55 protein-coding genes and 1 pseudogene (2 of these 56 running past the window's edge) are annotated in these 57,671 nt (G+C 42.9%); 20 read left to right on the top strand and 36 right to left on the bottom strand.

Going from position 1 to position 57,671, the window contains the following annotated elements; genetic code table 11:
* Nucleotides 1-231, bottom strand: partial view of a response regulator transcription factor gene (locus P0G38_RS04750; RefSeq protein ID WP_171805173.1) — the start only. Its footprint begins 489 nt before the window's first position; the window shows 231 of its 720 coding nt (coding positions 1-231); the start codon lies at nt 229-231; the stop codon falls past the left edge of the window.
* Nucleotides 232-331: 100 nt separating this feature from the next.
* Nucleotides 332-1,345 carry an alcohol dehydrogenase AdhP gene (gene adhP / locus P0G38_RS04745; RefSeq protein ID WP_275854130.1) on the bottom strand — a complete coding sequence of 338 codons (1,014 nt, stop codon included), beginning with the start codon at nt 1,343-1,345 and terminating at the stop codon, nt 332-334.
* A gap of 1,311 nt (nt 1,346-2,656) precedes the next feature.
* Between adhP and P0G38_RS04740 the strand changes: the two genes are divergently transcribed.
* A complete protein-coding gene (locus P0G38_RS04740) occupies nt 2,657-3,709 on the top strand; it encodes a zinc-binding dehydrogenase (protein ID WP_074536033.1) in 1,053 nt (350 codons plus the stop codon).
* A 229-nt stretch (nt 3,710-3,938) separates the two neighbouring features.
* Here the strand turns inward: P0G38_RS04740 and rplS are convergent, their stop codons facing one another.
* The 8 genes from rplS to rpsP form a co-directional block, all read right to left on the bottom strand.
* Nucleotides 3,939-4,286: a 50S ribosomal protein L19 gene (gene rplS / locus P0G38_RS04735; protein ID WP_002357176.1), complete on the bottom strand. Its 348-nt coding sequence runs from the start codon at nt 4,284-4,286 to the stop codon at nt 3,939-3,941.
* Between the two features lie 166 nt (nt 4,287-4,452).
* Nucleotides 4,453-5,199 carry a tRNA (guanosine(37)-N1)-methyltransferase TrmD gene (gene trmD, locus P0G38_RS04730; RefSeq protein ID WP_275854129.1) on the bottom strand — a complete coding sequence of 249 codons (747 nt, stop codon included), beginning with the start codon at nt 5,197-5,199 and terminating at the stop codon, nt 4,453-4,455.
* Nucleotides 5,189-5,713: a ribosome maturation factor RimM gene (rimM, locus tag P0G38_RS04725; RefSeq protein ID WP_275854128.1), complete on the bottom strand. Its 525-nt coding sequence runs from the start codon at nt 5,711-5,713 to the stop codon at nt 5,189-5,191. The genes trmD and rimM overlap by 11 nt, the downstream gene beginning before the upstream one ends.
* A gap of 155 nt (nt 5,714-5,868) precedes the next feature.
* Nucleotides 5,869-6,693 (bottom strand): hypothetical protein, encoded by an 825-nt coding sequence (locus P0G38_RS04720; RefSeq protein ID WP_275854127.1) that lies wholly within the window; start codon nt 6,691-6,693, stop codon nt 5,869-5,871.
* An 86-nt stretch (nt 6,694-6,779) separates the two neighbouring features.
* Nucleotides 6,780-7,037: a hypothetical protein gene (locus tag P0G38_RS04715; RefSeq protein ID WP_005228919.1), complete on the bottom strand. Its 258-nt coding sequence runs from the start codon at nt 7,035-7,037 to the stop codon at nt 6,780-6,782.
* Nucleotides 7,038-7,155: 118 nt separating this feature from the next.
* Nucleotides 7,156-8,592 carry an IS1182 family transposase gene (locus P0G38_RS04710; RefSeq protein WP_275854126.1) on the bottom strand — a complete coding sequence of 479 codons (1,437 nt, stop codon included), beginning with the start codon at nt 8,590-8,592 and terminating at the stop codon, nt 7,156-7,158.
* 119 nt (nt 8,593-8,711) lie between these two features.
* Nucleotides 8,712-8,957: a KH domain-containing protein gene (locus P0G38_RS04705; protein WP_005228918.1), complete on the bottom strand. Its 246-nt coding sequence runs from the start codon at nt 8,955-8,957 to the stop codon at nt 8,712-8,714.
* An 11-nt stretch (nt 8,958-8,968) separates the two neighbouring features.
* Complete coding sequence (rpsP, locus tag P0G38_RS04700) at nt 8,969-9,244, bottom strand: 30S ribosomal protein S16 (RefSeq protein ID WP_005228917.1); 276 nt, start codon at nt 9,242-9,244, stop codon at nt 8,969-8,971.
* Nucleotides 9,245-9,498: 254 nt separating this feature from the next.
* Between rpsP and P0G38_RS04695 the strand changes: the two genes are divergently transcribed.
* Nucleotides 9,499-10,050 (top strand): NADPH-dependent FMN reductase, encoded by a 552-nt coding sequence (locus P0G38_RS04695; protein ID WP_121260874.1) that lies wholly within the window; start codon nt 9,499-9,501, stop codon nt 10,048-10,050.
* An 84-nt stretch (nt 10,051-10,134) separates the two neighbouring features.
* Here the strand turns inward: P0G38_RS04695 and P0G38_RS04690 are convergent, their stop codons facing one another.
* Nucleotides 10,135-10,668, bottom strand: coding sequence for a dihydrofolate reductase family protein (locus tag P0G38_RS04690; protein WP_275854125.1), 534 nt, complete (start codon nt 10,666-10,668; stop codon nt 10,135-10,137).
* Between the two features lie 13 nt (nt 10,669-10,681).
* On the bottom strand, nt 10,682-11,251 hold the full coding sequence (locus tag P0G38_RS04685; RefSeq protein ID WP_034869182.1) for a DNA-3-methyladenine glycosylase I: 570 nt from the start codon (nt 11,249-11,251) through the stop codon (nt 10,682-10,684).
* 100 nt (nt 11,252-11,351) lie between these two features.
* Here P0G38_RS04685 and P0G38_RS04680 point away from each other — a divergent pair, with 100 nt between their 5' ends.
* From P0G38_RS04680 to P0G38_RS04670, 3 genes are read left to right on the top strand one after another with little or no spacing between them, the layout of a single operon-like run.
* Nucleotides 11,352-11,738: a GntR family transcriptional regulator gene (locus P0G38_RS04680; RefSeq protein WP_005228910.1), complete on the top strand. Its 387-nt coding sequence runs from the start codon at nt 11,352-11,354 to the stop codon at nt 11,736-11,738.
* Nucleotides 11,735-12,616 (top strand): ATP-binding cassette domain-containing protein, encoded by an 882-nt coding sequence (locus tag P0G38_RS04675; protein ID WP_015510136.1) that lies wholly within the window; start codon nt 11,735-11,737, stop codon nt 12,614-12,616. Before P0G38_RS04680 ends, P0G38_RS04675 begins: the two co-directional genes overlap by 4 nt.
* Before the next feature lie 12 nt (nt 12,617-12,628).
* On the top strand, nt 12,629-13,789 hold the full coding sequence (locus P0G38_RS04670; RefSeq protein ID WP_275854124.1) for an ABC transporter permease: 1,161 nt from the start codon (nt 12,629-12,631) through the stop codon (nt 13,787-13,789).
* A gap of 46 nt (nt 13,790-13,835) precedes the next feature.
* Here the strand turns inward: P0G38_RS04670 and P0G38_RS04665 are convergent, their stop codons facing one another.
* The 4 genes from P0G38_RS04665 to P0G38_RS04650 all read right to left on the bottom strand — a co-directional run bounded on the left by P0G38_RS04665 (nt 13,836) and on the right by P0G38_RS04650 (nt 16,665).
* The gene (locus P0G38_RS04665) at nt 13,836-14,036 is read right to left on the bottom strand and encodes a CsbD family protein (protein ID WP_005228904.1); all 201 of its coding nucleotides are present in this window, start codon (nt 14,034-14,036) and stop codon (nt 13,836-13,838) included.
* A gap of 394 nt (nt 14,037-14,430) precedes the next feature.
* Nucleotides 14,431-15,849, bottom strand: a complete 1,419-nt coding sequence (gene ffh, locus P0G38_RS04660) for a signal recognition particle protein (RefSeq protein WP_005228902.1) — start codon at nt 15,847-15,849, stop codon at nt 14,431-14,433.
* A gap of 14 nt (nt 15,850-15,863) precedes the next feature.
* Complete coding sequence (locus P0G38_RS04655; RefSeq protein ID WP_005228897.1) at nt 15,864-16,202, bottom strand: putative DNA-binding protein; 339 nt, start codon at nt 16,200-16,202, stop codon at nt 15,864-15,866.
* Complete coding sequence (locus P0G38_RS04650; RefSeq protein ID WP_016608717.1) at nt 16,192-16,665, bottom strand: 2-thiouracil desulfurase family protein; 474 nt, start codon at nt 16,663-16,665, stop codon at nt 16,192-16,194. Before P0G38_RS04650 ends, P0G38_RS04655 begins: the two co-directional genes overlap by 11 nt.
* Before the next feature lie 150 nt (nt 16,666-16,815).
* Here P0G38_RS04650 and P0G38_RS04645 point away from each other — a divergent pair, with 150 nt between their 5' ends.
* Both P0G38_RS04645 and pnpS read left to right on the top strand, forming a co-directional pair.
* Nucleotides 16,816-17,523, top strand: coding sequence for a response regulator transcription factor (locus P0G38_RS04645; RefSeq protein ID WP_005228895.1), 708 nt, complete (start codon nt 16,816-16,818; stop codon nt 17,521-17,523).
* Nucleotides 17,520-19,256 (top strand): two-component system histidine kinase PnpS, encoded by a 1,737-nt coding sequence (pnpS, locus tag P0G38_RS04640; protein WP_275854123.1) that lies wholly within the window; start codon nt 17,520-17,522, stop codon nt 19,254-19,256. Before P0G38_RS04645 ends, pnpS begins: the two co-directional genes overlap by 4 nt.
* 147 nt (nt 19,257-19,403) lie before the next feature.
* Here the strand turns inward: pnpS and P0G38_RS04635 are convergent, their stop codons facing one another.
* Both P0G38_RS04635 and P0G38_RS04630 read right to left on the bottom strand, forming a co-directional pair.
* Entirely contained in the window at nt 19,404-20,312 is a 909-nt protein-coding gene (locus P0G38_RS04635) for a phosphate ABC transporter substrate-binding protein PstS family protein (protein WP_060792538.1), read from the bottom strand.
* A gap of 194 nt (nt 20,313-20,506) precedes the next feature.
* Nucleotides 20,507-21,676, bottom strand: a complete 1,170-nt coding sequence (locus P0G38_RS04630; RefSeq protein WP_074536051.1) for a pyridoxal phosphate-dependent aminotransferase — start codon at nt 21,674-21,676, stop codon at nt 20,507-20,509.
* 178 nt (nt 21,677-21,854) lie between these two features.
* Between P0G38_RS04630 and P0G38_RS04625 the strand changes: the two genes are divergently transcribed.
* Nucleotides 21,855-22,574, top strand: a complete 720-nt coding sequence (locus P0G38_RS04625; protein WP_275854122.1) for a DUF2087 domain-containing protein — start codon at nt 21,855-21,857, stop codon at nt 22,572-22,574.
* 163 nt (nt 22,575-22,737) lie between these two features.
* Here P0G38_RS04625 and P0G38_RS04620 read toward each other — a convergent pair whose 3' ends face one another.
* The 8 genes from P0G38_RS04620 to map all read right to left on the bottom strand — a co-directional run bounded on the left by P0G38_RS04620 (nt 22,738) and on the right by map (nt 31,071).
* A complete protein-coding gene (locus P0G38_RS04620) occupies nt 22,738-23,265 on the bottom strand; it encodes a hypothetical protein (RefSeq protein WP_010749742.1) in 528 nt (175 codons plus the stop codon).
* A gap of 101 nt (nt 23,266-23,366) precedes the next feature.
* Complete coding sequence (locus P0G38_RS04615) at nt 23,367-25,841, bottom strand: heavy metal translocating P-type ATPase (protein WP_275854121.1); 2,475 nt, start codon at nt 25,839-25,841, stop codon at nt 23,367-23,369.
* A gap of 126 nt (nt 25,842-25,967) precedes the next feature.
* On the bottom strand, nt 25,968-26,177 hold the full coding sequence (gene copZ, locus P0G38_RS04610) for a copper chaperone CopZ (protein WP_005228873.1): 210 nt from the start codon (nt 26,175-26,177) through the stop codon (nt 25,968-25,970).
* A 37-nt stretch (nt 26,178-26,214) separates the two neighbouring features.
* Nucleotides 26,215-26,661 carry a CopY/TcrY family copper transport repressor gene (locus P0G38_RS04605; RefSeq protein WP_008377382.1) on the bottom strand — a complete coding sequence of 149 codons (447 nt, stop codon included), beginning with the start codon at nt 26,659-26,661 and terminating at the stop codon, nt 26,215-26,217.
* A 141-nt stretch (nt 26,662-26,802) separates the two neighbouring features.
* Nucleotides 26,803-27,789: an aldose epimerase family protein gene (locus tag P0G38_RS04600; RefSeq protein ID WP_010749744.1), complete on the bottom strand. Its 987-nt coding sequence runs from the start codon at nt 27,787-27,789 to the stop codon at nt 26,803-26,805.
* Nucleotides 27,790-28,063: 274 nt separating this feature from the next.
* A complete protein-coding gene (locus tag P0G38_RS04595) occupies nt 28,064-29,284 on the bottom strand; it encodes a glycosyltransferase family 4 protein (protein ID WP_074536060.1) in 1,221 nt (406 codons plus the stop codon).
* Between the two features lie 19 nt (nt 29,285-29,303).
* Nucleotides 29,304-30,227 (bottom strand): YihY/virulence factor BrkB family protein, encoded by a 924-nt coding sequence (locus tag P0G38_RS04590; protein ID WP_060792543.1) that lies wholly within the window; start codon nt 30,225-30,227, stop codon nt 29,304-29,306.
* A 79-nt stretch (nt 30,228-30,306) separates the two neighbouring features.
* Nucleotides 30,307-31,071, bottom strand: a complete 765-nt coding sequence (map, locus tag P0G38_RS04585) for a type I methionyl aminopeptidase (RefSeq protein WP_005228863.1) — start codon at nt 31,069-31,071, stop codon at nt 30,307-30,309.
* A gap of 176 nt (nt 31,072-31,247) precedes the next feature.
* On the opposite strand from map, the gene P0G38_RS04580 reads away from it, so the two are divergent.
* Complete coding sequence (locus tag P0G38_RS04580) at nt 31,248-31,694, top strand: flavodoxin (RefSeq protein WP_275854120.1); 447 nt, start codon at nt 31,248-31,250, stop codon at nt 31,692-31,694.
* Nucleotides 31,695-31,748: 54 nt separating this feature from the next.
* Here P0G38_RS04580 and P0G38_RS04575 read toward each other — a convergent pair whose 3' ends face one another.
* Nucleotides 31,749-32,324, bottom strand: coding sequence for a TetR/AcrR family transcriptional regulator (locus tag P0G38_RS04575; RefSeq protein ID WP_005228861.1), 576 nt, complete (start codon nt 32,322-32,324; stop codon nt 31,749-31,751).
* 231 nt (nt 32,325-32,555) lie between these two features.
* Here P0G38_RS04575 and P0G38_RS04570 point away from each other — a divergent pair, with 231 nt between their 5' ends.
* From P0G38_RS04570 to vanS, 11 genes are all read left to right on the top strand, one after another.
* Nucleotides 32,556-33,791 (top strand): aminopeptidase, encoded by a 1,236-nt coding sequence (locus P0G38_RS04570; protein ID WP_275854119.1) that lies wholly within the window; start codon nt 32,556-32,558, stop codon nt 33,789-33,791.
* A 143-nt stretch (nt 33,792-33,934) separates the two neighbouring features.
* Nucleotides 33,935-34,582 carry a transcriptional regulator EfaR gene (gene efaR, locus P0G38_RS04565; RefSeq protein ID WP_015510150.1) on the top strand — a complete coding sequence of 216 codons (648 nt, stop codon included), beginning with the start codon at nt 33,935-33,937 and terminating at the stop codon, nt 34,580-34,582.
* A gap of 9 nt (nt 34,583-34,591) precedes the next feature.
* On the top strand, nt 34,592-36,118 hold the full coding sequence (gene zwf, locus P0G38_RS04560) for a glucose-6-phosphate dehydrogenase (protein WP_015510151.1): 1,527 nt from the start codon (nt 34,592-34,594) through the stop codon (nt 36,116-36,118).
* Between the two features lie 103 nt (nt 36,119-36,221).
* Nucleotides 36,222-37,010 (top strand): bifunctional hydroxymethylpyrimidine kinase/phosphomethylpyrimidine kinase, encoded by a 789-nt coding sequence (thiD, locus tag P0G38_RS04555; RefSeq protein WP_275854118.1) that lies wholly within the window; start codon nt 36,222-36,224, stop codon nt 37,008-37,010.
* Nucleotides 37,007-37,486, top strand: coding sequence for an ECF transporter S component (locus P0G38_RS04550; protein ID WP_015510153.1), 480 nt, complete (start codon nt 37,007-37,009; stop codon nt 37,484-37,486). Before thiD ends, P0G38_RS04550 begins: the two co-directional genes overlap by 4 nt.
* Nucleotides 37,487-37,491: 5 nt before the next feature.
* Entirely contained in the window at nt 37,492-38,040 is a 549-nt protein-coding gene (locus P0G38_RS04545) for a TIGR01440 family protein (protein WP_275854117.1), read from the top strand.
* 339 nt (nt 38,041-38,379) lie between these two features.
* Nucleotides 38,380-39,432, top strand: a complete 1,053-nt coding sequence (gene vanC / locus P0G38_RS04540) for a D-alanine--D-serine ligase VanC (RefSeq protein WP_275854116.1) — start codon at nt 38,380-38,382, stop codon at nt 39,430-39,432.
* A complete protein-coding gene (gene vanXY / locus P0G38_RS04535) occupies nt 39,429-40,001 on the top strand; it encodes a D,D-carboxypeptidase/D,D-dipeptidase VanXY (RefSeq protein WP_061053864.1) in 573 nt (190 codons plus the stop codon). Before vanC ends, vanXY begins: the two co-directional genes overlap by 4 nt.
* Nucleotides 39,998-42,100 (top strand): membrane-bound serine racemase VanT, encoded by a 2,103-nt coding sequence (gene vanT / locus P0G38_RS04530; RefSeq protein ID WP_275854115.1) that lies wholly within the window; start codon nt 39,998-40,000, stop codon nt 42,098-42,100. Before vanXY ends, vanT begins: the two co-directional genes overlap by 4 nt.
* Nucleotides 42,101-42,198: 98 nt before the next feature.
* Entirely contained in the window at nt 42,199-42,894 is a 696-nt protein-coding gene (gene vanR-C / locus P0G38_RS04525; RefSeq protein WP_005228837.1) for a vancomycin resistance response regulator transcription factor VanR-C, read from the top strand.
* Nucleotides 42,884-44,014 (top strand): vancomycin resistance histidine kinase VanS, encoded by a 1,131-nt coding sequence (gene vanS / locus P0G38_RS04520; RefSeq protein WP_015510159.1) that lies wholly within the window; start codon nt 42,884-42,886, stop codon nt 44,012-44,014. The genes vanR-C and vanS overlap by 11 nt, the downstream gene beginning before the upstream one ends.
* Nucleotides 44,015-44,097: 83 nt before the next feature.
* Here vanS and P0G38_RS04515 read toward each other — a convergent pair whose 3' ends face one another.
* From P0G38_RS04515 to ftsZ, 9 genes and pseudogenes are all read right to left on the bottom strand, one after another.
* Entirely contained in the window at nt 44,098-45,537 is a 1,440-nt protein-coding gene (locus P0G38_RS04515) for a glutamate synthase subunit beta (protein ID WP_005228830.1), read from the bottom strand.
* Nucleotide 45,538: 1 nt separating this feature from the next.
* Nucleotides 45,539-50,043 (bottom strand): annotated as a pseudogene (gene gltB / locus P0G38_RS04510) (glutamate synthase large subunit).
* 368 nt (nt 50,044-50,411) lie between these two features.
* A complete protein-coding gene (gene ileS / locus P0G38_RS04505; protein WP_275854114.1) occupies nt 50,412-53,207 on the bottom strand; it encodes an isoleucine--tRNA ligase in 2,796 nt (931 codons plus the stop codon).
* Nucleotides 53,208-53,704: 497 nt separating this feature from the next.
* Nucleotides 53,705-54,460 carry a DivIVA domain-containing protein gene (locus P0G38_RS04500; protein WP_005228824.1) on the bottom strand — a complete coding sequence of 252 codons (756 nt, stop codon included), beginning with the start codon at nt 54,458-54,460 and terminating at the stop codon, nt 53,705-53,707.
* Between the two features lie 20 nt (nt 54,461-54,480).
* Nucleotides 54,481-55,263 (bottom strand): YlmH family RNA-binding protein, encoded by a 783-nt coding sequence (locus P0G38_RS04495; RefSeq protein WP_010749763.1) that lies wholly within the window; start codon nt 55,261-55,263, stop codon nt 54,481-54,483.
* Between the two features lie 18 nt (nt 55,264-55,281).
* Complete coding sequence (locus P0G38_RS04490; protein WP_005228822.1) at nt 55,282-55,545, bottom strand: YggT family protein; 264 nt, start codon at nt 55,543-55,545, stop codon at nt 55,282-55,284.
* Between the two features lie 26 nt (nt 55,546-55,571).
* A complete protein-coding gene (locus P0G38_RS04485) occupies nt 55,572-56,225 on the bottom strand; it encodes a cell division protein SepF (RefSeq protein WP_275854113.1) in 654 nt (217 codons plus the stop codon).
* A gap of 16 nt (nt 56,226-56,241) precedes the next feature.
* Nucleotides 56,242-56,913, bottom strand: coding sequence for a YggS family pyridoxal phosphate-dependent enzyme (locus P0G38_RS04480; protein WP_074536072.1), 672 nt, complete (start codon nt 56,911-56,913; stop codon nt 56,242-56,244).
* A 12-nt stretch (nt 56,914-56,925) separates the two neighbouring features.
* Nucleotides 56,926-57,671, bottom strand: partial view of a cell division protein FtsZ gene (ftsZ, locus tag P0G38_RS04475; protein WP_005228816.1) — the 3' portion only. 499 nt of this gene lie beyond the right edge of the window; only the last 746 of its 1,245 coding nucleotides appear in the window; its start codon lies off the right edge, out of view; its stop codon occupies nt 56,926-56,928.

Raw genomic sequence — 57,671 nt, 5'->3', positions numbered from 1 at the left:
CGCTTTTTGAGCGATAGCAAAACTTTCTACTGCAGAATACAAAATTGCTTTTGCATTCGGATAAAAAGAAAGCAACTCTTTGTATAATTCAAAACAGTCCTCTTCGCCATCCGCATTGATCACTGCAATCTCAACCATCTGCTCAAGACAGGTACGCTGAAGTGCTTTTTTCGAATCAACCATTGGAAGCAAGATGACATTTGGGAAATGACGATCAATCAAACGAACCATCTCGCTAACTGCTCTTCGCTCTTCGCTGTCAATGATCAATAAATTACACACGAAATTTTCTCCTTCGCTAAAAATTCATAGTCGGTTTCTCTATTTTCGTTTATTTTTCTTGAAAATCAATGACCATCCGTCCTTTGATTTTTCCTGAAAGCATTTCATCAAAAATATCGTTGATCTCTTCTAACTGACGCATGACTACTTTAGGAACGACTTTCCCTTCCGCTGCAAATTGGAAGGCTTCTGCTAAATCAGTTCGTGTTCCAACAAGGGAACCGACAATCTTAATCCCATCCAATACAAGTCGAGGAATGTTCAAGTCCATGCTTTCTGGTGGGAGACCGACCGCTACAATCGTACCGCCCGCACGAACAGCATCAACAGCAGAATTGAAGGCTGCTTTTGAAACAGCTGTTACTACGGCTGCATGTGCGCCGCCGGTTGCTTCTTGAATGATTTTTGCCGCATCTTCTTTTGCAGGATTGATTACAAGATCAGCGCCGTGATCTTTTGCGAAGTTCAACTGTTTGTCGTTGATATCGATTCCAATCACTTTTGCATTAAAGACATTTTTAGCATATTGTAAGGCTAGGTTTCCTAGTCCCCCTAAACCATAGATGGCGATCCATTGACCGGGTTTAATGTCAGAAACTTTTACCGCTTTATATGTGGTTACACCTGCACAAGTAATGCTGCTGGCTTCAGCAGAACCTAAGTCCTCTGGAACTTTCACTGCATAGTCAGCTACAACGATACATTCTTCAGCCATACCACCATCTACAGAATAGCCGGCATTTCTAACCGAACGGCATAATGATTCATTCCCGTTCACACAGTACTCGCATGATCCACAGCTTTCATACAACCAAGCGACACTTGCACGGTCACCGATTGCTAGAGAAGTAACATCATCACCGATTGCAACCACTTTACCGATTCCCTCGTGTCCGAGTACGATCCCAGATGCATCTCCAAAGTCGCCATCTTTTACATGCAAGTCAGTATGGCAGACACCGCAACACTCCATTTTCAATAATGCTTCATTCGGACGAAGCGCTCTTAATTCTTTTTCCTCGATTTTTACAACCTTATCTTTTGATACTACAGCTGCTTTCACAAAGACACCTCTTTCAATTCGATTAAATAAAGAACTTCCTTTTATTTGTGAAGTAGTTAACTAACACATAGAGGTCAGTAATAGCTAGATAAAAGAAAGTTCTCTATCGAGAAGATTACCATAGAAATCATCAAAAAAAGGGGAATTTATTGCTTTTTTTCTGTAATCATTTATTAGAAAACAATAATGAAATCATTCAAAATTTTTTCTTTATTTCCAGATTACATAAAATTAAAAATTAAAAAGATAGAGAAAATTCATCTCTATAAATAACAATCGTTTCAATAAAAAACATCAAGACGATCTGATAGAAGACTGTAGGATGATTTGTACTCACTGTTCTTCTATCCTTCTATTTTTATCCCTTCGATGACTTGCGATTTATTTTCTTTCAGGCGCTGAATGTCCTATTGGTATTTAGCAAGATGTCCCTCGTCAATGTTTTTCTGAAAATTTCCATTCCCTTCTTCTCCTTTTCTACTCATAAAAGCAACTAGTGCACAAAGGCGGTCGATCAAACAATCGACAATCTGTACTCTGTCATTATTGGACAGCCGATAAGTATCCACAAAAAGTTTCAATCGATGGCATTGCGTTTCACTCAGACGACTGTTCCCATCAAAATACAAGGGTACCCAGCGGTACGCAGCATAAGAAACATCCCATAACCTGCTTCCTGGCCTTACTGTGTCAAAATCAAAAAGCCCAAAAGGCTCCCCAACTACGATCGGCACATAATACGGAAAAACATAGTAATCAATCAGCAACTACCTAATCACTCAAAATGAACTTCTATAGCCTAAATGTGTAGTGAACGTTTAATTAAAATCTCCGTTTATTGCCTCTTTGCCTTTTTTATAAAAAACTGCTGATCAGTAACAGTTGTTGAGAGGGAAATAAACTGGAATCTGAAGAAAGTATTCTGTCTTCGCAAAACTTTAGACGATCATTTCATGGTATCCTCTGCTAGATAAGCTAAAATCATTTATGAAAAAAGTTACTCTGACGTACATGTAATTTTTGTTGCGCCAAATGAAGCATTGAGGGAAGTTGGATAGAAGTTTCAGAAACGGCAGGCGGTTTGAATGACAAACCGTCTCCAGGCGTCATTTGCGCATGCTCCACTTGAAACATCGTAAGAAACGGCTAACGAATAGAAATAATTATTTTTGTTAGCACTACGTTTGCTCTTGAAGGAAAACCTGAATGGAATTTTTTAGAGAACGTCATTTCTTGATGTGTCTTTTTCTTGACCTAAAGTTAACTTCAACATTTATACTAACAATACTAACTTAAGAAAGAAGGATTTATATGAGAGCAGCAATTTTTGAAAAAGCAGGATTAGTTAAAGTGGAGGAAGTAAAAAAGCCAACTTTACAAGCAGCCGATGATGTTATTATTAAAGTTGTCCGAGCATGTGTTTGCGGTTCTGATCTTTGGTCGTATGCCCATGGCGATAGTAAAGAACCTCATTCAGTTAATGATGGTCATGAGGCATTAGGCATCGTTGAAGAAATCGGTCCAGACATTACGACTGTGAAACCTGGAGATTTTGTCATCGTCCCCTTCACCCATGGTTGTGGTGAATGTGATGCTTGCCGTGCCGGCTTTGATGGCACATGCGACCGTCATCAAGGTACAACGAATTGGTCTAACGGTTTCCAATCTGAGTATATCAACTTCCATTACGGCAACTGGGCCCTTGTAAAAGTTCCAGGTCAGCCAGCTGATTATACGGAAGGTATGATCAAGTCTCTTTTAACTTTGGCAGATGTTATGCCCACAGGATATCATGCGGCACGTTGTGCACATGTAGAAAAAGGGGATAAAGTCGTCGTGATTGGCGATGGTGCCGTAGGACAATGTGCTGTCATCGCGGCAAAAATGCGTGGGGCTTCCCAAATTATTTTAATGAGCCGTCATAAAGATCGACAAGAAATGGCTCTTCAATCAGGTGCTACAGCTGTTGTGGCTGAGCGTGGTGAAGAGGGAATCGCGAAGGTACGCGAGATCCTTGGCGGAGGCGCGGATGCTGCTCTTGAATGTGTTGGTACAGAAGCTGCCATTACACAAGCCCTTGGTGTATTGCATAATGGTGGTCGTGTAGGTTATGTCGGCGTCCCTCACTATGACAATCGACCAATCGGTTCCACTTTTGCTCAAAACATTTCCATTGCGGGAGGATCTGCATCGGTCACAACATATGATAAGGAAATCCTGTTAAAAGCGGTGCTTGATGGTACTATCAATCCAGGCCGCGTTTTCACCCAAACCTATGATTTAGATGATATCAACCAAGCCTATGCCGATATGCAGGAACGAAAAACGATCAAATCTATGGTTGTTGTTTCAAGGGATGAATAGACAAAGCTAATTAAAAAAAGCTCGTCTTAACAATGGACAGCCTCTCGATAGACAAAGTACTATAACCAGTACTTTGTCTTTTTATCCATGAAGAAAGAAAACACTGTAACCGCCTCCCCTTTTTCCACAATTAATCAATTCTAGAACTTTAAAATGATAGAACATAACGCCAAACAAAAGAAAAAAGCCCTTGAAAACAAGGGCTTTTGCTTCATCTGATAATAAATGATTAACGACGAATTTCTTTGATACGAGCTGCTTTTCCGTGTAATGCACGCAAGTAGTACAATTTTGCACGACGTACTTTACCGTAACGAACAACTTCGATTTGTGCAACACGTGGTGTGTGCAATGGGAAGGTACGTTCAACACCTACACCGTTTGATACTTTACGAACTGTATAAGTTTCGCTGATACCAGCACCGCGGCGTTTGATGACAACACCTTCAAATAACTGAATACGTTCGCGAGTTCCTTCGACAACTTTCGCGTGAACGCGAACAGTGTCCCCAGGACGGAAAGCTGGGATGTCAGTACGTAATTGTTCTTGAGTTAGTTCTTGAATCAATGGATTCATGTTTATCATTCTCCTTATTCCCAAACATTCTTAAAGCATGAAAGCTCCAGCGGAACATCGTAATAGTTGAGTTTACACTCACTGAAATATCTTACCACAGTCGACCATAGGCTGTAAAGAGAATTTTCTTGTCATGGCACAGAATATCAAAAAAACTGGCACTATTTTACTTGCCAGTCTTCGATTCGTCTTCAATTTCTTTTAAAAGCTTCTGCATTTCAGCGGTCAGCGGATAAGTTTCCAGCATATCTGGACGTCGCTGATACGTTCGGCGCAAGGATTCTTTTAATTGCCACTGCTCGATCAGTTTATGATTGCCATTCATCAAAACTTCCGGTACTTTCATGCCTTTGAACTCTGCCGGGCGTGTATATTGCGGATGCTCTAATAAACCAGTGGAATGAGAATCAGTTTGTGCGGAGGTTTGATTGCCCAAAACTTCTGGTAATAGCCTGACCGTCGCATCGATCATGACCATTGCCCCCAATTCGCCGCCAGTCAAGACGTAATCGCCCAGTGACACTTCATCAGTGACCAATGAACGGATTCGTTCATCATAGCCTTCATAGTGACCGCAAATAAAAACAAGGTGCTCTTCGGTAGAGAATTCTTCCGCCATCTTTTGATCAAAGGGTTTTCCCGCTGGGTCTAATAGGATCACCCGCTTTTTCGTTTCTGGTGTCGCTTCTTCGATCGCTTTGATATTGTCATAGACAGGTTGGACTTTTAATAACATTCCTGCTCCGCCACCATAAGGATAGTCATCCACTGTTTGATGTTTGTTGTCAGAATAATCACGGAAATTAGAGACATTGATTTCTAACAATCCCTTTTCCCGTGCTTTACCGATGATCGATTCTCCAAGAGGCCCTTCAAACATTCGTGGAAATAGTGTCAGCACATCAATTCTCATCGTCTAACAACCCTTCTGGGATCTCAACGATGACCTGACCATTTTCAAGATCGATGGTATGAACAACAGATTCGATATAAGGAATCAAGCCATCCTTCTTCCCTTTTCGCTGTACCACCCAAACATCATTGGCGCCTGGTGAAAGGATCTCTTTGACTTTACCAATGACTGTGCCATCTTCTTCGACGACTTCCAGACCAATAATTTCATGGTAGTAAAACTCATTTTCTGCTAGATCCACCAAATCATCCTTGGTAACTTTTAAAATGCCGTTACGAAACGGTTCAACGTCGTTGATGTTGGGATAGCCCTCAAACGTTAACAAATCAAAATTTTTATGTTTGCGATGACCTGAAACAATCAATGGTAATGGCTCTTTATTTTCACGAAAAAGTGTCAATTCAGCCCCTTTACGGTAGCGTTCTTCTGGAAAATCCGTTTGTGATATCACTCGTACTTCTCCACGGATCCCATGTGTATTGACGATTTTCCCTACGTTTAAATATTCTGTCACGTTCGTTCCCCATTTCTTCTAACTTCTGTTCTATTTTAGCATAGCAAAGTAGCGAATTCTAGCCGTTTCCTAGCGCCCCCTGTTTTCCTCAAAATCATCGCACGAAAAACGCCCCTTCGACGCTTGATCAAAGGGGCAATGTCCTAATCTGAAACTTATTGATTCATTGAAACGGCCATTTCCAATGCGGAACGTGCATCTTGATGTTGCACCGTTCGAAGCATCTTTTCTTGTTGCCAGACCACGGTAGTTGCTGTATGGTCATTTTTTCCCATATCGATAGTGATTTGACCGACCTCAGGTGCTGGAAGCATGGCTTCTTCTAGATACGCCACCACTTCTTTGGCAACCGGCACAGGATCTTGTTCCTCTTGGTTGACTGCTCGAACAGTCAATGACCAATTTCCTTCTTGCCAACTTAAATAACTGGAGCCAGCAGCTCCTTGCATATGCCCAGTAATGCCATATCCGAGATCAACGGCTTGTCCGCCATCATCCGCTGTTACATTGACCGCTGCAGCAGCTTCATCCGCTGATTGATACTCTTTTGATTGAAAAGCAGCAAGCGGTGTTTCTTCGTTCAAAGCCTTGTCATTGAGAGACAATTGCTGATCAAGTCCATAATAAAGAATCGAGGCATCGGATTGACTGCCAGCTGTGGCCGCATTCAACACTTTATCCGAAGCAAGCGGAACGTCCTTTGGCAAGACAAGATCAGGGAATACCGCTTGTATTTGGCTATAGATGTCTGTGGTGCTACTCGTATTTGAAGAATCCTCAGAAACCGCCTGACTAGTCGATGCAGTTGATTGACTGGTTTCTGATTGACTACTTTTTTGTGTTTGGGTACTTTCCACCATAGTCGTTGCTGTTGTTTCAGCTGTACTGGCTTGACTGGTTTCTTGGTCTTTTTGATTATTACAGCCAGCCAAGGTTCCGATCGTTAGCAGCGTAACAAATAATCCTAGTTCTTTTTTCATGATGTTCCCCTCCTTATACAAAGGATACCCCTCAATAAAAAAAATGACAAACAAGTCAGATTGTCTGTCATTTTTTTGTCGATTTTTTAAAGATTGGTGACCCAATTTTGCAGTGATTGGAAGCCGTCCTTGATCCATTGCCAAACTTGATTGGCGATCGTCGATAGGTCGCCCCAACGAAAGTTTTGTGTCCATTGGTTCAATTGGGTCATGATCTCCTCACGATAGACCCAAATTAAAAAGAGCAACAACAAGATCCCTAGCGTTCGCCAAAGAAAAGAACCGATTTTATAAATAAAGACGAGAATCAAAAGAACGACGATCCATGCGATTAGTTGAGACATACAAGCACCTCCTCATTTTTGATTATCTCAAAACCATCCTTTTTTGTCCTCCATCTTAAGCATGAATTTTACAAAAAAAGCATTTCTCTTTGAGAAATGCTCAGACTGTAGACAAACCTTATACAAACATGAGGTTTGTCTTTTTTCTATGTAATATTCTATGGATAATCGATAGATTAGGCAGTTTTCCTTTAGGAAAACGTCTCTTTTGCGCTCTGATCCTTTTTATTTTTGCCAGCTTTTTCATATTAAGACACGCAAAAGTAAGCCCAATTTTCATGTGCATTTTTTCAATTCCTATTTGATTGGTATAACGTAACCCATGAAATTCTTTTGCTGTCCCAAAAATTCGTTCAATGGTTTCTTTTCTCTTTTTATAAAGTTCTTTGAACCAACTTTGATGGCGTATCTCTTCACAGGTCTCTATAGCTTCAGCCCAAATGTGTCTAGTGATTACTTTGGTATGATTTTTTGAGTTGGTACACTTAGACAAGAAAGGACAATTTTTACAATCCTTTGGATTGCTTTTGTATTCGATATATCCTTTGCGATTGGTAGTGGCATAAGAGAGTATTTTATTATTGGGACAGATATAACAATTATAGTAATCGTCATAAACATATTCATGTTTCTTGAAATAGCCTTTTTTAGTCATAGGACGTTTGTATGGGAAAATTGGGGTCAATTTATGTTCGAGTAGTAAATGTGCAATTGCTGGTGTCTTATACCCAGCATCCATAATTAATTTTTCTAGGGGAAAAGCTCCTTTGAGCTTGTTAAATAAAGAAACAAACGTACGACTGTCATGAAAGTTCCCTGGGTGTGTAGTATAACCTAATATCCATCCATGTTTATCACACGCCACTTGTGAGCTATAGGCAAAAACTTCTTTGTGTTCACCTTTATGAAACCAACCACTTTCAGGATCAGTCGTACTTCTTTTTTTCAAGGAAGTTTTACTTTCTGCGTTTGTTTCTTTTAAGGGCTTTTTTAAATGTTTTTCTCGATTCTTGGTGATTTCTTTTGTCAGCTTATCTGTATAAAAAACAGCTTGTTCCATTACTTCGACAGATTCTTTTTTGTTACGATTCGCATGTGCTTTAATATGCGTACTATCAATAAATACTTCGGAAGTATCTACGATACCTTCAGCGATACATTGTTCTAGAATTTCATAAAAAATTTTTTCAAAGAGATCTGTTCCTTTGAACCGTCGCGTATAGTTTTTACCAAATGTTGAAAAATGAGGAACAGGATCTTCTAAACTCAAACCTAAAAACCAGCGATAAGCGATATTCACTTCTATTTCTTTTATTGTTTGTCTCATACTTTTAATACCAAATAGATATTGAATCATTGGTAATTTAATTAGAAGAATAGGATCCAAGCTAGGACGTCCTTGGATTTCATCGTATTTCTCTTTAACCAATTCATAAATAAAGGAGAAATCAATACATTGATCTATTTGCCGAAATAAATGGTCCTGTGGGACCAAGTCTTCAAGAGAAAAGAAACCGATTTGTGCGCGTTTACTCATATCTTGTTTTGAGAGCATCTGGATACACCTCCAATTGATACTCTTATTTTAACGGATAAAAAAAGACAAAGCACTAAAAACTAGTACTTTGTCTACAGTCTGAGCATTTCTCTTTGAGAAATGCTTTACACTCTTGCTTATTTACCATCAATGATATTCAAACGAACTTTTTTCGGTCCATTTGTCCGTACACTGTAAACAATCGTTCGAATTGCTTTGGCAACCCGACCTTGTTTACCGATGATACGACCAATATCTTCTGGTGCCACAGTAAGATTATATTCCAAGAAATCATCTGACTCTACCAGCTCAAGCTTGATATCCTCAGGTTTGGTAACAAGTGGTGAAACGATCGTTAAGACTAATTCTTGCAAATCTTTCATCCAAAGTCACCTTATTTCTTAGTGAATTTTGCTTCGTGGTGTTTTTTCATAACGCCTTCTTTAGAAAGGATGTTACGAACTGTATCTGAAGGTTGCGCACCTTTAGATAACCAATCAAGAACTAGATCTTCTTTGATTGTTACTTCAGCTGGGTCTAGTAAAGGATTGTAAGTACCAACTGTTTCGATGAAACGTCCGTCACGAGGAGAACGTGAATCTGCTACGACGATACGGTAAAAAGGTTTCTTTTTAGAACCCATGCGTTTTAAACGAATTTTTACTGCCATTATTTACACCTCCATTGATTTAATCACAAGAGCTAGTTTAACAGGTTTTTCTGATGGTGTAAAGAGTTTTTTCTTTACAGCTGAAAAAAGTTTTTCTTTCCTGTTTTTTCGGCATGGTTATCTTTTGCCAGAATGAATCTGGACGCGTATCATGAATACTAGAGAAACCTTTTTAAGGCCAAATCGTTTTATTTGCACCATTCACTTACTTTTGGTAAGCTGAATGAGTAGAAAACAACAAGGAGGAATTTTACATGACAAAAAAAATCGGTTTTATCGTCGGCAGCTTGCGGGAAGGTTCTTACAATAAACTCGTAGCGAAAAAATTCGCATCACTATTACCAGAAGGTTTTGAAGCATCTTTCATCGAGATCGGCAACTTGCCTTTTTACAATGAAGATTTGGAAGTTGAAGGAAAAGTTCCTGCTGAATGGACAGCATTTCGTGAAGCATTAAGCGCCGTTGATGGTGTCTTCTTCTTTACACCAGAATACAACCGCTCTGTTCCTGCAGCCTTGAAAAATGCTTTAGATGTTGGTTCTCGTCCTTACGGTGCGAGCAGTTGGGGCGGCAAACCAGCCTTAGTCGTCAGCGTTTCTCCAGGAGCGATCGCTGGATTTGGTGCGAACCATCATTTGCGTCAATCATTAGTCTTTTTGGATATGCCTACTCTGCAACAACCAGAAGCCTACATTGGCGGTATCACAAACTTGATCGATGAAAACAATGAAATCAATCCAGATACAGTAAGCTTCTTCGAAACGATCATTGCAAAATATATTGAATTCTTTCAACGATTCAACTAATGAAGATTCCATACAAAAAGACCAAGAAACTCGGCACTGAGTTTCTTGGTCTTTTTTACTGTGAAGAATAATCGTTTGCGCTTTTTACTCGCTGCCTGACACAGACTTTCGGACAAAATGGAGTTCTGTCAGTTCCCCCATCTGTTTTGTTTCAACAAACGTCAAGCGTCTCGAGTAATCCCCCGGTTCAAACAGTCGCTTGCCTTCTCCTAAAAACACCGGCGCGATTTGAATAAACCATTCATCGATCAAATCAGCTTCCAGCAATGGTTTTAGTAAGGAACCTCCCCCTACTACCCATACGTTTTCCTCTTGTTTTAATGCTGAAACAAATGCCACTGGATCCGTTGACACTAGCATTGCATCTGGCAACGGTTCTTTTTGTGTTCGGGAAAAAACATAGTTTGTCGTTTCGGGATACAACAGTCCACCATCCATAAGTTTTTTTGCTTCTTGATAGGTCTTTCTCCCCATCACTGTCGCATCGATGGTTGCAAAAAATGCTTCATAAGTCGTGGCGACACCGGTATCGGTTTGAAACAGCCAGTCCAGTTGATCCTTCAGACCTGCTAAATAACCATCGAGGCTGATCGCACCATAGAATATCACTTTTCCCATTATGCTCGCTCCTTTATTCTTTGTTTGCTGCTGATGTTCGACAAACACAAGTGACTAAATGGTCGTTGACCATGCCGACAGCTTCCATAAAGGCGTAAATAATGGTCGTTCCGACAAATTTAAACCCTCGCTTTTTCAAATCTTTCGCTAGCTGATCAGAGATTTCCGAATGGGTCGGTACATCGGATTGCTGCTCAAATTCATTAATGATCGGCTGATGATCGACATATCGCCACAAGAATGCGGAGAAACTACCATATTCTTGCTGGATTTTTAAAACTTCTTGGGCATTGCTGATCGCCGCTTCAATCTTTCGCCGATTGCGGATGATTCCTGGATTCATCATCAGTTCTTCCACTTTTTCTTCCGTATAGTTCGCTACTTTGGTAATTTCAAACTGATCATACGCCGCATCAAAATTCGCCATTTTATTTAAAATCGTTTGCCAGCTCAACCCTGCTTGATTCATATCTAACACCAATTTTCGAAACAACTGCTGATCCTCATATTCAGGTTTCCCCCAGATTGTATCATGATACTCCTGCATCGCTGGTGTACTGTTGGCCCACTCACATCGTTCCATTGTCCTCATCAGCTCCTTTTTGTTTATTTTATCATAAAAGACTTTACTTCCACTAGTGTACTACGTATACTAGTACACATAAATGAAAGGAGCTGATTTTGTGGTTCGCATTAACAAAGCCAGCAGCAAACCTTACTATGAGCAATTGGTTTTAAGTATCAAAGAAGATATTCTGAACGGTGTTCTAACCGCTGGAGACCAAGTGCCTTCGGTTCGTGAAATGGCCAAGCACCTGTTGATGAATCCAAATACCGTCAGCAAAGCCTACAAAGTATTGGAAAATGAGCAAGTGCTTGTCACCATCAAAGGAAAAGGCACCTTTGTGAAAGTTACTGAGGATCTGCCACGCGATGAGATTCGGATCTTACAAGTGAAAGAACGTTTGAAAGAATTGGTGATCGAAGCACGCCATCTACAGATCAGCATGCGTGAGCTGAGCGATTGGATGAATGGCTTTGAACAAGAGTTAGGAGGCGATCCGCAGTGAAGATCGAACATGTGACCAAGAAAATGGAACAAACAATTATCTTAGAAAACGTGAACTTCTCTTTGGAAAAAGGAGAACTCGTAGGATTGATCGGCCGCAATGGTTCTGGGAAAACCACGTTGTTTCGGACGGTCGCTGGACATTACTTACTAGATGATGGCGAGATTTCGATCGATAACCAACGCCTGGATCAGCACCCGGAATTAAAAGAACAGCTTTTTTATATCGATGAAAAAGAAAACTTTCTGGCTGCCTACTCGTTAAAAAAAATCAATCAATTTTATCGGCTTGCTTATCCAAATTTTGATCAAAATCTTTATTTAGAATTGATGCAAAGCCATGGTCTGCCGCTAACGCTTTCTTACCGGCGAATGTCAAAAGGAATGCAAGGTCTTTATAAGATGATTCTAGCGATCGCTTCAAATGCGACGTTCTTACTGTTAGACGAACCTTTTGATGGGCTTGATGTGATCGTCCGTAAAAAAGTGATCGGACTATTGCTGGAAAGCCTCAGCGAGTCGAATCGTACCGCATTGATCGCTTCCCATAATCTAAATGAATTAGAGCATATTATTGATCGTGCCTTGTTGATCAAAGGGAAAACGATTGAAGGAGACTACCGTTTGGAAACGATTCGCGAACAATCTCGCAAACTTCAACTCGTCTTTCGCAGCAAGCAGATTCCTCCCCTTATCAAGCAGCGCTCCAAGCTGATTCAAAAACAAGGTCGAGTCTTGACCGCTTTGTTTGACAATTACACAAAAGAGCTGGCGGCTGAGATCCAGCAGCTTGACCCTTTGGTTTTCGAAGAATTGCCCTTGACCTTGGAAGATCTGTTTGAAGCAAATTTACGACAAGAGGCATTAGTGGAAGGATAGAGGTGGAAAACGATGTTAAGCAATATATTTAAAGAACGCTACGGCAAGCTGCTGATCGGCTTTTGTTTTGTCTTACTCTTAATGTATCTTGGTGATGGCTGGAAATCACAAAAAGCCTGGCATCAGCAAGAACGCTATTTGACATCTGAAGAATTTATCAAAGATTTCAACGAAAATCGAGAGTACTATGTCAAAAGCTACAAGGGTGAAACCCCGGTTTACTTTGATTCGGCAACAGAGTACCGCGATGCGGTATTGACGATCAGCAATGAGTCCCCTGATGAGATTTATTACAATCGCCCTTATATGACCACCATGAATCAATTTGTGATTGTCTTCCTGTTTATTTGGGGCTTCTTGTCCTTTTTTGTCGATGGCCGCACCAATTTCAATCGCTTTTTATTTGCTTTACCCTTTAGCAGAAAGCACGTCTTTCACAAGAAACTGCTTTTTATCGGCTTACCCTTGACCGCTTGTTTAGTCTTGGGTCTGTTAGGTCATATCCTGATCGAATACACGATGATCCCAGCTCGCTATCTCGCTGTGCCGCTTCAAGACGTGCTGCTTTCTGCCCTTAGTACCTTGGCAACGAATCTGCTAGTATTTGCTGCAGGTCTCTTGTTAGGCGTTTTGCTGGGGAATCTGTTTACTGGCATGCTCTCGGTCTTCTTCACTATTTCTCTAGGATCAATGGGGTATAGCTTTTTCCAATGTACCCGCGAGTTTTTTAGTTTTGTGTTTCTTGGTCATGGGGATTTTCTGATTCCTTTTCAAACGTGGATCGATTGGCCGCAAGGATATGTCTACCCTTGGTGGCTGCTGCTCCTTTACCTCGGCTTGAGCGGCTTACTGATTCTTGCTGCCGAAAAAGTGTTCTCGAAAATCTCTTTAGAAAATGACGGTGATTATATAACGATCCCTAAATTGCGCGCACCAGTTTATTGGCTGCTTTCTTTGGGAACCTGGTTCTATTTATCCATGATTTCTTATTACCCACTAGAAATTTTTTACCGTAATCTTTATGAGGGGTATGATGTCAGTCTTTGGAACATCGCCCTTCGGCTCGGTTTATTACTGGTTGCCTGCTTATTCATCAGTTTGCTGCTTGTCTATCCTAAAGCGCTGATGAATTGGTGGTACAAACGAAAAAACAAACAAATCAGTGGAATATAAAAAAGCATCCCTGCAACATGTTCTTGTTGCAGGGATGCTTTTAAGTTTAATGTCTAGGTTTGTCGTCGTCTTTTTTGTCAAAGAAGTCATTTACTTTACGAGAAACATCATCCGCAAAATCTTCAACCTTATCTTTGGCTTTCCCATATTTATTTTGGGTTTTGCCTTTTAATTCTTCGGAGTCATCTCCTGTAAGTTTCCCTTTTGTTTCGGTTACTTTTCCTTCAATGCGATCTTTGTTTGTCATCGTAAAAAACTCCTTTCATACTTGCTATAAATTAATAGTAGCACCATTTAACAGAAAGCACGAATGTTCTGCTTCTATCCTATTCTTAGAGTTGTCCGCAACGATAGTTGATCGCTATTTTTGACTCTTGGACGATTTGAGATATTCGGTAGAAAGCTGGCTTTCTCTATAAAAAAGGATGTTCTTTAGATGTTCTATTTGATGTTCTTTGAAGGAGTTCATTTAAAGAGGAAGCTGTGAGCATAAAAAAACCATGACTTGAAGAAGGCAATCTGAGGAGCTGCAACTGCTAGAATCAGCAGGTACAGCTTCTCGATTTGGTGCCTTTTCAGATCATGTTTTTTAATTACACGAAGATAAGGTTCAGTTCTCAGTTCCTATCAGTGTTAAACGATTATTTGCGTTTTTTCTTTTTCTTCTTTTGTTTCTTGACCATGCGATTCATGGCCATTTTTCCAAGTTTCCCTTTGACCCCACCGCCAAACATTTGATCCATGCCAGGAATGTTCATATTCCCTTTACTCATTTGCTGCATCATTTTGCGAGATTCTTTGAATTGTTTGATCATACGGTTGACTTCGACGACACTGTTTCCAGAACCAGCAGCAATACGGCGGCGACGGCTTGGATTTAACAAATCAGGATTTTCCCGTTCAGCTGGTGTCATAGAATAAACCATGGCTTTTTGTCGAGCAATTTGTTTCGGATCAACTTTGACATTTTCGATACCAGGCATTTGACTCATTCCCGGAATCATTTTTAAGAGATCTTCAATTGGGCCCATGCCCATAACTTGATCGATCTGTTCGACAAAGTCATTGAAGTCGAAGGAGTTTTCCTTCATTTTTTGAGCAAGTTCTTCTGCTTTTTTCTCGTCGTAATCTTGCTGTGCTTTTTCGATCAAAGTCAGCATATCACCCATACCGAGAATCCGACTAGACATCCGATCTGGATGGAATACTTCAAGGTCGGTCAATTTTTCACCGGTACCAGTGAACTTGATTGGAGCGCCCGTAACTTGACGAATCGACAATGCCGCCCCGCCACGAGTATCGCCATCTAGCTTGGTGATGACTACCCCTGTGATCCCCAGTTGTTGATTGAAGCTTTCCGCCACGTTGACAGCATCTTGTCCTGTCATCGCATCTACTACCAGTAAAATTTCATTTGGCTGTGCCAAGTCCTTGATTTGTTTTAGCTCTTCCATCAAGTTTTCGTCGATATGCAAACGACCCGCCGTATCGATCAAAACGTAGTCATTTTTCTTTTCCCGAGCCAAAGCCAAACCTTGGCGGACGATTTCAACTGGGCTGACATCAGTTCCCATATCAAAAACAGGTACATCCAATTGCTGCCCTAATACTTTCAACTGGTCGATCGCAGCTGGTCGGTACACGTCACCAGCGATCATTAATGGACGTGCGTTTTCGGTTTTGATCAAATGGTTGGCTAATTTCCCAGCAAAGGTGGTTTTCCCTGCCCCTTGCAAACCAGCCATCATGATGATCGTTGGGATCTTCGGTGATTTTTCGATCCCAACTGTTTCTGATCCTAATGTTTTGGTTAATTCTTCATCAACGATCTTAACGATTTGTTGCGCTGGAGATAGGCTTTCTAATACTTCTACCCCCACTGCCCGTTCACGGACATTTTTGGTAAACTCTTTTACAACTTGCAGATTGACGTCGGCTTCTAATAAAGCTAGACGAATCTCACGCATCATTTCTTTTACATCTGCTTCAGATACTTTTCCTTTTCTGCGCAGTTTGCTCATTGCCTGCTGGAGGCGTTCAGTTAAACTTTCAAATGCCATTTTTTTTCATTCCTTTATTCTTCAATTTCTTGGAGCTGTTGAATAAACCCCTGTAAGGTTTCGTCTTTTGGATAGTGGGTTTTCGTATACTCGCTTAGCTGATCCAGCAAGTCTTCCCGCATGATATAATCCGAAAACATATGTAGTTTTTTTTCATAGTCTTCTAAAATACGTTCGGTGCGTTTGATGTTGTCATAGACTGCTTGACGGCTAACTTGATACTCTTCAGCGATTTCTCCTAGAGAAAAATCATCTGCGTAATACAATTCCATGTAATTCATCTGTTTTTCCGTCAATAACGTGGAATAAAACTCAAACAACGCATTCATGCGATTGGTCTTTTCAATTTCCATTTGCTTCCTCCTGTTTTGCAAGCCATTCGACATCGGACAAAACAGTCATGCCTTGTTGTCGAAAATAGGCACAAGCGACACCGACCCCTGTTTTTTTGATTCCAGAAAAATTGCCATCATAAATCGTCTGACTGCCACAAGAGGGACTTTTCTCTTTTAAGATCAGTTGGGTGATGCCTTGCTCTTGTAATTTTTGATAAGCAATTTTCGCGCCTTTAGTAAATTGTTCCGTCACGTCTTCTCCTGAAATGGTGACGACCTTCGCTCGTTGCGCCCAAACATCCACCCCATCGCCACCGACGATTTCGGCCGGTTCGCGTGGAATCGGCAAGCCGCCAAGAACTTCTGGACAGACCATCATTGCTTGACCCGCACGAACAAGTTCGATCAATTGTGGTACTGCTTGATGTTTTCCATCGTAGCGGCAAAGGGCACCGCCTAGACACGCACTGATTCCAATCATTTAGCACCCTCAGCTTTCCTATGAAATCGTCCTTTATTATAGCATTTATTTAGTGGTTGCAATAGTACCAATTGTCTATTCATGCTAAAATAGGACTTGTTCGTTGAAATTTAATCGTTTCTTGAAAAAAAGAAACGAAAGGAGTCTATCATGAAAAAAATACTCGTTGTCGATGATGAACCTTCAATCGTCACACTTTTAACCTTTAATTTAGAAAAAGAGGGCTACCAAGTCGTTTCCGCCTCAGATGGTCAAAAAGCCTTCGACTTGGCGTTGTCAAAACCTTTTGACTTTATCATCTTGGATGTCATGCTGCCGAATTTGGACGGCATCGAAATCACAAAGAAATTACGGCAAGAAAAAATCGAGACACCGATCCTCGTCTTGACCGCAAAAGATGATCCGATCGACCGGATTTTGGGTTTAGAGATCGGGGCTGACGACTACTTGACGAAACCCTTCAGCCCTCGAGAAGTATTGGCTCGAATGAAGGCCATCTTCCGTCGCTTAGAACCTCGTCAACAAGCACGAGAAGAAGATCAACCTGCAGAAATCTTGCAAATTGGCGGAATCCAAGCCGATCTGACCAATTTCCAGGTCAGTGTGGATGGTGAGAAAATCTTCCTGACACCGAAAGAGTTCGAGCTGCTGGTTTACTTTATGAAACGTAAAGGCCGCGTGATCGATCGCGATACCTTACTCAATCGTATTTGGAATTTCGACTTTGATGGACAAAGTCGCATCGTGGATGTTCACATCAGTCATTTAAGAGAAAAATTGGAAGCTGATCCCAAGCGTCCAGAATACTTGGTGACCGTTCGAGGATTTGGGTATAAATTTCAGGAGCCGACCCAATGAAAAAACGCTATAGCTATGGTTTATGGTCAATCGGTCTATTGCTGATTTTTTTCCTGTGTTGGCAAGTTCTAAGCAGTTTTTACCGTCAGCAAGTCATCGCCCAGCAAGTGGATTTTCTGCAAGAGAAAGCCGCTGTGTTTTTGAATCTCTCAGATAACCAAACCGCAGCGCTCGAACAATTTGCCGATGCCTATGTTCAAGATAGCAATAGCCGCATCACTTTGTTAGATGATCAAGGCCAAATCATTTTCGATACTTATGATCATACACTGCATGAAAACCGCTCCGATCGTCCAGAAGTTCAAGCCGTTTTGCGCGGAAGCGCCGTTGGTCAATCGTTGCGGGAAAGCGACACCTTGCATGAAGAATTGCTTTACGTGGCGATTCCTGTCAAAGAAGATGGAAACTTAACTCAAATCTTGCGGATCGCAGAACCGACTGCTGCTTTTTTTGCGAAAAACCAAGGAATCAAGCAATCGATCTTGATTGTCTATCTTGTCTTTTGTTTCTTGATCAGCCTGCTGATTTTTCACACGCTGCGTCAGCGAAATCGTCCAATCCAAACGATTCTGCCCGTCGTAAAAAAAATGATCACCTCGCCCGATCAACAAGCAATCATTATGCAAGAAACCCCTGAACATGATGAGTTGTATCAACTGATCAATCAGCTGAGCGAACAAATGAGCCAGACCTATCGTGCCTATGCGGCATCTGAACAACAGCTGTACGGCTTGCTCAGTGAACTGATGATCGGTGTCTTTATCATTAATGAAGAAAATCAACTGCTGCTGTTGAATCCGACGATGCAAGAACAGTTGGGGATGGAAAATGCGCCAACCTTGCCGCAGCCCTTCACTGAAGTGATTCATGACACACAACTGATCCAATTGATCTATCAATTTAACGACGAGACCCCTATTTTCCATGCGGAAACCACCCTTAGCGGAGAACGTTCAAAAGTCTTGGATGTTACCTTGCGAAGCTTCCAAGAAAACCAGTTGATTGGTATTTCTTATGACTTGACGCGCATCCGACAATTAGAAAAAATGCAAAAAGATTTTGTCGGCAATGTTTCCCATGAATTAAAAACGCCGGTAACTTCCTTGATTGGGTTTACCGAAACACTGCTGGACGGCGCCAAAGAAGACCCAGAAACATTGCAGACCTTTTTAGAGATCATTCAAAAAGATGCTTATCGCTTGAAAAATCTAATACAAGATATCATCCAACTGTCTCAAGACAGTGATTCTTTCCAGTATGTCGACCAACCGATCAACTTTTCTGAGCTGCTGCAACAAGTCGTTCAAACCTATGGTCCCGCAGCTGCTAAGAAGCAATTGACCTTTCAATTTGAAGGACCCGAACCCTTCATTTTATCTACCAAAAAAGAGCTGCTGCAGCCCATCGTAAAAAATCTGGTAGAAAATGCTGTCACCTATTCAAAACCTGGTGGTGTCATCACATTATCCTATTCAGAGCAAGACGACCAGCTGCTATTTCAAGTGCAGGATCAAGGCATCGGCATCGATGAAGAAGATCAAGAACGGATTTTTGAGCGGTTTTATCGGGTGGACAAAGCCCGCGCCCGCAATTCTGGCGGCACTGGACTTGGGCTGGCTATCGTTAAAGACTATACCAAATTATTAGGTGGCAGAATCAAGGTTGACAGTTTCCCCAAAATTGGTTCTACCTTTACGGTGACTTTGCCGCTTCATGAAAAAGATGATTATTGATAAAAAACAGCCGATAACAGGTGAATAATTGTTATCGGCTGTTTTTGTAGTTGTTTTTCATTACCAAATGAAGCATCAGTCAATAGCATCTTCTTGATGCTTTAAACACAAAAAAAGAAGGAGCATTCTCCTTCTTCGGTCATTTCACTATTCAACATTCGTTACTTCGCCGTCTACACTGCGTTCTACTTTCATATCAGTGATTGGCAAGTAACCTAATTCGATAACGATTCCTTGTTGGACATCGTCTGTCATGATGTAATCAAGAAAGGCTTTGACGTTTGCATCTGGCTCGCCGTTCGTGTACATATGCTCGTAAGACCAGATTGGCCATTTGTTATCTGCAATATTTTCAGGAGTCGCTTCTACCCCATCAAGAGATAGCGCTTGGATCGAATCGTCCAAATAGGATAAAGCAAGGTAGCTGATTGCTCCTGGTGTTTCAGCAACGATTTTACGGACTGTTCCAGAAGAATCTTGCTCTTGTGTTTGGATCGTCTCTGCACCATCTAAGCCCCATTTTTCAAAGGTCGCTCTCGTACCGCTGCCTGATGCGCGGTTGATTACAGAGATTTCTTGATCTGCTCCGCCTAGTTCAGACCAATTCTTCACTTTGCCTGTAAAGATATCGATCAATTCTTGTTGGCTAAGATCCGTAACGCCTGCGTCTTTATTTACCACTGGTGCCATACCAACTACGGCTACTTTATGGTCAACTAATTTGCTAGCATCCACACCATCTTTTTCATCCGCAAACACATCGGAATTGCCGATCGTCACCGCGCCTGCTTCTACTTGACTTAAGCCAGTTCCGCTGCCGCCACCTTGAACCGTAATTGTATAATTGGGATTGTCTGCTGAGAAGCTTTCACCTGCTGCTTCAACCAAGGGTTGCAATGCCGTTGAGCCCACAGCTAAAATTTCTACATTTTCATTTGATGCGGCACCTGATGAAGATCCGCCTGATGCTTGACTGCTCTCAGTGCTTGCGCCACCGCTCCCACAGCCAGCTAATAATAATCCAGTTGCAAAAAATAAAAGTCCCAATTTTTTCATTTAGTAAATCTCCTTTCGTTATATGCTTAGTTTAGCAAGGCGGTGTAAACCCTTGATGGATTTCATGTAAAGAATCGATAAAGCGATGTAAATATTTTGTAAAGTTCGTCGATTGCCTAAAAAAGCCCCCGCTGCATCCATCAGAGGGGGCTTACTTTATCTAACACTTATGAACTAAAGAAATGTCTGTAGAATCATTTGCTTTGCATATAGCGTGTCAAGCGATCCATCGCTTCCACCAAGTTCTCCATACTTGCCGCATAGCTTAAACGAACATAGCCTTCTGCTTCGGGACCAAAGGCGATCCCTGGAATGATTGCTAATTGATTCTTTTCGGCTAAGTCGACACAAAAAGCCATGGAATCTTGGTTGAAACCTGCTGGTATTTTGGCAAAAATGTAGAATGCACCAGATGGCTTCGCCATTTCAAAACCAAGGGCAGTCATCTTTTCAAACAAGTAATCTCGGCGTTCACGGTAATCGGCTTTCATGACTTCTGCATCATTGATGCCTTCGATCAATGCCCGCACTGCGGCTTTTTGAGAAATCGTTGAGGCCGCGGTCACTAAGTATTGGTGGACCTTAATGATCTGAGCAGTCAACGCTGCTGGTGCAAAAATGAAGCCGACGCGCCAACCAGTCATCGCGTGTGATTTCGACAAGCCGTTGATCACGATCGTTTGATCCCGCAAGTATTCAGCAATGGACACATGGGTTTCATCATAAGTCAACTCACTATAAATTTCATCGCTAATAACAAAAACGGGGTATTTTTCTAAAACTTCTGCCAATGCTTTGACTTGTTCTCGGGTATAAACAACCCCTGTTGGATTGCTAGGATAATTTAAAATGACTGCCTTGACTTGCTCCCCATGTTCTTTTAAGGCTGCTTCTAAAACTTCTGGCGCTAAAACAAAGTCATTATCCGTCGTATCAAGATAAATCGGTTTGGCATGAGCTAAATGGATGACTGGTTCATAGCCTGGATAAATTGGTGCTGGTAAAATCACTTTATCACCAGGTTCCAGCGTGGCTAATAAAGAAGCTGAGATTGCTTCCGTTGCACCGATCGTCACTAATACTTCTGATTGAAAGTCGTAATCAAGCTGATATTTATTTTTCAAAAAGAGGCTGGCTGCTTGCCGAACATCTGCTAAGCCTGCCATTCCAGAATAGTGGCTGAAATTTTGTTCGATTGCTTGGACACCCGATTTTTTCACGTGCTCCGGTGTGTTGAAATCCGGCTCGCCTAACGTTAACTTTAAAATATCAGGAATTGAAGAAACCCGTTCATCAAATTTACGAATCAATGAAACAGCTATATTGTACACTTCGTGATTGAAGCGTTGGCTTACGTCTGCCATAGTATCACTCCTTTGAATTAAGCAAATTCATTCGCTATTGTTGTTAATCCTAACACAAAAAGGCGACGATTTTAAGCAACGGATGAAATTAATCTAATAACGATAAATCCGTTTGTCTATTTACAAACAAATTCAACTTATGTTAGTATATATATAAACAATAAAAGGAGAACCCAAAATGAAACCTTATCAAGAGTTTACCATTTCTGATTATCAGCAAGGATATGTCGCAACACCAACGGATTATTGTTGCGTCTTTTGTCAGGAGACCTTCGACAAAGAAGAAATCTATCCCGTTGATGGCGCCTTTTTTACAGCAAAAAAACGAATGATGCAGCATATCACTGAGCATCACGGAACCGTTTTATCCGCATTGTTGGCTTTACCCAAAGAACAAACAGGCTTATCAGAGAGCCAACAGGAGATTTTACAACTGTTTGCCCAAGATGTTAGCGATACTGTGATTGCCCAGCGCTTAGGTATCTCTTCTTCGACCGTCAGGAATCATCGCTTTAAACTAAAAGAAAAACAGCGACAAGCGACTGTTTTTTTAAGTATCATGTCCTTGTTGCAAGATACCCCGTTGCTGCCGCCTCACAAAGGGGCGACGATGCTTGATGATCGCTATGCCATTACGGCTAGTGAAAGAGAAAAGATCATTGCTACTTATTTTGATGAAACGGGGTTTATCAAACAGTTTCCCAGCAAAGAAAAGCGCAAGATCGTTGTCTTGAGTGTACTGGCACAAAAATTTGATCCGAAGAAAAATTATTCAGAAGCTGCCGTAAACGATGTATTAAAGCAAGCGATCACCGATTACGTCACTGTCCGACGTTATTTGATCGAATACGGATTTATGCAACGGACGAAAGACGGGAAAACTTACTGGCTGAATTAAAACCTAGTCTGTAACTGGCTGGAACTTTTGTTGGTTGGATGAGCAATATCTTTCACAGTTTAAAAAAGTTAACAAGTTCCACTTTTTTACAACAAAAAAAGACAAAGTACGAACACATCCGTACTTTGTCTACCGTCTGAAACGCTGGGACAAGTTCCAGCGTTTATTTTTCTTTTAGAAAGATTTTTTTGATGATCAATTTATCAAATAATTGCGTTTGATTGTCTTGCTCTCCAATGACTTCAGCGGTCACCGATTTACCATCTTGTTTTTTACGTAGCTGGTAAACGATCTTGCCTGTTTCTTTCAATTCGTTCACCATGTCAACGACACCGCCAAAACCAGTTTTACGAGTGATGAACCCTAGCGCCACCATTCGCTCATCTAAATTTTTTGCCGAGATGCTCGCACCGGTGATCAGCGCTTGCCGCATGATTTGTAAGAATTCCTCTAGCCCTGCCACTGGCGGCTGTTCGGGTTCTTCTTCCATCATCGGTCGCTGACGCAAATAATCTAATTCCTGCAATAACGTTTCATACTGCTCTTGTGTCAACATGACCCCCGCCACTTTTTCACGATTGAATACATATACTGCTGTTCCTGCTTCTCGCGCTTGATTAAATACATCCATCGGAGATTTTTTTACTTCAGTAATTGAAGTAGTGGGAACATCCAATTTCTTCAGTTCCATAATCAACGTCCTCCTTGTCTCAACGAACACATTATAGCATAAATCCAGAAGCAGATTATAGAGGTATTTCACTGCTCCTAGGAAAAGAAACAAAAAAGCGGCTAATCGCCGCTTTTTTCGATTGATAAGGTCATTGCATTGATGGCAACGATGATCGTACTCATAGACATCAAGACAGCTCCGACTGCTGGGTTCAAAATGATCCCGATCGGTGCGAGGACGCCAGCTGCCAAAGGAATGGCAAAAATATTGTATCCTGCGCCCCACCAGAGATTTTGAATCATCTTGCGTCTTGTTTTTTTCGCCAACGTCAAGAAGTGCAAGATGTCTTGAGGTTCGCTATTCGTCAAAACGACATCGGCTGAATCGATCGCTACATCGGTACCAGCCCCGATCGCAATCCCGATCGTCGCTCTTGCAAGACTTGGGGCGTCATTGATCCCATCGCCTACCATTACGACGCGCTTGCCCTCTTTGACATAGTCACTGACTAGACGTTCTTTATCGTCTGGCAACATTGCCGCATGGAAGGCTTCGATTCCTAGGTAATCGGCTACGGCTTGCGCCGCTTCTTGGTTGTCTCCAGTAGCCATAACTGGTGTGATGCCTAAGTCTTTCACTTTTTGAATAAATTGACTCGCTTCTGGTTTCACCTTATCCCCTAATGCGACGATTCCTTCCACTTTGCCGTCATGAACCAAATAGCTGATGGTATTGCCCTGTTCTTGATAATTTTCCAAGGAGTTCCCTTGATACTGAATGGCTAATTGCTCCAATCCTTTTTGATTGACGATCAACCACTTCTGTCCATCGATCACGCCTTCCAGACCAATCCCTGTCCTTGTTTGAACATCAGTCGCCTTTTTGGCTGTGATTTTTTCCTTTTCAGCTTGGGCTAAAATACCTTCTGCGATCGGATGATTGGCGGTTTTCTCAAGACCTGCTAGGTAAGCTAGTACTTCTGATGCAGAAAGACTGCCTGTCGCCTCGATGCCAGTTACGGTAAACGTTCCTTCTGTTAACGTACCGGTCTTATCGAGGATCAGATAATCAACATGATGCGCATTCTCCAGTGCGTTGCGATTTTTTAAGAGCAAGCCATTTTTGGCAGCGATCGATGTCGAGCGAGCAACCACGAGGGGAATCGCTAGCCCTAACGCATGGGGACAGGCAATGACGAATACCGTGACCATTCGATCAAGAGCAGTCGGTAGGTCAGCAACAAACAGCCATACAGCAAATGCCAAGACACCAGCAACTAACGCAATATAAAACAGCCATTTTGCCACTTTGTCCGAAAGTGCTTCTAAGCGGGATTTATCTGCTTGGGCTTTTCGCACCATTTCCATGACTTTCGCTAAGTAGCTGTCTTCCCCAGTTCCTGTGACTTCCATCGTGATGGTACCATTGCCGTTGACAGATCCTCCAATGACAGTGCTGCCGACGGTTTTAGGTACCCGTCTGGATTCACCAGTCACTGCCGACTCATCGATTGTTGTTTCTCCTTCAAGGATCGTTCCGTCTGTAGGAATCTTATCTCCTGAGCGAACGATCAACTGTGTTTTGTTGGTCACTTCTTCTAATGGAATCTGTTCTTCTGATCCATCCGTATTTTTCCGAATCACTTCTTTTGGCAATAGTTCTGCTAATTTCTGTAATGCATTGCCAGCATTAGAAACTGCATTCATCTCGATCCAATGCCCCAACAACATGATCACGATCAGAGTCGCTAGTTCCCAGAAGAAATCCATTACATGAGGAACAGCAAGAAAATGATTGGCGATAAACGCGTAAAGACTATAAAAATAAGAAACCGTGATCCCCATAGCAATCAACGTCATCATGGCTGGGCTTTTTTGTTTCAATTCCATTTTCGCACCACTTAAAAACGGCTGCCCTCCATAGAAAAACAGGATCGTTCCTAAAAGTAATACGACCCAATCTGAGCCAGGAAACGTGAATTGAAAGGGCAATTCGATGCCCATCATTGGCGATAAAATGACGATTGGAATCGCCAAAACCAAGGATAGCCAAAACTTTTGCTTAAAATTTCCCATATGCATACTATGATCCATGCCACCCATTCCATGATCCATCTGACTATGATCCATACCAGACATCTCATGATTCATGTGACTATGATTCATGCCAGACATCTCATGATCCGTGTGACCGTGATCCATGCCAGACATCTCATGATCCGTGTGACCATGTTCCATGCCAGACATCTCATGATTCATGTGACTATGGTTCATGCCAGACATCTCATGGTCCTTGTGACCGTGATCCATGCCAGATATCTCATGGCCCTTATGGCTATAATCCATGCTGGACACTTCATGATCCATAGGACCATGGTTACTATCAGAGCTTTCAAGCTCCTGCTGTTTTGATGTCGCCCTGTGATGATCCATCCCATTCATCTCATGGCTAGGCTCAGGGACTTCTGTCACTTGTGATTGCACATGTTGCTCTTTTCCCTGTGTACCATTATCCCGCTCATTCAAAGCAGGTTCATGCCTATGATGGCTTGACGTCTGACTATTACTTGCGGAAGACGTTTTTTTCTGATTCATCCTAGTATTCCCCTTCCTATTTCACTGAATGTGCGTACAGTCTTGCTCCTTCATACAAAAGCTTCAAGCGGCTGGACACTTTTCATTTGTTTTGATTTTTCATTTTCACTTTAGCAATTCCATTGCTTACTCAAATACCCCTTGATAACCCGCTTCGGTGACCGCATTGACTAAGGCTGTTTCTGTCACTTGCGACTCGTCAAACTTGACTGTTCCGCGAGCTTTTTTCAAGTCCACTTTGGCTTTTTTCACACCCGGTACTTCACTAAGCGCTTTTTCAACTTTTGCGGCACAATGGGCACAATTCATTCCGCTGATTTGCATGTTTTTTTTCATTACGATTCCTCATTTCTTTTAACAGTTCGTCGGCTACTTATTTTGTTGCATGGGTTTTGCATTGGCACTGACCAGGAATACAATTACATGAAATCGCTGCTACTGGCACTTTTTGGTCGACTGCTGCTTGGAGCATCGCCAAATCTTCTGCCGTCAATGCTGCTTCTTGGATCATTTCTGCTAATGTCTGCCCAACTTTTTTGGCACAAATATGAGAAAAAAGATTCTCAGCTGCGCTGCGAACGGTTGCTTCTTCGGAAACAAGCGGCGAATAAACAAATTTTTTTCCTTGGCTTTCTGTTTTCAATACGCCTTTTTTGACGAGTCGTCCTAAAAGCGTCTTGACCGTTGCTGCTTTCCAATTTTTATTTTCGCTCAATAAAGCGGTGATCTCTTTCGCGTCGGATTGTCCTAATGTCCAGATCACACGCATGACTTCCCATTCAGAATCGCTGATTTTGATTGGTTCGACCACAGATTGCATTTGTCCACTTCCTTTCATAAGTGATTCACATTTTTAAGTTTACATCTGTAATCGGATTTTGTCAAAAAAAAGCATCGCCAAACTTTCTGCGTTTTGACAATGCTTTTTTCTATTTCATTAAAAATGATTTGGTTCCTATGCTTAAAAGTGGACCTGATACGTCGTCACAGAGTGGAAGGGTTCTTCTGGACGCAACACGATCTCACCAAAGTGGGTAAATTTCTCAGAGCCAGGAACACCTTGTGTTTCGATCGCCATCCCGCCATGATTGGCAAAAGGACCAGTCTTCATTGATGCACCAGCTTCTCCCTCACCCGTTGTGTAAATAACAACGGCAGGACGGTCAGTAGTTACAGTCAGCTGCACTTTTTGATCGGGACTGGTTACTTTTAGATCCCACTCTTGCGTATGGTCTAATAAGAACGGATCATCCAACATCGTCGTTCCCATCGGGCGTTCTTGTCTAAAATCAAACTTTGTGCCTGCGACAGGCGTTTTTTCACCGGTCGTCGTCACATCGTCATTCGTTTCAGCCACATGTTCGGCATTGATTTGAACCAAATGGTCATCGATCGGCTGTTGGGTATCACCTGTCAAATTGAAATAACCGTGGTTCGTTGGGTTAAATAAAGTCGCTTTGTCAGTGTTGGCATCATAAGCAAGCAATAGTTCATTGTCATTCGTCAACGTATAGGTGACTTGATAACGAACATTCCCAGGAAACCCGCCATCGCCATCTTGCCGTGTGGTAGTAAAAATCACCCCAGCTTTGTCTGCTTCTTCAAAGGTTTCAGTGATCCATGTATCAGTATCCAGCCCCTTTGAACCGCCATGAAGCGTATTGCCGCCATCATTGTTTTCCGTTTGGTATTCTTGTCCGTCGATCTCAAAGCGAGTACCTGCGATCCTTCCCGCCACAGGGCCGATCGTTGCGCCATAATAACGTGCTTGGCGATGTCCTTCGATCGTGTCATAACCGACCACAATGTCGCGACCTTCTTCTACTGGAACGACCCAATCCAATAAGCGTGCGCCTTCAGGACTTAGCCTTACGATGGTACCGCTATCATTAGAAAGCTCATAAATTGTTCCCATTTTTTCTGACGTCAGTTGTTTCACATTTGGCATTCGTTCATATCCTTCTTTCTTTGGTTAGTCTGCTACTCTTTTTAAGTATAGCCGTTAAGGGCTAGATCCGTCAATTCAAGACGGAAGAATTCGACAGGAAACGGCTTTGCTTCTGCCACTTCAAAAAAGCGGCAAGAGCACCCCACTGATTTTTATGAATCATTGATACGCAGCTGCTCGGCAAAAATCAGGATTCCCGGCCTGATTTTTTACCGTTTGGTTTCTATCAATATCCATTTCATCCGTTGGGTTCTTTTGCCGCAACTGTCATCGGTTATTTTTTGTGTTTTGCTTGGTAATGTTTTCTCTTTCGTCGCTTTTCTTTAGTCTGAGAAACATTAGCAGCCAAATCTTTGTTTTCTTTTTCTTGATCAGCATTTCTTCTTTCAGCACGTTCAGTTAGTAAACTTTGTCTGAATCGCCGATTTCCCAGAAACTTTAACGCACACATGAGTGGTTGACGATTTTCACCGACTAATCCAATCAGCTCAATAAACAGCTCAATTCCAAATCCTGTGCTAATGATTAATAAAACAATCGCTGTATTGCTCGCGTAATTCATTAGTAAAGCAATAAAAGAAAAGACTAATGCTAAGGCATAGATCGTTAACACTGTGCCGCGATGAGAAAACCCTAACGACAACAATCGATGATGCAAATGCATTTTATCGGCAGAGGAAATCTTCTGTTTATTAAACTTTCTTCGAATCATCGCATAAACGGTATCCGTGATCGGTACACCGAGAATAAACATGGGCGTCAGAACAGAAATAAAAGTTGCGTTTTTCAATCCTTGTAGTGAGAGCACAGAGATCATAAATCCTAAAAACAATGCTCCGGTATCTCCTAGAAAAATGGTTGCTGGATAAAAATTATATGGAAAGAAACCGATGATTGCTGCGATCAAAGTAAAAATGACCATTGGTACTTCCACAAAATTCGGCAGAAAGAAATAGCTGATAATCCCTATCGTCGTCAAACTGATAATAGAGACGCCGCTCGCCAACCCATCGAGACCATCGATTAAGTTCACCGCATTGGTAATTGCCAGTATCCAAATCAAAGTCATAGGCAAGGCAAACCATCCCAGATCAATAAAGCCAAAATAAGGAATCGTGACTGTGCTGATTTTTATTCCAGCAACGAAATAAATTTCCAGCGCTGCGAATGTCAGACCTATTAATTTTTGCATTGGCGACAGTTCAAATATATCATCCAACAATCCTGTAATCACCACTATTGTTGCACCTAAAAGAATCGGCCAAACGAAGTCGAAAGGAATCATTGTTCGAAATTCCCAAAGCAGCGCAAAGGAAAAGGCTAAAAAAATACTTAATCCCCCAGCTGAAGGCATGGTCTTCGTATTGATCCGACGCTCTCCTGGGCGATCAACTGCGCCAATCTTGCAAGATATCAATTTGATGACTGGTGTCAATAATAAAGACACGATCATTGTTATAAATAAGCGCATTACAAATTTGAATGCAAAATCCATCGTTTATTCTCGCTTTCCGTTATTTCTCTTTATTGGTAAATGTATCTTCGATCTTCGAAGAAATCCGCTGAACAGGATCTGTTCGTTCTTTGATCTCTTGTCCCGACACATACTCTTCTACCACTGCGTTGATGATTCCACCCAAGATAATAATCGTCGCAGCAAGATTCAACCAGATCATTAAAACAATAAAACTTCCAATAATTTGATAGCCAATGATTTTCGCAGCAAAGTAACGGGCGTATAAGCCAAACACTTGTGACAGCAACATCCAGCCAATCGTTGCAAAGATCGCCCCTGGCAAAGTCGAACGCAACTTGACCTTTGCATTCGGCACTAACCAATAGATCAGCATCATGATAAACAGCAAAGCAACGATCGTGACTGGCCATTTGACTGTTTGGAACGTATCGATCAGATTGTCTTGAAACTTAAAAATCGGCTGCAAAAAATCAAGAATGATTTTTCCAAGCCCAAATACCATCGTAACACCAACGATCGCAATCATAAAGAGCAGGATGATCACAAATGATACTGCGCGCACCACGACAAAATTGGAACGCTGGTCCACACCGAAGGCTTTGTTCATCGCAATTTGCAAGGCATTGATACTTTGACTCGCAGACCACAACGCAGCCAAGGCGGAGATCGATAATAACCCGCCAGAGCTTGTGGTGAGGAGGTTTTCGATCGCTGGTCCGATAAAGTCATAGATTTGACTAGGGATCAATTCTTGTACATAAGATAAAACCGTGTTCGGATCAATCGATAAATAAGGCAACAGATTTCCCAGCGCAATCATTAACGGGAAAAGTGAAAGCAATAAATAGTAGGCGACGACGACCGATGTGGTCCCCATCTCTGAATCGGTTATTCTATTTTGCGTTGTTTCAATGAAACGCATCAGCTTTTGATTGCTTTTTACTTTATCAACGATTTTCATGTTTCTTCCTCCGCCAGCGAATCATCTGCCTTTTTTTCTTTGTCATACGTAACAATCAGAAGTCTCCTACCGCCAAAATTTAGTAGGTTCCTTCTTCTCCTTGAGAAGTCAAAATGCGTGGCCCTTCTTTGGTGATCGCCAAACTATGTTCGTATTGGCAACTTAAGCCACCATCTAGAGTATAGGCGGTCCAGCCGTTAGGATCCATTTTCATTTTCCACGTCCCTGTATTGATCATAGGTTCGATGGTAATAACCATTCCTTCTTTTAAACGTAACCCTTTGCCGGCTTCTCCGTAGTGAGGAATCATCGGACTTTCATGGATCGTTGGACCAATGCCGTGTCCTACGAAATCGCGCACAACACCGTAGCCTTCTTTTTCCGCATAGGTTTGAATGGCATGACCGATGTCACCGATTCGGTTGCCCACTTGGGCTTGTTCGATTCCTAGATACAACGCTTTTTTGGTTACTTCCATTAATCGATCAATCTCAGGCGTCGAGTTCCCTACGACATAACTCCAACAAGAATCAGAAATGGCGCCTTTTAAATCAATACACATGTCGACTTTGATCAGATCGCCGTCTTTCAATGGTTTTTTTCGAGGAAACCCGTGGCAAATCTCATCATTGATACTGCAGCAAGTGGCATATTTGTAATCTTCAAAACCAATTTGGGCAGCGATGCCGCCGTGGCTTTCAATATAATCTCTGACAAACACTTCGATATCCCAACTGGTGATACCTGGTTTGATGAAACTGCGTAATTGTTTGTGGACATCTGCTAACAGCGCGCCGGATTCGGCCATGCGGTCAATTTCTCTGGCAGATTTTAATGTAATCATGTTCTCGTCTCCCTTAATTAAATTCCTCTTATTTTACCATAGAAATCCCTTATTTTACAAAATTCACAGACATTGTAAAGAGTTTTTCAAGTTTTGTTTTCAAACTTTCGTGCATTTGCTATAATCTGTAAGAGAGTTTTCCTTGAGAATAGGAATGAGATTGGAGGAAAAAGCCCATGGCTTTAGCAAAAATCGTCTATGCAAGCATGACGGGGAATACGGAAGAAATTGCGGATATCGTTTCTGAAGCCCTTGAAAATCTTGACATGGAAGTAGAAATGAATGAGTGTACCCAAGTGGATGCCGATGAGTTTGAAGACGCCGATATTTGTATCGTCGCAACCTATACATACGGTGACGGTGAATTGCCTGATGAGATCGTCGATTTTCACGAAGATTTGCAAGAACTTGATTTAAGTGGCAAAATCTTTGGGGTCTGCGGCTCTGGCGATACGTTTTATGATGACTTTTGTAAGTCCGTCGATGACTTTGAAGCCGTCTTTAGTAAGACAGGTGCAACAAAAGGGGCGGATAGCGTCAAGGTCGACTTGGCTGCGGAAGAAGACGATATTCAAAACTTAGAAGCCTTTGCCAAAAAACTAGCGGAAGCATTTACAGAATAAAACAAAAAAACCTCTGACAAAATCACTTGATTCTGTCGGAGGTTTATTGTTTGCTTAATGATAGCTGATATCGATAGGTGTTTCTCTTGCTAAAATATTATCGGTGGTTTCCGTCATCAGCTTAGCAATCTGATCCTCTGTCGGATGAATGATTCCCGAAGACATCAATGCCGCTAAGCCAGTAGCGACGATCCAGACACCAGTATGCAAGGACTGTAATTTCACGTCCGATAGATCTTGATACTTTGGTTCTTTTTTCACTGATTTCACAAAAAGGTCAAATGAAAACTGCTGCATGGAATCCCCACCACCATGCTCTTCTAAGTATAGCGCTCGGTATAATCGTTTTTCTTTATTTGCAAAGCCAATATAATTTAACGTTAAGTCAACGATGACATCTCCACGTCTTTCAACTGGAAAAACTTCTGTCGCTAAGTAGTCGTAAATCTGATTGATCAATGCATTTTTTAAGTCATCCATATTTTTAAATTCTAAGTAGATCGGTTGCGTTGAACATTTCATCTTCGCTGCGATATTGCGTGCGGTAAAACGTGTAAATCCTTCGGTTGCGACAACTTCATAGGCAGCTTTTAAAATCTGGTCTCTAGTAATAGTTTTCTTTCTTGCCATAATTTTTTAATCTCCTTAATTCTGCTATACATCGCTTTCAGAAATACCTTTTACTTATTGTATCATGTTTTTTTAAGTTTGCAAAAAAACTTTTAAAATTATTGCCCCTAGTGTTTCCAGTTTTTCAATTCGAAGACCTCTGTTTTTTTGCTCTCTTTTTCGTTTGTTTTCAAAAATACTTAGTGCTATCATGAAGACAGTTATAATTTTAGAATAAATGGAGGAATTTTAATGGTTTTACCAAACTTTAATCAGAACCTTGAAAAATATGCCCAACTGATCACAGAAGTTGGTGTAAATGTCCAAAAAGGGCACACCATCGTCATCCAAATCGCCGTGGACCAAGCACCGTTAGCTCGACTATTGACAAAAAAAGCGTATGAGCTAGGCGCTGATGAAGTAATCGTTCAATGGACCGACGATGTGGTTCAAAAAGAATTTCTTGCGCATGCAGCTGAGGATCGTTTGTCTACGATCCCTCAACACAAAATTAATCAAACAGAAGATTGGGTCGAAAAAGGTGCGAGCCGCATCAGTGTCGTTTCTGCCAATCCCGATGCGTTAGCGGGCGTTGACTCAGATCGGGTCGCCGCTTTCCAAGCAGCTTCTGGTAAGGCGATGATGAAACTGCGTCAAGCAACACAAGCCAACAAAGTCAGCTGGACCGTTGTTGCTGCTGCAGGTCAAGATTGGGCACAAAAAGTGTTCCCTGATGCTTCCCCAGAAGAAGCACAAGACAAGCTATGGGATCAAATTTTCAAAACGACGCGTATCTACGAAGAAGATCCTGTTGCTGCTTGGAAAAAACATGATGAAACACTGCAAGTCAAGGCAGAAGAATTGAACAAAGAACAATTCAGCGCATTACACTATACAGCACCGGGTACCGATTTGATCATCGGCCTACCAAAAAATCACTTGTGGGAAGGTGCTGGCAGCTACAACACCCGCAATGAAAAATTCATGGCGAACATGCCGACAGAAGAAGTCTTTACTGCCCCAGATAATCGTCGCATCGATGGCTATATTTCAAGTACGAAACCATTGAGCTACGCAGGAACGATTATTTCTGGCATGAAATTCACCTTCAAAGACGGTAAAGTCGTGGACTTTTCTGCAGAACAAGGCGAAGAAGTGTTAGGCAAATTGCTAGCGATCGATGAAGGAGCGAAATCTTTAGGTGAAGTCGCTTTAGTCCCTGACCCTTCCCCTATCTCACAATCTGGCATCATCTTCTTCAATACGTTGTTTGATGAAAATGCCTCAAACCACTTGGCTTTAGGCTCTGCTTATGCCTTCAGCTTACAAGGCGGCACTGAGATGAGTGAAGAAGAACTGGCAGCGGCTGGTTTAAACCGCAGCCAAACCCACGTAGACTTCATGGTCGGCTCTGACCAAATGTCCATCGATGGCATCAAAGAAGATGGCACCACAGTTCCTGTCTTCCGCAATGGTGATTGGGCTTAATAAAAAAAGGCTGAGGTGGAGTAGCTCCCCTCGGTCTTCTTTTTACATAGAATATTGAGAACCGGCGGCTTTTTTCATAGTAATCAGCTGGCTTTTTTGATAAAATCTACTTTGATAGTCTTTGATAAGAGAGGATGGATCCGATGACACCAAATCGTGAAGATTATTTAAAGCTCATCTTAGAGCTTGGTGGTGACCAAAAGAAGATCAATAACAAACAAATCGTGTCAGGTCTGGACGTCTCAGCAGCTTCAGTAAGTGAAATGATTTCAAAATTATTAAAAGAAGGCTTAGTGGAACATTCACCTTATCAAGGGGTACAGTTGACTGAAACTGGTTTAGCTTCTGCAAGTGCCCTCATTCGTAAGCATCGTTTATGGGAAGTCTTTCTTGTGGAGCACCTGCATTATTCATGGAATGAAGTTCATGATGACGCAGAAGTTTTAGAACATGTCACCTCAGAAACGTTGGCGAGCCGCTTAGAAGCCTACCTTGATCATCCTCGGTATTGCCCACATGGGGGAATGATTCCTGAACAAGGAGAACTCATTCACGAAGGCGAAAAAAACACCATGAGTTCTTATCCGGTAGGAACCAAGATTCGTATCGCCCGTGTCCTTGACGAACGAGAACTGCTGGATTATCTCGTTTCGATCAAATTGAATATTCATGAAGAATACGAGATCATCGATGCGGCAGCATACGAGGGTCCGATTACGATCAAAAATGACACAAAAGAAATTGCTGTCAGCTACAAAGCCGCCAGCACGATTTTTGTCGATAAACTGTAAGGAGTGAAGATGATGGAAAAAAAGGTCCTTTTTACGATTTTTGGCGGTACGGGCGACCTTGCCCAACGCAAACTATATCCTTCTTTGTTTCGGTTGTACAAAAAAGGCGATTTGAAAGAAGATTTTGCAGTCATTGGTACTGCACGCCGTCCTTGGTCGGATGAACACTATCGTGAAGTGGTGATAGGTACAATCAAAGAGTTGAGTGACTCACAAGAACAAGCAGAGACATTCGCTTCTCATTTCTACTACCAATCACATGATGTAACAGATACGAGCCATTATGATTCATTAAAGGATTTGGCGGAAACCTTAGATCAGAAATACCATTTAGAAGGCAATCAGATTTTTTACTTAGCAATGTCCCCTAATTTCTTTGGGACGATCGTTTCTCACTTGAAATCCCAAGGAATGCTGGATACTGACGGCTACCATCGGGTGATCATCGAGAAACCGTTTGGAAGCGACTATAATTCAGCAAAAGAATTGAATGAAGAGATCAATCAAGTCTTTACGGAACAAGAAATCTACCGAATCGATCACTATTTAGGAAAAGAAATGATCCAAAATATTTCTGCGATTCGTTTTGCCAATAACATTTTTGAGTCAATGTGGAACAATCGTTACATTGACAATGTTCAGATCAATATCGCAGAAAACTTAGGCGTAGAAGAACGCGGCGGCTATTATGATAAGAGCGGTGCCTTGAAGGATATGGTCCAAAATCATATTCTGCAGATTCTTTCCTTATTAGCCATGGAACCGCCAGTGGCTTTTTCTGAAAAAGAATTACGGACAGAAAAAATCAAAGCCTTAAATGCGATCCGTATCTACTCCGAAGAAGAAGTGAAACAACACTTCGTACGTGGTCAATACGATAAGGGACAATTAGAAGACAAGAAATTTGTTGGCTACCGTGAAGAAGCCAATGTGGATGAAGAATCGGCAACGGAAACCTTCGTTGCTGGGAAATTTTTGATCGATAACTTCCGCTGGTCCGGCGTACCATTTTATGTACGCACTGGGAAACGGTTGACGGAAAAAGGCACTCGCATCAACATTGTCTTTAAACAAGTCCCAGTCAATGTCTTTAAGCAAGACCTGAATGAACAAAAGCAAATCGAGAGTTTGGCACCGAATGTGCTGACGATTTACATTCAACCGACGGAAGGCTTCTCTCTTTCCTTGAACGGAAAAGAAATTGGCCAAGGATTTGAGACATTGCCAGTGAAGCTCGATTACCGAAATAGTACTGAAATCGTCGAAAACACCCCTGAAGCTTACGAAAAACTGATTCTAGATGCCTTGAACGGTGATGGCACTAACTTTACCCACTGGGATGAAGTTGCCCAATCTTGGCGCATCGTTGATGTGATCCGTCACGCTTGGGACCAAGAAACACCTGATTTTCCAAACTATGCCGCAGGAACGATGGGCCCCCAAGCAGCCTATGATCTCTTAGCTGCCGATGGCTTTGAATGGATCTGGCGTCCCGATGAATGGTATCGTGAGCGAGATTTACTAAATGAGAAATAAGCAAATGGTCAATTGGATGAGGAAAAAACATCCAATTGGCCGTTTTTCTTTTTTACCGACTGTTTATAATAGAAAGAAATGAGAAATGAAAGGAGCAGCAGACATGAAACAAGTCTTATCGATCGCCGGTCTCGACAGTTTGGCAGGTGGCGGCATGACGGCTGATTTGAAAACATTTGAGGAATTCGGGGTGTTTGGCCATGCCCTATTAACTTGTGTGGTCGCCATCAAGGATGATCTTATGTTCCATGATCTCCCTGAGCCTGTGATCCAAGCACAGCTGGATTCACTGCGTTCGGTCGTATCCCTAGATGCAATCAAAATCGGGCTGCTTCATCAAACGGCCATCATTGAATTGCTGCGAGATTTTTTACAAACATTTACCGGACCGATCGTGCTCGATCCCGTTCTCGCCTTCAAAGAAGGAGATACTGCCTTTAACCACTCCTATCAAGCAGGATTGATCTCATTGTTTCCTTACACAGCATTAGTGACACCTAATCTGCTCGAAGCACAACACTTATCTGGACAAAGCATTACCTCTTTAGCAGAGATGAAAACGGCGACAAAAAAAATCCAAGCGCTTGGTGCCCCAAATGTTCTGATCAAAGGTGGCAGTCGACTAACTGGGGAAACAGCCTATGATGTTTTGTATCAAGAAGGACAATTTACCGTTTTTGAGGCAGAAAAAAGTACGCGAACCACAACCAACGGTGCTGGCTGTACCCTCTCATCAGCGATTGCCGCAATGCTTGCTAAAGGCACTTCGTTAGAAGCAGCTATCCAAACCGCAAAAGCATTTGTTTGGGCAGGGATTGAAGACGGTCTGCCTTTAGATACCTCTGGCAACGTCAATCAGCTCGCCTATTTTAAAAAGGAGGAACACCTATGAAAGTAAGAAACCTAACGACGATCGCTATGCTGACGGCACTCACGTGTGCACTTTCTTTGACCTTTATCATTCCTGTTCCGCAAACGAAGGGCTTTGTGACCTTATGTGAAGCAGGGATCTATATCTCGGCCCTTTTGTTCGGACCTAGCGCCGGTGCCTTCGTCGGTGGAATGAGCGGCGGCATCATTGATTTTCTATCAGGTTACCCTGAATGGGCCTTCTTTTCCATCGTGATCCATGGTGTGCAAGGCTGGATCGTAGGTAGAATGAGCCATCGGCCACTAGCAGCCGTCATTGTCGGCAGCTTAATCATGATCGCCGGCTATGCAGCAGCAACGGTTTTGCTATTCGGTTTAGGCGCTGGGATCGCCTCGATCCCAAGTAATTTGATCCAAACGGTCTTTGGCAGCATCGTTGCTTTACCCCTGACGCATGCCTTGCGCCGCACGAAAAAGTTTTCTTTAAATGAAAGGTGATTCTTATGACAGATATCAATCAATTAAAAGCGGATTTAACTACGATCGTTGAAGAAGTCATTACGACAGCGAATGTTGGTGAAAATGATCTTTTTGTCCTTGGTTGTTCAACAAGTGAAGTCGTGGGCGGCTTGATTGGCAAAAATTCCAGTCAAGAAGTAGGCATGGTTATCGTTGAAACACTACGAGCGATCTTGCGTCCCAAAAATATTCATTTAGCCGTTCAAGGCTGTGAACATCTCAATCGGGCTTTAGCTGTTGAGCGTGAAACGGCTCGACTATATCAATTAGAAGAAGTCGCAGTAGTGCCCCAGTTGCATGCAGGCGGTGCTTGCTCAGTTGCCGCTTTCCAGCTGTTCGATGAGCCTATTGAAGTGGAGCACATAGTAGCAAAAGCTGGCATCGATATTGGCGACACAGCAATCGGCATGCATGTCAAACATGTTCAAATCCCGATCCGTCCCTCTATCAAGTCCCTCGGCGCTGCCCATGTCACAGCTCTGGGATCACGGCCCAAATATATTGGTGGTCCTCGTGCGCATTACGCACAATAAGCGAATCGTATAATAATCGAAAAGCCCTCATCAAAAAGAAAAAGCATGCTTTGGCGTGCTTTTTTTGTGTCAACGTTCCTGCTATTGCCTCCCCCTTTCCTTCAGAGTGCTCTTTTTTCACTATTTTTTCCACTCCATCTTATGGCAGCTTTTTCTACTTCAAAGGCAAGTTTCTTTCTGGTGTAAAAGGAGCGGCAGCTGTCGCTTTCCTTTTGTCATAAATTCGTCAGAATTTCATCACAAAAAGAAAAGAAAGATACCAGTAAGCCCGCAAATTTCTTTTTTCTTTCCTTGATAGACTGAATGTAGCAAGAATCGAAAAGTGGAAGGAAGAAAAATATGAAAAAAATCGCCATTATTTTTGGAGGCAATTCACCGGAATACACCGTTTCTTTAGCCTCAGCAACTAGCGCAATCGAAGCACTCCAATCATCTCCCTATGACTATGATCTCTCTTTGATCGGGATCGCCCCAGATGCTATGGATTGGTACTTGTATACAGGAGAACTGGAAAACATCCGACAAGACACGTGGTTGTTGGATACGAAACAGAAACAGAAAATACAGCCGCTATTCGAAGGAAACGGCTTTTGGTTAAGTGAAGAGCAGCAAACGTTGGTACCTGATGTTTTATTTCCCATTATGCATGGCAAATACGGGGAAGATGGCAGTATCCAAGGATTGTTTGAATTGATGAAGCTACCTTATGTAGGCTGCGGGGTGGCAGCCTCTGCCTTATGTATGAACAAATGGTTGCTGCATCAAGCTGCAGCAGCCATTGGCGTACAAAGTGCTCCTACGATTCTCTTGACAAATCAAGCCAACCAGCAAGAACAAATCGAAGCTTTTATCCAGACCCATGGCTTTCCAGTTTTCTTTAAGCCTAATGAAGCGGGCTCCTCAAAAGGGATCACTAAAGTCACCTGCGTTGAAGAAATCGCTTCTGCCTTAAAAGAAGCCTTTACTTATTGTTCCGCAGTGCTCCTACAAAAAAATATTGCCGGTGTTGAGATCGGTTGCGGTATCTTAGGCAACGACTCTTTGACTGTCGGTGCTTGTGACGCTATTTCATTAGTAGACGGCTTTTTCGATTTTGAAGAAAAGTACCAGCTGATCAGCGCCAAAATCACCGTCCCTGCGCCATTGCCTGAAACGATTGAAACTAAGGTCAAAGAACAAGCTCAGCTGCTCTATCGTAGTCTTGGACTTAAAGGTCTTGCTCGCATCGACTTTTTTGTCACGGATCAAGGAGAACTATACTTGAATGAAATCAATACTATGCCGGGCTTTACGAGTCACTCCCGCTATCCTGCCATGATGGCAGCGGTCGGCTTATCCTATCAAGAACTACTACAAAAACTGCTTGTCTTAGCAAAGGAGGAAGTCAAATGAATCCCTATCTACAGTTAGTTAGCAAAGAATTTCCGTTAGAAAAAAACCAAGAACCCCCTCATTTAGTCCTTGCTGCCTTCAGCGAAGACGAGGTTTACTTGCAGCCAGAAGCAGCCAAACAATGGGAACGGCTCGTCAAAGCTTTAAAGCTTGAAGACGAGATCTGCTTATTAGATGGCTACCGAACCGAAAAGCAGCAACGGTATTTATGGGAATATTCCTTGAAAGAAAATGGGCTAGCCTATACGAAACAATTTGTGGCGTTGCCCGGTTGCAGTGAACATCAGTTAGGCTTAGCGATCGATGTTGGTTTAAAGGGCAGCCAGGATGATTTGATCTGCCCACGATTTCGTGACAGCGCAGCCGCTGATTTATTTACCCAGGAAATGATGAACTATGGGTTTATTTTACGCTATCCCGCAGACAAACAGGAAATTACAGGGATTGGCTATGAACCATGGCATTTTCGTTATGTCGGTCTGCCTCATAGTCAAATCATCGCCAGTCAACAGTGGACCTTGGAAGAATACCATCAATACCTTGAACAAACGGCGAGGCAGTTCGCATGAAGAAGAATCCAGGAATCGAGCAATTCCGGGTGATTTTGGCGATGATGGTGGTGGCGATCCACTGTCTGCCTCTTCACCGCTTATGGCCTGACGGCGATATCCTGATCACGTTGACGTTCTTCAGAATTGCCGTTCCCTTCTTTTTTATGATCAGCGGATATTACGTGTTCAGCGACTTAGCCACCCAAAACAGCTATCCTGCCAGACATCGTGTCTGGCAGTTTATTAAAAAGCAGCTGCAAGTCTACCTCATAGCCACACTGCTCTTTTTGCCGCTTGCTTGGTACAGCGGCATGCTAGGGTTGAACATGCCACTAGGCACTTTTATTCAAACTTTGCTGGTCAATGGCATCCTTTATCATCTATGGTATTTTCCTGCGATCATTACCGGCAGTCTATTAGTGATGGGCCTCTTGACACGTCTTTCTTTCAAGCAGGTGTTTTTCACTGCTGTCGGTTTGTATGTGGTTGGTTTAGGTGGGGACAGTTGGTCTGGCCTGGCTGCCCAAACACCCATCACGCCACTCTATTCACTGATTTTCCAACTATTGGATGGAACTCGCAACGGCTTTTTCTTTGCTCCTTTGTTTTTGCTCTTAGGGGTACTAGCCAGAAGATTGGCCAAGAAACCTGCTTCTCCCCATCGCTATAGTTATCTGCTGATCAGTCTGATTTGCTTGCTTTTGGAAAGTTACCTTTTGCATCACTTTACCACGCCGAAACATGACAGCATGTATGTTTTTTTGCCCTTCGTCCTGCTATTCTTATTCCCGATCATCCAGCAATGGCAAGCACCCATAATCTGGAAACAAGCGGGTCGACTGTCCCTTTGGCTCTATTTGCTCCATCCTTATACCATTGCAGTGACCCATTTTCTTAGTCAAAAGCTGCCCTTGCTGCAAAACAATCTGATCAATTTCTTCGTGGTCTTAGGACTGACCATTGGGGTGGTGCATGGTCTCTTTGCTTTGCAAAAGCTGTTCCCGTTTTCGAAAAAAACGCCGCCCCACTTGCAGCGAGCAGCCAAAGAATTTTCCGCCCCCGCTTTGTTGCACAACCTGCAGGAAATCAAGCGATTGATCCCAGCAACAACTAAAGTAATGGCGGTGGTTAAAGCGGATGCTTATGGTTGTGATGCGAAGACGGTCGCCAGTACCCTAGAAAGAGCCGGCGTCGATTTCTTTGCCGTTGCTACCCTTGAAGAAGCCATTGAATTACGGCGAGCTGGCATCAAAAGTCGCTTACTGATTTTAGGGTACACTTCTGCCCAACGTGCCAAAGAGCTGAAACATTATTCCTTGATTCAAACCATCGTTAGTGAGGCCCATGGGCATGCTTTAGCCCAAACAAGCATTCCGATCGAATGCCATTTAGCGGTAGATACTGGTATGCACCGCTTAGGCGTTGCACCTGATCTTGAGACAGTTACTGGACTTTACGCCTTGCCATCTCTCAAGATCACGGGCATTTTTTCCCATCTAGGCTCTTCAGATCAGCTGGATACGGCAAGTATCTTGCGGACACAAGCCCAAATCACTTGTTTTGATGATCTGTTGGCTGGCTTATCCGCTAGAAATATCGCCTATGGACTGACACATCTGCAAAGCAGCTACGGAATATTGAATTACCCAGAGAAACACTATGATTATGTACGTCCAGGTATTCTTCTAACTGGTTCATTGAGCGTCCCGAACGAACCAACGAAGCAGAAGATAAACATACAGCCGATTTTGACACTCAAAGCCTTACTGGTAGACAAAAAACCAGTTGCCGCTGGGGAAGCGATTGGCTATGGATTAGGCACTGTTTTTGATCGACCAGCCACGATCGGGATCGTTAGCATCGGCTACTGCGACGGGGTTCCACGTGCCCTATCAAACCAAGGGTTCCAGCTTTCTTATCAAGGTGCTTTACTCCCGCAGATTGGGTTGGTTTGTATGGATATGCTCTTGATCGATTTAACGGACTATCCAGAACTGGCGGTCGAAAGTTCGCTCGAAGTAATCAGCGATTGGACGACTACCGCTGATCAAGCACAAACCATTACCAATGAATTGATCAGCCGCCTAGGTTCCCGCATCACCTCTAGTTCAAAGTAGAAAACGAATGCATTCGCTTACCGATTACGGTATGATGGGTGTAGAGTAAATGGTAGTGTAAATGAAAAATGATCGTAGATAGTTGGAGTGAATCAAGGATGGCAGAAAAAATAATTGTTGTTGATGATGAAAAAGAAATCGCGGAGTTAGTCACGACGTTTCTAAGGAATGAAGGCTTCCAAGTAGAACCTTTTTATGATGGAACGAGCGCTTTGGCTTATCTTGAAAAAGAAACGGTCGACGTGGCGGTTTTAGATGTGATGCTGCCGGATATCGATGGCTTTCAGCTGCTGCAGCAAATTCGTAAGACCCACTTTTTCCCAGTACTGATGCTCACGGCAAAAGGGGAAGACTTGGATAAAATCACCGGTCTAAGCCTTGGGGCAGATGATTATGTGACCAAGCCCTTCAATCCTTTAGAAGTCGTTGCTCGGGTCAAAACGCAGCTGCGGCGATACCAGCGTTACAACCAGTCAGCGAATCCCCAGAAGATTGAAGAATACGAAAAGGAAGGCTTACTGTTGAAAATCAACAGCCACCAATGTTTTCTTTATGGCAAAGAGGTTTTCTTGACCCCCATCGAATTTAAAATCTTGCTTTACTTATTTGAACACCAAGGATCGGTCGTTGCCTCGGAAACCCTTTTTGAAGCAGTTTGGAAAGAAAAGTATTTAGACAACAATAACACAGTGATGGCACATATCGCCCGTTTGCGGGAAAAACTGAACGAACAACCCCGCAAACCGAAATTAATCAAAACCGTATGGGGGGTCGGCTATATCATTGAAAAATAGAAGTCCATTGATCCGCAAGCTGTTGACCCAATACTTTATCACCACGGGCATCTTGATGGCGATCTTGATCATCATTCCTTTCGCAGTACGCTTCGTTGCTGGAATGAGGGTCTGGTATGGCTATGAACCCATTTATCAAATTTTACGTCTTTTTGCTGACTATTGGCTTCTTTGCTTAGCCATCGGGGCCTTACTGATTTGGGTGAGCACAACGATTTATTATATGAGTAAAGCTATCAGTTATTTGAATGAAACGATCCAAGCCACAAACCAACTGATTGCCGAACCCACGAAGCGAATCGTTCTTTCCAGCAATATGATTGATGTGCAAGAAGAAATGAACCAGTTGCGAGAGAAAAACTTACAGGATCAACGAGCCGCCAAAGAAGCGGAACAACGAAAAAATGATTTGATCGTCTATCTCGCACATGATTTACGAACGCCTTTGACCAGTGTGATCGGCTATTTGACGCTTTTAGAAGAGGAACCGCAGCTTTCTACCGAACTACGCGCACGCTATACGAAGATCGCCTTGCAAAAAGCCCAACGGCTGGAACTATTGATCAGCGAATTTTTCGAAATCACCCGCTTTAATCTTACAACGATCGCCTTGCAAACTGAAACCACGGATCTGAGCTTGATGCTGGAACAATTGACGTTTGAATTTTTGCCGCTGTTAGAAGAAAAAAACCTCCATTGGCAACTTCAGCTACAGAAAAAAGTCTTTGCGACCGTTGATACGGAGAAAATGGAACGCGTTTTTGATAACTTGATCCGCAATGCCATCAATTATAGCTATCCTAACTCCCCTTTGCGATTAGCCATCAGCGAGTCTGATGATATCCTGATTCGTTTGACCAATCAAGGAAAAACGATCCCAGCTGAAAAGATCGGCTTGATTTTTGAGCCTTTCTACCGCATGGATGCTTCCCGAGCAACAGCGACGGGTGGGACGGGTCTTGGTTTGCCGATCGCCAAAGAAATCGTTGAAGCATTAGGTGGAAAGATTTGGGCGGAAAGCCGTGATGAAACCATCGTCTTTTCGATTCGCCTACCGAAGGCAGCAATGGAAAAAAATGAACAGCTGTCAAAGCCCCATCCATCTGAACCAACCGCTTAACAGGCAAACAACCTGAGCATTTCGCTGCTCCCCTTCTAATTCAGAAGGAGGAATAGCTGCTCAGGTTGTTTTTTATTGATTGCTTATTGATACACCAAAGATCGTAACGCTTGATCGACTTTTTCTGCCGCTAAGCGTCCTTCACGAATCGCCCAGATGACTAAACTCGGTCCTCTTTTGGCATCTCCTGCGACTAACACTCGTTCATTGTTCGTCGTGTAATCATCGTACACTTCTCGCACACCAAAGGCATCGAAGAGTTGGGTCTCTGCACCAACAAAGCCCATTGCCAGCAAGACCAAATCCGCCTTGATCACTTGCTCTGTGCCAGGGATCGGCTGAAACTGTTGATCCACTGAGACCGTTTCGATGGCGATCAACTGGCCGCGTTCGGCGCCGATAAAGGCCGTTGTGGACACCCCATGATACGTCACTTGTGTTTGTAGCACTTCAGCCGCTTCTTCTTGCCCATATCCTGTGCGGGCTGTCATTGGGTATTCTGGCCAAGGATTGCTGTCGGTCCGTGTCAATGGCAGTTGGGGCGTGATCTCCAATTGACGCACAGAAGCGGCTCCTTGCCGAATCGCTGAACCAATACAGTCATTTCCAGTGTCGCCGCCACCAATCACGATAACATGCTTGCCAGCAAGTTTTTTACTTGTTGCCGCTTTGCCATGCTTTAACACATCTTTGGTTGCTTCCGTCAGATAATCGACTGCAAATTGCACCCCAGTCAATTCACGCCCTGGAATCTTCAAGTCACGAGGAACACTAGCTCCTGTTGCCAAGATGACCCGATCATACTGAGCGGCCAATTCTTCTGCCGACAAGTCACGACCTATCTCCGTATTAGCGACAAAGGTCACGCCTAGCTCTGCCATCAAGTCAATCCGTCGCTGAACGACGTCTTTATCTAATTTCATATTTGGAATACCGTACATCAGTAAACCGCCAAAGCGATCACTGCGTTCATAGACCGTCACTTGATGCCCTAGTTGATTCAAGCGCCATGCAGCGGATAAACCAGCTGGTCCGCTGCCGACGATGGCAACTTTGAACCCAGTCGCTTCTTGAGGCAATCCCGAGGCTTTGACCCAATCATTTTCAAAAGCAGTATCGATAATAAAGCGTTCATTGTCGTGGATCGTGACACCCGAGCCATTCAGTGCTTCGGTACAGCCTTTTTCACAAGGAGCTGGACAAACACGACCAGTCATTTCAGGTAATGGGTTGGTTTTGGCAAGACGCTCAAAAGCGGCTTGGAAACGCCCTTGATAAACCAAGTCATTCCATTCAGGAATCAGGTTGTCATTGGGACAACCTGAAACCGCTCGTTGCCCCCCGTAAAAAGAACCGGTATGACAAAAAGGAATCCCGCAGTTCATACAGCGTGCTGCTTGCTCTTGACGCTCATTTTCAGGCAATGGCGTCTGTAATTCTTGCCAGTCTTCGATTCGTTCTGCCACTGGTCGGGTAGGATTTTCTACTCTTGGGTACTTTAAAAAACCAAATGGATCTGCCATATTAGTCACGCTCCTTTCCTGGGATGGTCAATTGTGGACCGACGACAGCTTCGAAGGCTTTCGTCACAAGTTCATCTCCGACAAACCCTTGGTCCGCCAAGGTCTCCGTCGCTTGGATCATCTGATGGTATTCTGTCGGATAGACTTTGATGAAATGGTGCTGCTGATTTTCCCAATCTTCTAGGATCTCAGCCGCCTTCAATGAATCTGTATAGGCGAAATGCTGCTGGATCATCTCTTTTAGTTGGTGGTCATCGCCGCTTTCGCCAATCCGATATAAATCAACCATTTCCCGATTGCATTTATCGGCAAAGGTTTGATCGGGGTCGTAAACATACGCCACGCCACCGGACATTCCAGCACCGAAGTTGCGGCCGGTTTTTCCTAATATCACCACGACACCGCCAGTCATGTACTCACAGCCATGATCGCCAACACCTTCGACAACGACATTGGCTCCACTGTTACGAACACAAAAGCGTTCGCCAGCAATGCCTCGGAAATAGCCTTCGCCTCGATTTGCCCCGAAGCACGCTACATTACCAACAATTGGTGAATGCTCTGCGTCATAAGCGGCATCTTCAGGTGGCACAATGATCAAGCGGGCACCGCTCAACCCTTTGGCTACATAATCGTTGGCCTCACCGATCAGTTTCAACTGGATGCCCTGCGTGGCAAAAGCCCCAAAGCTTTGTCCAGCAATACCTCGATACGTAAACTGCAACAGACCTGGTGTAACTTCATAATTGCCAAAACGTTCCGCGATCCAGCCTCCTAAACGCGCGCCGACTGAGCGTTGAACATTATTGATCGTGTGATTCGTCACGATTTCTTGATTGTTGTCGATAGCAGCTTGTGCAAAAGCATCTAATTCTGGCCATTGACGTTTCTCAAGGAATGGATCCGTCACTTTGCGTTCGATTGGGATCGTCGTCCCAATCATTTTCGAAAAGTCTAATGATTTTGCTTTGCCTTTAGCAACGAAGCGTGGTGTCAACAATTCCGCATGTCCTACCATCTCATCGATGGTACGAAAGCCTAACTCAGCCATCGTTTCCCGTAGATCTTCTGCTAAAAAGTACATCGTGTTGATGATGTGCTCAGGTTTTCCAGCAAAAAATTTTCGTAAGGCTGGGTTCTGTGTAGCAATGCCGACAGGACATGTATTGATACTGCAAACCCGCATCATGACACAACCAATCGCAACTAGCGCTAAAGAGGCAAAGCTATATTCTTCTGCCCCTAAAAGAGCAGCAATGGCGATGTCCCGACCCGTCATCAATTTTCCATCCGTCTCTAAGGTCATTCGCTGCCGCAAATGATTCATAGCTAACGTTTGATGAGCTTCTGCAAGCCCCATCTCCCAAGGCAAGCCAGCATCACGGATCGAATTTCTTGGAGAAGCGCCGGTCCCACCGTCATAGCCTGAGATCACGACTACGTCTGCGCCAGCTTTGACGACACCGGTAGCGATCGTACCCACGCCCGTACTAGAAACCAATTTGACATTGATCCGTGCATACGGGTTGATGGCTTTTAAGTCATAGATCAGCTGGGCTAGATCTTCAATCGAATAAATGTCGTGATGTGGTGGCGGCGAAATCAATCGGACACCAGGCGTGGATCCTCGAATCTCGGCGACCCACGGGAAGACTTTATTGCCTGGTAATTGACCGCCTTCTCCAGGTTTCGCTCCTTGCGCCATTTTGATCTGGAGTTCATCTGCACTCATTAAATATTCGGCGTTGACACCAAAACGGCCAGAAGCTACTTGTTTGATGCGACTATTATAATTAATGCCCTTCACTGGTTTGAAACGATTTCGGTTTTCTCCACCTTCTCCACTGTTGGATTTTGCCCCGATCGCATTCATTCCTTCAGCAATACAGCGATGCGCTTCTTCACTTAGTGAGCCGTAAGACATCGCCCCGACTTTAAACCGTTTAACGATCGTTTCGACAGGCTCCACCTCAGCTAACGGAATACTGCGTCTTGTGTTCGCAAAGGTCCACATAGAGCGTAACGTCGTTGGATTGTCTAATGCCTCTTGGTTCATTTCCGCCGCGTATTCTTTATAGAGCTCATAACTGCCTGTGCGAACGGCTTTTTGGAACCCATAGATTGTTTTTGGATTGAACAAATGATGCTCCCCATCGGCTTTGTACTGGAAACTACCGCCAGAATCAAGATAATCCATTCGTTTTTCACCATATGCTGTCTCATAACGCGTTAAGTATTCTTGCTCGATTTGCGCTAACGAGAGTCCACCAATACGGGTAACCGTGCCGGTAAAGTACTCGGAGATGACTTTCTCAGAAATACCAACCGCTTCAAACAATTGTGCCCCGTGGTAACCGGCGATCGTTGAGATCCCCATTCGTGACATGATTTTGACAATGCCCTTTTCACATGCCTTACGGTAACTCTCGATCTTCTCTGAAAGCTCAAAATGCGCCAATGTCTGGTAAGCCCCATAAGGGTGGACCCCACTTGCTCCGTAGCCGACTAACATGGCATAATGATGGACCTCACAGACTTCCGCAGTATCCGCAACGATCGATGCCAAGGAACGTTTGCCTTTTCGCACCAAATAATTGTGCAGACCTGATACCGCCAAGAGAATTGGAATCGCCACTTTTCCTTCTTGCGCTTGGATGACTTCCCGATCACTTAAAATGACGATCGTCGCCCCAGCATCGATTTTTTGTTCCGTTTCTTTAAAAAGCGCTTCTAACGCTTGTTGCAAAGCTACCCCGTTTTCTGGTACATAATCATAAAGAATCGACTGTAAAACCGCTTTTTGACCATTTTGATCTAACTGTTTGATTTTTTCATATTCACTCGTTTTTAACACAGGACTAGCAATCTTCAGCTTATTGCAATTGATTCGAATGTCCTTTGAAACATCCCCATCTCGACCTAAAAACAGTTCGGTACCGATCACTAATTTTTCACGAATCGCATCGATTGGCGGATTGGTCACTTGGGCAAATTGTTGCTTGAAGTACGTAAACAAGGATTGGGGACGTTCACTCAAAATAGCTAAGGGTGAATCAAACCCCATGGAGATCACTGGTTCTTCTCCCGTTTGAGCCATTGGTAAATCAACGTGCGTATGATCTCATCCGTGTAGCCATTCCGTTTCCAAAGGGTCTGGATCGCATCGTCTGCTGTTTCCTCCTGCTTCTCAGTCCCAGGAAGCAGCTCTGGTGTCAATAGGTGTTCCGCTAGCCACTCCTGGTAAGGATGGGCATTCGCATAATGCTCTTTGATTTCTTGATTTCGTAAGATCATCCCTTTTTGGGTATCCACCAAAAACATATTTGCTGGTCCAAGCACCCCTTTTTCAATCACTTCCGACGCTGGTAAATCCACCACTCCTGACTCAGAGGCCACGACAACAAAACCAGCTTTTGTGATCGAGTAGCGAGATGGTCGCAATCCATTACGATCAAGGGCAGCTCCCACCATCTCCCCATCGGTAAAGCATAAAGCTGCTGGTCCATCCCAAGGAGCCATAAAGCTTGCATTGTATTCATTAAAAGCCGTCAGTTCTGGCGTCAAGCCAGCTTCTTTAGACCACGCTTCTGGCACCATCATCAACAGTGCTTGGGGAATGTCTCGACCTTGACGATACAAGTATTCCATACAATTTTCCAGCTTCGCAGAATCGGAGTTTTCGTCATCGTAGACTTCAATCTGATGTCCATGCATCCAATTTTCCGCCCCGCGTAACGTGTTGATTTCGCCATTATGGGCTAAGAAACGAAAAGGTTGCGCCCGACTCCAGCTTGGAAAGGTATTCGTTGAAAAACGAGAATGAGTCAAAGCAATACTCGAAGTCATTTCTGGGCTTTGAAGATCTTTGAAAAACAAGCCAACTTGATAGGCATGCAGCATCCCTTTATAAACAACTGTCTTACTAGACAAGCTGCAGATAGACAGCTCATCGGTATGATATGTTTTTTCCAGTTTACGCCGTAGCCGATAAAGCTGATCTTCAAAGGGACGGCCAGCTGCTACATCGACAGGCTTTTCAATAAAGACTTGCACAAAAGATGGCATGACTTTTTGCGCCCCTGGCCCACACTGATAATAATCATATGGAACGTCGCGCTGCCATAAAACCGTAAAACCCATTTGTTGAATGTCTTTAGTTACTTCCTCTTGGACCTGTGCTGCTCGGAGCTTTTCTTTCGGTAAAAAAAACATCCCAACAGCATAGGCGTCTTTTTCAGGTAATGGGATTCCTGCCTCTTTTGCCCGCTGCTGAAAAAAAGGATCTGGCATCGCCATCAAGATTCCTGCTCCGTCCCCCGTGTCAGGTTCAGCGCCTGTTCCCCCTCGATGATTCATCCGTTCTAACATCGTTAAGGCATTTTGGACGAGCTCTCGGGAATAATGACCATTTTTCTGAGCAATGAACCCCATCCCACAAGCATCTTTTTCAAAAGCGGCATCGTACATCGTTTGGTTCGTTGTTTTCATCATCTCTAAATCACTCATGGAATCACACTTTCTTTCAATTTTCTGAATATTCCGATTTTTAACAGTTTACAACCTGATTTTCTATCTGGCAAGTTTTTTTTACTTGATCCGATCTCGTTGCTTTCTTCCTTCAAGGGTTACTTACATCCATTGAACAAGTAGTGACTTGTAAATCACAGGCAGGAGTCTTCGTCTAATAAGGTTTTTTTATTATACAATAAACGGTCGTAAAATTATTGCAAACAAATGAGAATCGTTATCAATTAACGCGGATTTTCTCATTTGGATGTCACAAACAGCTGCTTATGTCCCATTTTCAAGGAACAAGCTTGATTGATTTCAAAAAAAAAAGATGACCCGCAATAGGATCATCTTTTTCCGTTTTTTTATTTTTCAAAGCCTTCTGCAACCGCTTCAGGATAGTTTTCTTTGACAATAGCTGCGCAATGGCCGCAAAGTGTTGGTAGCTGCTCTTCTACACCGACATCCACACGGACTTGACGACAACGTTCGCAGACTTCACCTTCGGCTTTTTCCACTAAGATCGCCACGTCTTCGAATTGATAGGCCGCTTCTGGTGCTGCTTCACCTGCTTCTTTGATCGTTAAGAAGTCCGGTGAAATGATCAGCAACTGAGCGATATCTGAATCGATAGCTTTTAGTAATGCCGCAACTGGCTCAGTTGGATAAACAGTGACTTTCGCTTCAAACGATTTCCCGATCAATTTTGCATTACGTGCTTCTTCCAATGCTTTTAAGACATTGTCACGGAAATCAAGGAAAGCACGCCATAAATCAAGCAGCTCTTCTTGGTTAGCAAATGTATCATAGCCAGGGAACTCCGCTAATTGGACATATTCCTCTTCTTCTTTCAAATGTGACCAGATTTCTTCTGCCGTATGCGGAATGATCGGCGTCAGTAATTTCGTCAACGCAACCGCTGTTTGATAGAAGACGGTTTGCATGGCGCGACGTTGGAAATCATTTTCAGCTTCGATATAAACAACATCTTTCGCAAAATCCAAATAGAAGGATGACATATCGACTGTCAAGAAGTTAATGACTGTTCGGTAAATATGCAAGAAGTTGTATTTTTCATAACCATCTTCTCGGATCGTTTTGATCGTTTGATTCAAACGAACCATCATGTATTTATCGACAGAACGCAAGTTTTCAAATGGTACGCTGTCTTTTGCTGGATCAAAATCACTCGTGTTCGCTAATAGGAAACGCATGGTATTGCGAATTTTCCGATAGACTTCTGATACTTGATTCAAGATATCCATAGACACTCGGACATCCGCTTCGTAGTCAACACTGCTGACCCAAAGGCGCAAAATATCCGCACCCATTTGGTTGATCACTTTTTCTGGTGCAATGGTATTACCAAGAGATTTACTCATCTTACGGCCTTCGCCATCTAAGGTGAAGCCTTGAGACAAGACGGCTTTGTATGGTGCGACTTCATTGATCGCCACACTAGTTGTGATACTTGAGTTGAACCACCCGCGATATTGATCAGAACCTTCCAAGTACATGTCAGCTGGGAACGTCAATTCTGGACGTTGACGTAACACGGCTTCGTGAGAAGAACCTGAATCAAACCAAACATCCATGATGTCAGTTTCTTTCGAGAATTTACCGTTTGGTGAGCCTGGATGCGTGAAGCCAGTCGGCAGCAATTCTTCGGCTTCTTTTTCAAACCAAATCGTTGAACCATGTTCAGCAAACAAGTTTGCCACATGCTCGATCGTTTCAGGTGTGATGATGGCTTCGCCGTTTTCTGCATAAAAGATTGGCAATGGTACACCCCACGCACGTTGACGAGAGATCACCCAGTCGCCGCGATCGCGAATCATATTGTATAAACGGGTTTTGCCCCATGGAATGATCCAATCTACTTTTTCGATCTCATCCAAAATGTTTTGACGGAACTTATCAATTGAAGCAAACCATTGTGGCGTTGCCCGATAGATGACTGGTTTTTTCGTCCGCCAATCATGTGGATAGCTGTGAGTAAAGAAGTTTAGTTTTAATAGCGCCCCTTTTTCTTCTAAAAGCTCAGTGATCATTGGATTGGCTTTGTCATAAAAGACCCCTTCAAATCCTGGTGCTTCTTCTGTGAAGACCCCACGGCTATCGACTGGTGATAAGACATCCAGTCCATATTTTTTGCTGACGATGTAGTCATCTTCCCCGTGTCCTGGTGCAGTGTGGACCAAACCAGTACCGGCATCCAATGTCACATGATCCCCTAACATCAACAGAGACGTACGGTCATAGAAAGGATGTTGCGCCGTCATTTTTTCTAATTGATCGCCTGCAAATTCTTGCAATACTTCGACAGATTCCCAACCAATCTCATTCGTCACGGTTTCTAATAAATCTTTTGCCACGACAAATTTACGACCATCAGCCAAGATTTGAACATAGGCAAAGGTTGGATTCACAGAGATTCCTAGATTCGCTGGCAAGGTCCATGGCGTCGTCGTCCAGATAACAAAAGATGTATCTGAATCAAGCAAATCTTTGCCATCTGCGACTGGGAAAGCAACATAGATCGATGGTGATTTCACATCTTTGTATTCGATCTCGGCTTCTGCTAGTGATGATTCACTAGATGGTGACCAGTAGATTGGTTTTAATCCTTTGTAGATATAGCCTTTTTCTGCCATTTTTCCGAAAACGCGAATTTCTGCAGCTTCATAATCGGGCGTCAGTGTGATGTATGGGTGCTCCCAGTCACCAGAAACCCCTAAACGTTTGAAGTCAGCTCTTTGTGTATCCACTTGTGTCAAAGCATATTCTTCACATTTTTTGCGGTATTCTGCCAAGCTCATTTCTTTGCGCTTGATTCCTTTATTTGTCAACACTTGCTCGATCGGCAAACCATGGGTATCCCAACCAGGTACATAAGGGGAACGGAAACCTGACATTGATTTGGAACGTACGATAATGTCTTTACTGATTTTGTTCAATGAGTGTCCGATATGGATGTTCCCATTTGCATAAGGAGGACCATCGTGTAAGACAAAGGTTGGCTTGCCTTCATTTAATTCTTGACGGCGTTGATACAATCGATTTTCTTCCCATTCTTTTTGCCAATCCACTTCGCGGTTCGGCAAGTTGCCTCGCATTGGAAAAGCGGTTTTTCCAAGATGCAGTGTTTCTTTCATTTTCATTCTTGTTTCGCTCCTTTTCGTCTCACTACGTTTCCGTATAATTTCTAAATCCATTGACTCGACCAATCAATTGCTTCTATTGAACGTATCAAAATGGATTGGTTGCCATGACTTCCTTGTGTTTAGGTCTCACTGATTTTAAAAATCAATCCTAGTGATTCCTCGTTTGGTTACTACGCTCCCTATGGTCGCCTAGTACTGTTCATCATCTATTCTGTCTTGCTTCGCAAGCCAATCATAGTGATTCACAGCAAAAAACACGTCCGTCCCTGGCAAGGGACGAACGTGTTCGTGGTACCACCCAAATTTTTCTTGTCGTTAGACAATTCTTTGATGATCGGTAACGGGATCAGGCGTCGTTCTCTACTTGAGTCTTTGGATAATCGGCTCTTTAAAGAACGCAACTCACAGATGATCTGATTTCTTACAGGGTTTTATTTGGCTTCCACTCTCCCAAACTCGCTTGAAAAATATAAGAAATTTTTCTGTTCTGTGTCTTAGTTGTTATCTGTTTTGTTCAATTCGTCTAATAAGTTTCTCGCATCATCTAATGTTTTCACTTCAGGGCTTTCGCTTACATCAACGATTTTTTCATCTGATTCAACAACGTCCACATCAAATGTGTCCACTGCTTCTGAGTTTACTCCAGAACCATTTTCACTGTCAAGTTCTTTTGATAAAACTTCTCTGATTACTTGATGGGAATCTTGCACGTAGCTTGAAAATGGCGCCAAAATCTCTTCCCACTCTGGGCTCTTCACTTGTTCTAATTGGGTTTGTAACATAACCAATAAGTTGTTGTGGAAGACTCTGGTTTTCTTCTTCAAGTCATTTGTTTCTGTTGCCAATTGACGGGCATTGTCTGTTGCATCCGTCAAAATCTCTTTGGCTTTTTCTTCCGCTGAGGTCATCAAGGCATGGGCATGTTTTTCTGCAGTAGCAACCATTTCATCCGCACGGTTTTGGGCAGACGTAACGATCACTTCTGATTCTTTGCTTGCGCTTGTTTTTACTTTATCCGCGGTATCTTGAGCCACGATGATGGATTGGTTCAAAGCGTCTTTCAGTTCATTGAAATACTCTAGTTTTTCTTCGGCGTGTTTCAATGATTTCTCTAACTCGCGATTGCGTTGAACCGCTTCTTCATAATCGCGGACGATCATATCCAAAAAGTCATCGACTTCGTCTTGGTTGTATCCTCTCATTTTTACTGAAAAGTTTTTATTTTGAATGTCTAATGGAGTTAATGCCATATTCTATACACCTCTTTGATTTATTTACGTAATACACCTAATAACAATCTAACTTTTTCTTTTTTCGTGGTTCCTTCTAACCCCTGTATTTGAATCCGACCAAATCCTCTTACTGAAACGATATCCAGTAAATCCAGAACAAAATCTGGTCGTAGTGCTTCTGTCCAGTTTACTTTTACTTTTCCTGATTCGATCAACTGTTTCGAACGCTGACGTGAGATGTTGTATACGGCAGAGATCACTGTATCAAGACGCAATGAACTAACCGTTTCTCTTTCCTCGGTCCAGCCATCTTTAGGAACGATCAACTCGGTGTATTTTGTTTCTTCCAAGCGCACCGAGACGTTTCCGATTTTATCCACTTGGAGTTGGATAAAATGACTGACTTCAGCGGCAACGAATACTTGCCATATTTCACCATCGGAAAGAATGTCTCCAAAGTATTCCCTCTTGACTCCAGTCCCCATTAACGTGCCTAAAACTTTTCCATGACTCAACACCGTAAATTTTTTCGGGTATTGAATCGTAAACAAAGTCATGTCAAACTCATCGGTGGTGGGCTCATAATAATCGGGATAAATCAAACAACGTCGTCTTTCAGCAGCTTCGTAACCACCAAAAAAGCGGAAGCTTAAATCCGTTGATTGACGAATCAAGCTTTCTAAAATATACGCTTGTCTCGGATCTAAAAAATCAGTTAAGTAAGGCGCATACTGCATTTGCACTTGTTCGATCCATCCTTGAGCGGAATCAATAAAAGGGCGTTCATCGTTTCGAAAATGTTGATAGACATTTGCGTTCACCGATAACCACCCCTTACGTTAAAATAAAATTGATTGTAAGATCAATATCAATGCTTGTGATGCTAGCTGTAAGACGATAATTGCAAACGCAATCGTAAAATCAATACCAGCAAAACTTAATTTCAATCGATCAAATAAACTCAAATACGGTTCACACACTTTTGCTAAGAAACGGCCAAAAGCGGATTGATACCCTCCTGGAAACCAAGACAAAAGTGCATAGATCACTAATAAAATGGTATACAGATAAACAGCATCACTTAGTAATTTAACGAATCTCAAAAATAAAATTGGCGTTCCTCCTCACTTTAGATATCAAAAAAATTGGTATCTGCTAATGTTTGGGCAGTGCCTTCAATTTCCATACCCTTAGGCGTGCAAAGAAAAATTTCATCGCCAACACGCTTGATATCACCATCTTCAGCGTACACTGTTCCTGTTAAAAAATCAACTATTCGACGAGCTTGGTACTCTTCAATTAAATGAAAATTAACAAGTACAGCATCCCCATTGATGACCTGCTTGGCAATCCCCATCGCTTCGGAATAGACGCGTGGCTCTACGATCGTTATTTTACCAGCTGCTTGTGCGGGTGTTTCTTTTGCTTTTGTTTCTTTGACTCTCGTATTGCTTCTTTGTTGTGCCATCGGAACGACTTTTTCTTCCGTCTTCGTCACCGATCTTACCCGTTCAGCCGCAGCTGAGGCTTGTTGATAGACAGCTGCTTGTGGTTGCTGTCTGTATTGATAGGCTTGATTTTGTGGTTGACTTGTTGTACGTGTTGCCGCTTGGCCAGATGCATACGTATTCGTGGTTGCTCTGGGGGCTGTAAAAGCTCCTCCTTGGTTCACAGCTTGTTTAGACGCTGTGCGTGCCGGTTCTTCCGTGGCAAATGTTTCTTCGTAGTAATCTTCTTCGTCAGTCAATCCAAAAAAATTGGTCAGTTTCTCTTTGAGCGACATCGGTCAACCTCCTTTTTTATTGAAATAATGCTGTTCCTACACGAATAAATGTTGCACCTTCTTGAATCGCAATGGGAAAATCATTACTCATTCCCATACTCGTTTCTAAGCAAGGGGCATGTGTAAGATGCAGGTCAGCGATCTGTTGTTGAATCCTTTTTAATTCTTTAAAAATCTGATGCTGCTCGTCTTTGGAAGCAGTGAGCGGGGCCATCGTCATCAATCCAACAACACGAATTTTGTCGAACGAAGCAAGTGCTTCAATAAAAGCCATTACCTCTTCAACAAAAATCCCTTGTTTCGTTGCTTCCTGCGAAACATTCACTTCCACAAAGCAGTTGATCGGATGCTCTGCTCGTTTTTGAATTTCTTGTGCCAGTTTGATTGAATCTAACGCATGGAAAAAATCAATCTCATTTATAATTGATTTTACCTTTCTGCGTTGCAAATTGCCAATAAAATGCCAACGGACATCTGGATAATCCTTTAGTGCTGCCTTCTTTTCAAGTAGTTTTTCTACTCGATTTTCTGCACAATCCCGCACACCATTTTCTAAAAGGACCCTTGTTGTTTCTGTATCGACGGATTTTGTCACAGCTGTCAAACAGACATCATTGGCATTTCTAGAAACAAGAGCACAGGAATCCTGTATCTCTTGCTGAATCTTGTGCAAGTTCTCAGAAATCATGTGCTCTGCCCCCTAGCGTTTACGACGGAAAAATGGTGGTGTGCTTAATTCGTCGTCATCATTCGAACGTACTTCATCACGGCTGAAGGTATCGAATTCTTTCTTTTCTACATTTTCAAATGTGTTTTCTTCTACTTTAGGTCGTACATTTTGTTCTTTGCGGATATCCCAATCACCAAAGCCATTGCTTTCTTCTGCTTGCGCTGGGCGTGCTTGATCCATATCTAATGTTGGTTTTTGAGGGATAGAATGAATTTGACCTTGGCTTTGTCTGCTAGAGCGAGAACCCCGTTCTTTTTTTGAAGGGTCAATGCCGGTTGCAATGACAGTCACACGGATCTCATCGCCTAAGTCTTCATTGATTGATGTACCTAAGATAATGTTTACGTCGCCTGTTGCCGCATGAGCGACGATATCAGAAGCATCTTGTGCTTCAAATAAAGTCATATCCAATCCGCCAGTGATGTTCAATAGCACTTGTTCTGCGCCATCGATCGACGTTTCTAGTAATGGTGAAGAGATCGCTTTTTTCGTTGCTTCGATTACACGTTCTTCCCCGCTAGCAACACCGATTCCCATCAAGGCTGTGCCTTGATTTTCCATTACTGTTTTCACATCAGCGAAGTCTAAGTTGACATAGCCAGGTGCAGTGATCAAGTCTGAGATCCCTTGAACCCCTTGACGCAAGACATTGTCTGCTTCACGGAATGCTTCAAGCATTGGCGTTTTCTTGTCAACAACTTCTAATAAACGGTTGT

The organism is Enterococcus casseliflavus (genome assembly GCF_029215545.1).
GTDB classification, from domain to species: domain Bacteria; phylum Bacillota; class Bacilli; order Lactobacillales; family Enterococcaceae; genus Enterococcus_D; species Enterococcus_D casseliflavus.
The sequence above is the reverse complement of the archived record's forward strand: the minus strand, read 5'-3'. Positions and strand labels throughout refer to the sequence as shown.

What these genes read in the sequence shown, in the direction of transcription:
- P0G38_RS04740 (WP_074536033.1), top strand. Translation starts at nt 2,657, where the DNA reads ATGAGAGCAGCAATTTTTGAAAAAGCAGGATTAGTTAAAGTGGAGGAA.
- rplS (WP_002357176.1), bottom strand. Translation starts at nt 4,286, where the DNA reads ATGAATCCATTGATTCAAGAACTAACTCAAGAACAATTACGTACTGAC.
- trmD (WP_275854129.1), bottom strand. Translation starts at nt 5,199, where the DNA reads ATGAGAATTGATGTGCTGACACTATTTCCACGAATGTTTGAAGGGCCT.
- P0G38_RS04720 (WP_275854127.1), bottom strand. Translation starts at nt 6,693, where the DNA reads ATGAAAAAAGAACTAGGATTATTTGTTACGCTGCTAACGATCGGAACC.
- P0G38_RS04715 (WP_005228919.1), bottom strand. Translation starts at nt 7,037, where the DNA reads ATGTCTCAACTAATCGCATGGATCGTCGTTCTTTTGATTCTCGTCTTT.
- P0G38_RS04710 (WP_275854126.1), bottom strand. Translation starts at nt 8,592, where the DNA reads ATGCTCTCAAAACAAGATATGAGTAAACGCGCACAAATCGGTTTCTTT.
- P0G38_RS04705 (WP_005228918.1), bottom strand. Translation starts at nt 8,957, where the DNA reads ATGAAAGATTTGCAAGAATTAGTCTTAACGATCGTTTCACCACTTGTT.
- rpsP (WP_005228917.1), bottom strand. Translation starts at nt 9,244, where the DNA reads ATGGCAGTAAAAATTCGTTTAAAACGCATGGGTTCTAAAAAGAAACCT.
- P0G38_RS04695 (WP_121260874.1), top strand. Translation starts at nt 9,499, where the DNA reads ATGACAAAAAAAATCGGTTTTATCGTCGGCAGCTTGCGGGAAGGTTCT.
- P0G38_RS04690 (WP_275854125.1), bottom strand. Translation starts at nt 10,668, where the DNA reads ATGGGAAAAGTGATATTCTATGGTGCGATCAGCCTCGATGGTTATTTA.
- P0G38_RS04685 (WP_034869182.1), bottom strand. Translation starts at nt 11,251, where the DNA reads ATGGAACGATGTGAGTGGGCCAACAGTACACCAGCGATGCAGGAGTAT.
- P0G38_RS04670 (WP_275854124.1), top strand. Translation starts at nt 12,629, where the DNA reads ATGTTAAGCAATATATTTAAAGAACGCTACGGCAAGCTGCTGATCGGC.
- P0G38_RS04665 (WP_005228904.1), bottom strand. Translation starts at nt 14,036, where the DNA reads ATGACAAACAAAGATCGCATTGAAGGAAAAGTAACCGAAACAAAAGGG.
- ffh (WP_005228902.1), bottom strand. Translation starts at nt 15,849, where the DNA reads ATGGCATTTGAAAGTTTAACTGAACGCCTCCAGCAGGCAATGAGCAAA.
- P0G38_RS04655 (WP_005228897.1), bottom strand. Translation starts at nt 16,202, where the DNA reads ATGGAAATTGAAAAGACCAATCGCATGAATGCGTTGTTTGAGTTTTAT.
- P0G38_RS04650 (WP_016608717.1), bottom strand. Translation starts at nt 16,665, where the DNA reads ATGATTGGAATCAGTGCGTGTCTAGGCGGTGCCCTTTGCCGCTACGAT.
- P0G38_RS04645 (WP_005228895.1), top strand. Translation starts at nt 16,816, where the DNA reads ATGAAAAAAATACTCGTTGTCGATGATGAACCTTCAATCGTCACACTT.
- pnpS (WP_275854123.1), top strand. Translation starts at nt 17,520, where the DNA reads ATGAAAAAACGCTATAGCTATGGTTTATGGTCAATCGGTCTATTGCTG.
- P0G38_RS04635 (WP_060792538.1), bottom strand. Translation starts at nt 20,312, where the DNA reads ATGAAAAAATTGGGACTTTTATTTTTTGCAACTGGATTATTATTAGCT.
- P0G38_RS04630 (WP_074536051.1), bottom strand. Translation starts at nt 21,676, where the DNA reads ATGGCAGACGTAAGCCAACGCTTCAATCACGAAGTGTACAATATAGCT.
- P0G38_RS04625 (WP_275854122.1), top strand. Translation starts at nt 21,855, where the DNA reads ATGAAACCTTATCAAGAGTTTACCATTTCTGATTATCAGCAAGGATAT.
- P0G38_RS04620 (WP_010749742.1), bottom strand. Translation starts at nt 23,265, where the DNA reads ATGGAACTGAAGAAATTGGATGTTCCCACTACTTCAATTACTGAAGTA.
- P0G38_RS04615 (WP_275854121.1), bottom strand. Translation starts at nt 25,841, where the DNA reads ATGAATCAGAAAAAAACGTCTTCCGCAAGTAATAGTCAGACGTCAAGC.
- copZ (WP_005228873.1), bottom strand. Translation starts at nt 26,177, where the DNA reads ATGAAAAAAAACATGCAAATCAGCGGAATGAATTGTGCCCATTGTGCC.
- P0G38_RS04605 (WP_008377382.1), bottom strand. Translation starts at nt 26,661, where the DNA reads ATGCAATCTGTGGTCGAACCAATCAAAATCAGCGATTCTGAATGGGAA.
- P0G38_RS04600 (WP_010749744.1), bottom strand. Translation starts at nt 27,789, where the DNA reads ATGCCAAATGTGAAACAACTGACGTCAGAAAAAATGGGAACAATTTAT.
- P0G38_RS04595 (WP_074536060.1), bottom strand. Translation starts at nt 29,284, where the DNA reads ATGGATTTTGCATTCAAATTTGTAATGCGCTTATTTATAACAATGATC.
- P0G38_RS04590 (WP_060792543.1), bottom strand. Translation starts at nt 30,227, where the DNA reads ATGAAAATCGTTGATAAAGTAAAAAGCAATCAAAAGCTGATGCGTTTC.
- map (WP_005228863.1), bottom strand. Translation starts at nt 31,071, where the DNA reads ATGATTACATTAAAATCTGCCAGAGAAATTGACCGCATGGCCGAATCC.
- P0G38_RS04580 (WP_275854120.1), top strand. Translation starts at nt 31,248, where the DNA reads ATGGCTTTAGCAAAAATCGTCTATGCAAGCATGACGGGGAATACGGAA.
- P0G38_RS04575 (WP_005228861.1), bottom strand. Translation starts at nt 32,324, where the DNA reads ATGGCAAGAAAGAAAACTATTACTAGAGACCAGATTTTAAAAGCTGCC.
- P0G38_RS04570 (WP_275854119.1), top strand. Translation starts at nt 32,556, where the DNA reads ATGGTTTTACCAAACTTTAATCAGAACCTTGAAAAATATGCCCAACTG.
- efaR (WP_015510150.1), top strand. Translation starts at nt 33,935, where the DNA reads ATGACACCAAATCGTGAAGATTATTTAAAGCTCATCTTAGAGCTTGGT.
- zwf (WP_015510151.1), top strand. Translation starts at nt 34,592, where the DNA reads ATGATGGAAAAAAAGGTCCTTTTTACGATTTTTGGCGGTACGGGCGAC.
- thiD (WP_275854118.1), top strand. Translation starts at nt 36,222, where the DNA reads ATGAAACAAGTCTTATCGATCGCCGGTCTCGACAGTTTGGCAGGTGGC.
- P0G38_RS04550 (WP_015510153.1), top strand. Translation starts at nt 37,007, where the DNA reads ATGAAAGTAAGAAACCTAACGACGATCGCTATGCTGACGGCACTCACG.
- P0G38_RS04545 (WP_275854117.1), top strand. Translation starts at nt 37,492, where the DNA reads ATGACAGATATCAATCAATTAAAAGCGGATTTAACTACGATCGTTGAA.
- vanC (WP_275854116.1), top strand. Translation starts at nt 38,380, where the DNA reads ATGAAAAAAATCGCCATTATTTTTGGAGGCAATTCACCGGAATACACC.
- vanXY (WP_061053864.1), top strand. Translation starts at nt 39,429, where the DNA reads ATGAATCCCTATCTACAGTTAGTTAGCAAAGAATTTCCGTTAGAAAAA.
- vanT (WP_275854115.1), top strand. Translation starts at nt 39,998, where the DNA reads ATGAAGAAGAATCCAGGAATCGAGCAATTCCGGGTGATTTTGGCGATG.
- vanR-C (WP_005228837.1), top strand. Translation starts at nt 42,199, where the DNA reads ATGGCAGAAAAAATAATTGTTGTTGATGATGAAAAAGAAATCGCGGAG.
- P0G38_RS04515 (WP_005228830.1), bottom strand. Translation starts at nt 45,537, where the DNA reads ATGGCAGATCCATTTGGTTTTTTAAAGTACCCAAGAGTAGAAAATCCT.
- ileS (WP_275854114.1), bottom strand. Translation starts at nt 53,207, where the DNA reads ATGAAAATGAAAGAAACACTGCATCTTGGAAAAACCGCTTTTCCAATG.
- P0G38_RS04500 (WP_005228824.1), bottom strand. Translation starts at nt 54,460, where the DNA reads ATGGCATTAACTCCATTAGACATTCAAAATAAAAACTTTTCAGTAAAA.
- P0G38_RS04485 (WP_275854113.1), bottom strand. Translation starts at nt 56,225, where the DNA reads ATGTCGCTCAAAGAGAAACTGACCAATTTTTTTGGATTGACTGACGAA.
- P0G38_RS04480 (WP_074536072.1), bottom strand. Translation starts at nt 56,913, where the DNA reads ATGATTTCTGAGAACTTGCACAAGATTCAGCAAGAGATACAGGATTCC.